We start from the raw sequence: 55,452 nt of genomic DNA on the forward strand, positions 1-55,452 counted from the left end.
CGGCAAAGCGCACGACATCCGTGGCGCCCGGGAAAGAAATGCGGCGCAACACCATCTTGCCCACCTCCACCTCCGGCGAGATGGTGACGTCGATCGGCATGTTTTCGCGCGAAAACAGGTCGGAATATTCCGGTGCCAGATAGCTCTGCGCACGGATGCGGGCGATCTTGGTCGGCACGTTGAACAGCGAATGGGCCACCTGGCAGGCGACCATGTTGATCTCGTCGAACAGCGTCACGGCGATCAGCATATCCGCCTGGTCCGCGCCGGCCTTCGCCAGCACCTCCGGATGCGCGCCATGGCCGACGATGCCGCTGACGTCGAGCGTCTCGGTGATGGCCGATATCAGCGACGGCTGCGTGTCGATGACGGAAACGTCGTTACCCTCTTCCGACAACCGCTCCGCAATACCGTAGCCGACGCGTCCCGCGCCGCAGATGATGACCTTCATGCCGCAGAATCCCTCAGTCCCCTGGCGCCTTATACGCCAAGCGACTTCAGTTTGCGATGGAGCGCGGAGCGCTCCATGCCGACAAATTCGGCCGTGCGGGAAATGTTGCCGCCGAAGCGGTTGATCTGGGCGATGAGATAATCGCGCTCGAACATTTCGCGCGCCTCGCGCAGCGGCAGCGTCATGATGTGCTGGTCGCCCTGCGTCGAGATCTTCGGCAGCATGTCGCCCACTTCCGTCGGCAGCATGTCGGCGGTGATCGCCGTATCCGGACCGTCGCTGCGAGCGAGAATCATCAGGCGCTCGATATTGTTGCGCAGCTGGCGGATGTTGCCCGGCCAGTCATGCGCCTGCAGCACGGCCAACGCGTCATCGCCGATTTTTCGCGCGCGAATACCCGCCTGTTCGCTGACCTGGCGCATGAACATGTCGACGAGGAACGGAATGTCCTCACGCCGTTCGGCAAGCGGCGGCACGCGAACCGGCACCACGGCGAGACGATGGTAGAGGTCTTCCCTGAACCCGCCCTCGGCGATCAGGCTTTCGAGATTGTAGGCAGTCGAGGAAATGATGCGCACATCCACCTTCACCCGCTTGGAGCCGCCAACCCGCTCGAACTGTTGATCCACGAGCACGCGGAGAATCTTGTTCTGTGTCTCGCGCGGCATTTCGCCGATCTCGTCGAGATAGAGGATACCGCCATGGGCCTCCTCCAGCGCGCCTGTGCGGCGGGGCTGGCCGGGCGTGCCCTCCGTGCCGAACAGCGCGACTTCCATGCGCTCGGGTGTGATCGCCGCCGCGTTCAGCACCACGAACGGGCCGCCCGATCGCGTCGACTTGCGATGGATCATACGCGCCACCAGCTCCTTGCCGGAACCGGAGGGGCCGAGGATCATGATGCGGCTGTTGGTCGGCGAGACCTTGTCGATGTTCTGGCGCAGCTGCGAAACGGCGACCGACGTGCCGATCAGCTCCGCCGGATCGCCCGACCGCTTCTTCAGCTCCGTCACTTCGCGGCGCAGCTTGGAGTTTTCCAGCGCCCGCTCGGCGATGAGAATCAGCCGGTCCGCCTTGAACGGCTTCTCGATGAAATCATAGGCGCCGCGACGGATCGCCGAAACGGCCGTCTCGATATTACCGTGGCCGGAAATCATCACGACCGGCAGATCGGGGTAGCGGCTCTTGATCTCGTCGAGCAGCGCAAGCCCGTCGAGCTTGCTGCCCTGCATCCAGATATCGAGGAAGACGAGGCGCGGTACACGGTCGCTGATCGCCGCAAGCGCGCTGTCGCTGTCATAGGCGGTGCGCGTCTCGTGCCCTTCGTCAGACAGGATGCCGGAGACGATTTCGCGGATGTCCTCTTCGTCGTCCACTACGAGAATATCAGACGCCATGGCTCATTTCCTTGCTCTTATTCTTGTCCGCATCGACGGCCGCGGTTTCCTCATAGGGCAGGATCACGCGGATCATTGCCCCCTGGCCGTTGTCGAAGTCCTGGGGTGCATCATGCAGTTCCAGCTGCCCGCCATGGTCTTCGATGATCTTCTTCACGATGGCGAGGCCAAGGCCCGTGCCCTTCTCGCGCATCGTCATGTAGGGTTCGAGAATGCGATGTCGATTTTCCGTCGGCAGGCCCTTGCCGTTATCGACGATATCGACGACGAAACGCCGGCCAACATCGTCCGCTTCGGCGCGCACGAGGATCTTTCGCTCGGTGCGCTCGGCATCCGGCGGCAGCGCTTCGATCGCCTCCACTGCGTTCTTGATGAGATTGCCGAAGGCCTGACCGAGCATACGCGCATCGAACAGCCCCGTCAGCGACACATCGCCAAGTTCCTTCAGGAAGGCGACGTGGTTGTTGCCCATCTCGCGTAGGAAAACGGCATCCTTGAGGATGTTGCGCAGGTCGGAACGCTCTTTCGTCGGCTTCGGCATGCGCGCGAAGGAGGAGAACTCGTCCACCATGCGGCCGATATCCTCGACCTGACGCACGATCGTATCCGTGCACTGATCGAAGACGGCGCGGTCTTCCTGATCGATCTGCTTGCCATAGCGACGGCGGATGCGCTCGGCGGAAAGCTGGATCGGCGTCAGCGGGTTCTTGATTTCATGGGCGATGCGGCGGGCCACATCCGCCCAGGCCGTCGAGCGTTGCGCTATGACGAGATCGGTGATGTCGTCGACGCTGACGACGAAGGATTCCTGGGCGTCCTTCTGTTCCTCGCGGATGACCTGAACATTCAGCGTCCGCTCCTTGCCGCCATGCATGATATTGATCTGCTTGCGGAATTCATTGCGATGGCGCGCGGATCCCTCGGCAAGCACGGCGGCGATTTCCGGGGCGACGCCAACGAGCGGCTCGCCGACGAGGTCGGCGGCATTGCGCCCCAGCAGGATTTCCGCCGAGAGGTTGACGATCGTGATACGCCCGTCGCCCTCGACGCCAATAACGGCCGCCGTCACGCCCGACAGCACGGCCTCGATGAAACGGCGGCGATGATCCATCTCGTCTTTCGCGTCGAGGATTTCGCCCTGCTGGGTACGAATTTCAGCGATCATCTTGTTGAAGGTGCGCGAAAGGTTACCCACGTCGCCATCCACCGCGCGCACCGGCACGGTCACGTCGAGATTGCCGGAGGCTACACTGTCGGCTGCGCCGATGAGCTGGCGGATCGGCCGCACGATGCGGTCGGCGACGGCGATGGCAGTCCAGATCGCGGCGAGCAGCACGATGAGCGCAAAGCCGAGATAGAGTACGCCGAAGGCGATCTGCAGCGATGTCCGCCCGGCTTCGAGCGCGCGGTACTCGGCCGTATTCTCTTCCATCAGCCGCATGGAGCGCATGACTTCCGGGTCCACGGTGCGGATCGTATAGAGGAAGGCGTCCGGTATGTTGTCGAGCTTGATGATAGCGCCAACGAGATTGGTCTGGCCCGGCGGGATGAGTGTCGGCTGGCCGGCGGCAGAGGCGCGCAAAGCATCTTCCGGTGCGGCCGGCAGCCGGTTTTCGGTCGGGATATTGGCCTGAAGGATCGTGGAACCGTCGGCGCGCAGCAGGAACGCGCCGAGCATGCCGCGCCCCCGTGCCTGCCGCGTCATCAGGTCCGTAAAACCGGTGCGGTCGAGACTGTAGAGCTGGCGGTTGCGGTCGAGATCGTTTGCCATCGAGGCCGTCTGGCCCTGCAGGTAGCTGGCATTCTCCAGCATATAGGCCTGCGCCACGTTCAGCGAGGAACTGACGATCGACTGCGTGCGGATGGAGAACCAGCGGTCGAGGCCGACGTCCAGTGTGATGGAGGCGAAAATGGCGACGAGCACGGCCGGCGTGATCGCGACGATCGAGAACAAGGCGACGATGCGCACATGCAGGCGCGCGGCGGCGCGGCCGCGGCTGCGGGCGCGCAGCAGCCGCAGGATTTCCCGACCGATCAGGAACATCAGGCCGACGATGAAGATGGCATTGATCGCCGCCGAGGCGATGACGACATTGGCGACCGGCTTGATCGGTGTCAGGCCGAGCAGGATGAACAGCGACAGCGTGGCGGCAACGAGGGCACCGCCAGCCAGCACCAGACCCGGCAGGGCGAAGGAAGCGCGACGGTCGGCCGACACCTTTCCCTCATTCTCGCCTGCAAGCAGGTCTATGCCCTGGTCCATCTGCCGCATCGCTTCCCCGGCCGTACGCCTCGAAAGGCGGCGGCGTTCTTCTCGTGTTTTCGGGATGGCGCCAACCGTATGGAGGACCGGTCGCGTTCGCACCCGGATCCTTGACGATCAGGCACGCGGACCTATTCGGCCGCAACCCCCTCTGTTACCCTCAAGCAACAGAATGTGGCCAAAATGCAACGCCCCCTGCCGTGAAGTCAAGCAGAGCGCGAACTTCTGTACACAGACACGCCCAGTTCGCGAATTTTCTTGCGTAGCGTGTTGCGGTTCAGGCCAAGCAGGTCGGCGGCCTTGATCTGGTTGCCGCGCGTTGCGGTCAAGGCAGCGAGAATCAGTGGATATTCCATCTCGGCCAACACCCGGTCGTAGAGCCCGGCGGGCGGCAACCCATCACCGAAGCTTGCGAAATACTGCCGCATATTCTCTTCCACCGCCTGGGAAATGGAGAGCGAGCCGCTACGCGTCACGGTCTTTTCGATCGGGCTGTCGGGAATATCCGCGCGCAATTCCGTCTCGATGATTTCGCGGGAGATCACATCCTGCGGGTAGAGCGCGGTCAGCCGCCGCACGACGTTTTCCAGTTCGCGCACATTGCCCGGCCAGGCATGCGCCTTCATCAGTTCCAGCGCCTCCTGGTCGAAGCGCTTGGCGTCGAGCCCCTCTTTTTCCGCCTGCTGCACGAAATGGCGCACGAGATCGGGAATATCCTCCGCGCGGTCGCGCAACGGCGGCAGCCGCAGCGGCACGACATTGAGTCGGTAGTAGAGGTCTTCCCGGAAAAGGCCCTGGTTGATCGACTGCTTGAGATCCTTGTTGGTCGCCGCCACGATGCGCACATCCGTGCGGATCGGCGTGCGACCGCCGACGGTGGTGTATTCGCCCTGCTGGAGAACGCGCAGAAGGCGCGTCTGCGCATCCATCGGCATGTCGCCGATTTCGTCGAGGAAGAGCGTGCCGCCCTCGGCCTGCTCGAAACGCCCGGTCGAGCGGTTCTGCGCGCCGGTAAAAGCCCCTTTCTCATGACCGAACAGTTCCGATTCGATGAGATCGCGGGGAATGGCGGCCATGTTGATGGCGACGAACGGGCCGTTGCGGCGCTTGCCGTAGTCATGCAGCGCGCGGGCGACAAGCTCCTTGCCGGTTCCCGATTCGCCGGTGATCATCAGCGTCAGGTCCGTCTGCATGAGGCGCGCCAGAACACGGTAGATTTCCTGCATGGCCGCAGAACGGCCGACGAGCGGCATTCCGTCCTGCGTATCGTCGTCGAGACGGGCGGGCTTGCGCTTCGGCTCGGACAGCGCCCGGCCGATGATGGCGATCAGTTCCGTCAGGTCGAAGGGTTTTGGAAGGTAATCGTAGGCGCCTTTTTCAGAGGCCTTGATCGCCGTCATGAAGGTGTTTTGCGCGCTCATCACGAGCACCGGCAGGTCCGGCCTGGCCTTCTTGATGCGCGGCAGCAGGTCGAAAGCGTTCTCGTCGGGCATCACGACATCGGTGACGACGATGTCGCCTTCACCGGCAGAAATCCAGCGCCACAGCGTCGCCGCATTGGAGGTGATGCGCACGTCGTAACCCGCGCGGCTCAGGGCCTGGTTGAGAACCGTGCGGATCGCGGCATCGTCATCGGCAACGAGGACTGTGGCGCCTGTCATCAGATATGTCCTTTGGTCTTGATAAAGTCGTCGTCTTCACTGACGCCGCGGGAGGCCGGCATCAGCACGCGGAAGGTGGTGCGGGAGCCCTGGCTGTCGCATTCGACAATGCCGCCGTGGCCGCCGATGATCTTCGCCACCAATGCAAGGCCGAGGCCGGAGCCATTGGTCTTCGTGGTGATGAAGGGATCGAAGAGATGCGGCAGCAGGTCGCCGGGCACGCCGGGACCATTGTCATGCACGCAGAATTCCAGCGGGAGCGAGATTTTTTCGCGCGTGCCGGCAACGGAAAGGCGAATGCCCGGCCGGTAGGCGGTCGTCAGCTGGATTTCGCCATCCGGCCGGTCGCCGATCGCCTCCGCGGCGTTCTTGATGAGGTTGAGGAAGACCTGCACAAGCTGGTCGCGGTTGGCAAAGACCGGCGGCAGCGACGGATCGTAGAGTTCCGTTATCTTGACGTTGCGGCCGAAGCCGGCTTTCGCCACCGCTTTCACATGGTCGAGCACGGCATGGATGTTCAACGGAACACGATCCACCGGGCGCTCGTCGGAAAACACCTCCATGCGATCGACCAGCGAGACGATGCGGTCAGTCTCGTCGCGGATCAGCCGCGTCAACGCGCGATCCTCGTCGAGAACGGACGTTTCCAGGAGCTGGGCCGCACCGCGAATGCCTGACAGAGGGTTCTTGATCTCATGCGCCAGCATGGAGGCCAGGCCCGTCACGGAACGGGCAGCGCCGCGATGCGTCAGTTGCCGGTCGATCTTGTCGGCCATCGACCGCTCCTGAATGACGACCACGACGGAGCCCGCCGGCTCGGTGGTCACAGGCGCCACGTAGATGTCGGCCAGCTTGTCCGCGCCGAGGCGCGGCGAGGACAGGTCCACCCGGTACTCGCTGACCGGCGCCCTTCGCTCGCGCACCTGCTCGATCAGTGTCAGAAGCGGACTGCCGAAGGGAATGAGCGTGGAGACCTTGTGCTTTGCCAGATGGTTGGCGCTTGCCCCGAAAAAGGATTCGGCCTCCCAGTTGGCAAAGACGACATGGCCGTCGACATCGACGAGGATGACCGGGTTCTGGATGGAGTTGAGCACGGCAAGCGCCAGGTCGGGCGCCTTCGCAGCGTTCTGATCTGCGGCCTTGTCCGTCATGCGGCCTCTCCTATCCTTGCCGCGCCTTCGCCCAAAATGGCGGACTGGAGGCGTTCAGCAACGAATGCGCTGTCGCGCGCAGTCATGATCTCCGCTTTCGCGGCGCCGGCCATACCGGCGGCGTAGCGTTCCAGATACCAGCCGACATGTTTGCGGGCGTGACGCAGGCCGCCCTCGACCCCGTAGAAATCCAGCATCATGCGGTAGTGCTCCACCGCCGTCGCCGCGACTTCCTCCGTGGAAGGGTGTGTGATCGCCCCGGCAAGAACCGCTGGATGCCACGGCCGGCCCTGCGCGGAGCGCCCGACCATCACGGCGTCGGCGCCCGAACGGCGCAGGATATCCACGGCGTCTTCGGCCGTATCGACATCGCCATTGGCGACAAGCGGGATCGACAACACATCGCGCACCGCGCGGATTGCGTCCCAATCCGCCTTGCCTTCATAAAACTGCATGCGGGTGCGCCCATGCACCGTAATCATCGCCGCACCCGCCGCCTCGGCGCGGGAGGCGATATGTGGCGCATTGAGCGAATCGTGATCCCACCCAAGCCGCATCTTCACCGTGACCGGCACCTTCACAGCCCTGACGGTCGCCTCTATGAGACCGAGCGCATGGTCGGGATCACGCATCAGCGCGGAGCCGGAATAGCCGCCGATCACCTTCTTGGCGGGGCAGCCCATATTGATGTCGATAATATCGGCGCCCTCGCCTTCGGCGATTTTTGCGGCTTCGGCCATCCAGTGCGCTTCGCGGCCTGCAAGCTGCACCATATGGGGCTCGATGCCGCAATTGCGGATGCGCGACCAGCTTTCCCGCGCATTCAACGCCAGTTCCCGGCTCGCCACCATCTCCGTCACGACGAGGCCCGCGCCAAAACGCCAGGCGAGATCGCGGAACGGCAGGTCCGTGACGCCGGACATCGGCGCGAGGACCACCCGGTTGCGTAGGGTCTGGTTGCGGATCGCCAGCGGCGCTGACAAAACGGGGATCGTCAAATGCTTATCTTTCAAGCAGGTCATATCTCTGCACTATTTTTAGCCATCATTGTCGTTCTTGCCAAGCCGCAATCACGCAGGCCTGCATTTTTCCTGACAACGCTGGAATTGCGGCATCCTTCCGGCTAAACCATCCCAAAACGCTTTGAAACGGGAGGTCGATGACCGAAATGCAGCCGGAAAACACGCTATCCTGCGGTGTGGTGATCGTTGCCGCCGGTCGTGGTGAACGGGCCGGCAGTCATGCCGAAGGCCCCAAGCAATATCGCCGCATCGGCGGAAGGCCGGTCATCTCCCATACGCTCGATCTCTTTGTCAATTGGCGGCCCGCTCGGCGTATCGTGGTCGTGATACATCCCGATGACGCCGCGCTGTTCGAGACCGCCCGCATCGCTTCCCTTCCTGCCGGCGACCGTCTGACCGTCGTACACGGCGGCGCGACACGCCAGCAATCCGTGCTCGCCGGCCTCGAAGTGCTGGCAAACGATGACATCAGCCACGTCCTCATCCAGGATGCAGTGCGCCCCTTCGTCGAACCCGCCATCCTGGAACGCATCCTCACCGCCTTCGGCCACGGTGCGCGCGCGGTCCTGCCCGCCGTCGCCGTCGCCGATACGCTCAAGCGCGCCGACGCCAATGGCAATGTCGCCGAAACCGTTTCGCGCTCTGGCCTCTTTGCCGCACAGACCCCGCAATCGTTCCACTTCGCCACCATTCTCGAAGCGCATCGTCGTGCAAGTGCCTCTGGCCGCACGGATTTTACCGACGACGCCTCGATCGCCGAATGGGCCGGCGTGCGCGTCCATCTCGTCGAGGGCAGTGCCGGTAACGTCAAGCTTACATTACAGAAGGATATCGCCATGGCCGATCAGCGCCTCTCCAACGCATTACCGGATGTGCGCACCGGCAACGGCTACGACGTGCATCAGCTCGTGGATGGCGACGGCGTCACGCTCTGTGGCCTCTTCATTCCGCATGACCAGAAACTGTCCGGCCATTCCGATGCCGACGTGGCGCTGCACGCACTCACCGACGCGCTGCTCGCCACCTGCGGCGCCGGTGATATCGGCGATCACTTCCCGCCGTCGGACATGCGGTGGAAGGGTGCCGCCTCGCGCATCTTCCTCGAACATGCAGCAAGCATCGTGCGCGCGAAGGGCGGCACGATCATGAATGCCGACGTTTCGCTGATTGCCGAGGCGCCGAAGGTCGGGCCGCACCGTGATGCGATGCGCCAGAACCTCTCGGATTTTCTCGGCATTTCCATTGACCGCTGCTCGGTCAAGGCGACGACCAACGAGAAGATCGGTTTCATCGGCCGGCGCGAGGGCATCGCCGCCATCGCTACCGCGACCGTCGTCTACAAGGGAACCGACGCATGAGTTTTTGGCCCCAGGACATCGAAGAAACCGCACGCAACCTCGTCGCCGACTTCACCGAGAAGAAACTGCTGATCGCTACCGCCGAATCCTGCACCGCAGGCCTGATTGCTGGCGTAATCACAGAAATTCCCGGCTCCTCGAATGTCTTCGACCGCGGTTTCGTCACCTATTCCAACGAGGCCAAGCGCGAAATGATCGGTGTCGCCAACGCGACGCTGAAGGCGCACGGCGCCGTCTCGCGCCCGACCGCACTGGAAATGGCGCAGGGCGCCATCGGCAATTCCGGCGCCACTATCGCGATTGCCGTGACCGGCATTGCCGGCCCGGGCGGCGGCACGGAGGAAAAACCCGTCGGCCTCGTCCACCTCGCCGCCGCGCGCACCGGTTACGAGACGCTGCATCGGGAAATGCGCTACGGCGATATCGGCCGCAGCGCCGTCAGGCTTGCGACGGTGCGCACCGCGCTGGAAATGTTGATCGAGATCGCGCGGGATTAGTTCGGGCAAAGCGAATAGATGTTCATCGCAAAATTCGCCTCGTAGAGCGCCGTATCTCCCCAGAAAGCCTGGCCTGCAGGAAAATTCTTCGCGAGGAAAGTATCGACGCTCGCCTTCTGCTTTTCGGCGAGCGCCTTGTAATCAGGTGTCTTGCGCTTTTCGCTTATACATTTCGTGAAATCCGGAATGGGGCTTGTCCGCTCCACGAAGAGCGCCTCGAAATCGCTGGAACTCAATGCCTTGCCGGTCTCGAGGGCGGCGATCTTGCGGGCCGCCGGTGCGGGCAGCACGATATCGAACGTCTCGACATGGAAAAAATCACCGAAGCGCCGGTCCTCGTCGCCAAGTTCAAACCCCTCGACCGTATAGGCCTTGCCGACGAGCTTGTAGCCACTCACCTCGAAGGCCAAACGCGCCGAGACCTTCACTTTCAGTGCCTTCTCGCGCTCCGGCTTCTGGTCCTTGAAGAGCGGCGGCTGCAGCGTCTCCGTGTCCACGATGCGCATCTCGCCGCCGACGTCGATCGCCGCCGGATCGGAGGAATAGGCATGGCGCGCGTTGTAGAAGGCCAGCATCTCCGCTTCGCGGGTGGGGAAGAAGGCGCGATCCAGATAAACAGGATTCCGTGGCAAGCCGCCATCGGTGCCCCGGATCGTCATCTTCACATCCGGCCCGATGCGATAACTTCCGGCGAGCGGCCGGTTTTGTTCATCAAAGAGAAGGATGTAGTCTCCCGGCGCCTCCTGCGCAGCCGCAGGCGTGCAGAGCAAGGCGATCAGGGCGAAGGGCGCGAACCGGGTGATCATGTCCCGGTAACGGGCTAGCCGGCGGAAAAATTCAGACGGCCGGATAGATCGCAGCGGCGCGCTTTTCGAAGGCCTCGGTGAACATGCGGAAGGCGCGGTCGAACATCGAACCCATCAGCGCACCGAGGATACGGCTTTTGAACTCGTAGTCGATGTAGAAATGCACCGAACATCCCCCGTCCGGCAGCGGCTCGAAGCGCCAGCGGTTGTCGAGATAGCGGAACGGCCCGTCGATATATTTGACGTCGATCGCGCGTTCGGCGCCGCTCAAAAGCACCTGGGTGGTAAAGGTCTCGCGGATCGCCTTGTAGCCGACCGTCATGTCCGCGACCAACAGCTCCTTGCCGTCCCGCTCCTTGCGCGAACGTACGCTCAGCCCTTCGCAGAGCGGAAGGAACTCCGGATAGCGCTCGACATCGGCAACGAGGTCGTACATCTGCTCGGGCGAGTGAGGAACCGGACGGCGGGTTTCGAACTGAGGCATGGCCGAGAGCTAATGAACCGCGGCCACTCTTGCAAGTAGGCGGTCATTGTCGTTCCGCGATTTCAACACGCAAACCGGCACGTCGCGGCCATAGGCCGCAAGATTTCGCCCGATCTGCGAGCTTGCCGTCTTCTCGAAATTCCAGACAGAAGTCAGGAACTCTCAGCTGATCCGCTCCGGCAGTTCTCCGCCATCTCCGGTCGCGTGCGGTCACGATAGCGCAATGCCCCCATCGACCGATATCCGCCGCCGGAGCAACCGTCATCGCCTTCTCCTGAAACAAAAAACCCGCCGTCGGGAGGACGGCGGGTTTAGAGGAGGTGTTTGAAAAATCTATTCCGCCGCAGCCAGAAGCTTGCGCTCGCGAGCGGCCCGGAGGCGGGCGAAGTCATCGCCGGCATGATGCGAGGAGCGCGTCAGCGGGCTCGACGAGACCATCAGGAAGCCCTTGGAATAGGCGACAGTCTCATAGGACTTGAACTCCTCCGGCGTCACGAAGCTCATGACGGCATGGTGCTTGCGCGTCGGCTGGAGGTACTGGCCGATGGTGAGGAAATCGACGTCGGCGGTGCGAAGGTCGTCCATCAGCTGGAGCACTTCGTTGCGCTCTTCACCCAGGCCCACCATGATGCCCGACTTGGTGAACATCGTCGGGTCGAGTTCCTTCACGCGCTGCAGGAGGCGCACGGAGTGGAAATAGCGCGCGCCCGGACGGACCGTCAGGTAGTTGCCCGGCACGGTTTCCATGTTGTGGTTGAAGACGTCGGGCTTGGCGGCAACGACGCGCTCCAGTGCGCCTGGCTTCTTCAGGAAGTCCGGCGTGAGGATTTCGATGGTCGTCAGCGGTGAGGCCGCGCGGATGGCCCAGATCACCTTTTCGAAATGTTCCGCGCCGCCGTCATCCAGATCGTCGCGATCCACCGAGGTGATGACGACATGGCTCAGGCCCATCTGCTTGACGGCCTTGGCGACGTTTTCGGGCTCCGCCATGTCGAGCGCATTCGGCTTGCCCGTCGCCACGTTGCAGAAGGCGCAGGCGCGGGTACAGATCTCGCCCATGATCATGAAGGTCGCGTGCTTCTTGTCCCAGCACTCGCCGATATTCGGGCAACCCGCCTCTTCGCACACCGTCACCAGCTTATGCGAGCGCACGAGATCGCGCGTCTCCTGGTAGCCCTTGGAGACCGGTGCGCGCACGCGAATCCATTCCGGCTTGCGCAGCACTTCCGTGTCCGGCCGCTTGGCCTTTTCCGGATGGCGCACCCGCTTGGCATCGGGCGAAGGATTGGTGCGGTCGAGAATGGTGACCATGTCGTTTCCACTTTCCTGGCAGGCTTTGCGCCTGTCCTGCGGACACTGAAAAGATGAGCCCGCCTCATGTGGAGGCGGGCTTTAGCACGTTCAAGCGTTCAACGCACGCCCATAGGCATCCAGCACGCTTTCCTTCAGCGTTTCGGAAATCGTCGGATGCGGGAAGATCGTGTGCATCAGCTCTTCCTCGGTCGTCTCGAGGTTCATGGCGATGACGAAACCCTGGATCAGTTCGGTCACTTCCGCACCCACGAGGTGGGCGCCGAGCAACTCGCCAGTCTTCTTGTCGAAGATCGTCTTGACGAGGCCTTGGTCTTCGCCGAGCGCGATGGCCTTGCCATTGGCGACGAAGGGAAAACGGCCGACACGGATGTCGCGGCCCTGCTCCTTGGCCTTGGCTTCCGTGAGGCCGACGGAGGCAACCTGCGGGTGGCAATAGGTGCAGCCCGGGATCTTGGACTTGTCCATCGGGTGGACGTTCGGAAGGCCGGCGATCTTCTCGATGCAGATGACGGCCTCGTGCTCGGCCTTGTGGGCGAGCATCGGGGGACCGGCGACATCGCCGATGGCGTAGATGCCCGGCACGTTGGTCTTGCCGTAGCCGTCGATGGCGATGAAGCCGCGGTCTGTCTTCACGCCGAGCGCCTCAAGGCCGATGTTTTCCACATTCGCCTGCACGCCGACGGCGGAGATCATGCGGTCGGCGGTGATCTTCTCGACCTTGCCGTCCTTCATTTCGACATGGGCCGTAATCGAGTTGGCACCCTTCTCCACCTTGGTGACCTTGGCCTCCAGATGGATCTTCATGCCCTGCTTCTCGAACTGCTTCTTGGCGAGCGCGGAGATTTCAACGTCCTCAACCGGCATCACCGTCTTCATGACTTCGACGACGGTCACGTCGACACCAAGCGTGCGGTAGAAGGACGCGAATTCGATGCCGATGGCGCCCGAGCCCATGACGAGCAGCGACTTCGGCATTTCTTCCGGCTTCATCGCCTCGAAATAGGTCCAGATCAGCTTGCCATCCGGTTCGATGCCCGGCAGTGCACGCGGACGCGCACCGGTCGCGATGACGATGTGCTTGGCCGTATAGGTGCCTTCCGGCAGAACGGTCTTCGGCAGCGGCGCCTGCGGCTGCTGGATGGCCTTCGCCGTCTTGGACACGACGATCTCACCCGGCTTGGTGATCTTCGCCTCACCCCAGATGATGTCGACCTTGTTCTTCTTCATCAGGAAGCCGACGCCGCCGTTCATGCGCTGCGCAATGCCACGCGAGCGGGCAACGATCGCCTTGAGGTCCGGCGTCACCGAGCCTTCGATCTTGATGCCGTAGTCACCCGGGTGCTGTGCGTAGTGGAAGATTTCCGCGGAGCGCAGCAGCGCCTTGGTCGGAATGCAACCCCAGTTGGAGCAGATGCCGGCGAGGTGCTCGCGCTCGACGATGGCCGTCTTCAGGCCCAACTGGGCGGCGCGGATCGCGGCAATGTAGCCGCCCGGACCCGAACCGATAACGATGACGTCGTAAGTCTGAGCCATGTCGTTTCCTGCCTTTTCTCTGGGCCGCGCGCGGATTGCTGCTGCCGCCTGTTGTCTTTTTACAATCCGAGCATCATGCGCACGACGGGCTCGAGCCCGCGGCCAATCGCCCGTGTGTTTTCAGCATCGAGGTGCACGCCATCGAGCGGCGTTGTCCTGGCGACCGACCCGGCATCGAAGAAGCCGCAACCGGTCTCATCCGCGAGGTCCGCGTAAAGTGTCGCCAGCATCGCCGACTGTTCGACGCCACCGGTATACATCGCCGAAAAGGCAACGTTCGCCGTCTCGCAGATCGGCGGCGGCGAAACGATGAGGATCTCCGGCCCGCCCTCGCCGCTGAACGACCAGGCGTGGTGACGCACCAGCTCCACCAGCCGTTCCACGCCGCGCACCGCGCCAAATGCCGTTCCGCAGATCGTCGGCTTCATGTCGTTGGCGCCGAGCAGAAGGATGACGAGGTCGATCGGATCGTGGCTGTGCAGGATCGTCGGCAGGATGCGCACGCCGTTGCGGTCGCAATCCGCCAGATGATCGTCATAGGCGGTGGTGCGGCCGTTCAGGCCCTCTGCGATGACGGTGACATCAGGTCCCAGAGCCTTTGCGAGCACGCTCGGCCAGCGATCCTCGAAGGCATGCCGGTCGAGCGTTTCCGCACTGTAACCCCAGGTCAGGCTGTCGCCGTAGCAGAGAACCGTCTTCATGGCCGCACCCCGCGTATCAGACGAGCATCCCCATCGGGCTTTCGATGTAGCGCTTAAAGGCACCGAGCAGTTCGGCACCGAGCGCTCCGTCGACGGCGCGGTGGTCGGTGGAGAGCGTGACCGTCATCGCGTTGACAATGACCATCTGGCCCTTCTTGACCACGACCCGCTCCGTGCCGGCACCAACCGCCAGGATCGTCGCGTGCGGCGGGTTGACGACGGCAGCGAAATTCGAGACGCCCATCATGCCCATGTTGGAGACCGCAGTCGTGCCGCCCTGGTATTCTTCCGGCTTCAGCTTGCGTTCCTTGGCGCGCTTGCCGAGGTCCTTCATCTCGTTGGAGATGGCAGACAGGCTCTTCAGCTCCGCCTTGCGGATGATCGGGGTGATCAGACCGCCCGGGATCGACACGGCAACACCGACATCGGCATGCTTGTGCTTCACCATATTGGTGTCGGTCCAGGAGACGTTGGCATCCGGCACATCGCGCAGGGCAAGTGCCATGGCCTTGATCACCATGTCGTTGACCGAGAGCTTGTAGGCCGGCTTGCCGTCCTTCTCCGGTGCGGAACTGTTGATCTGGGCACGCAGCGCCAGAAGCGCGTCGAGCTCGACATCGACCGAGACGTAGAAGTGCGGGATCGTCTGCTTGGATTCCTGCAGGCGCTTGGCAATGGTCTTGCGCATGCCGTCATGCGGCACGAGGTCGTAGGAACCCTGCTCGAACAGCTTGAGCACGGATTCTTCCGACATGCCCTTCGGGGCAGCGGCCGGAGCGGCCGAGGCGGCAGCAGCCGGGCCTGCGGCAGCGACGGGCTTGGCACCGCCAGAGGCGATGGCAGCCTCGACGTCCCGCTTGATCACGCGACCGTTCGGGCCGGAACCCTTGATCGACATAGCGTCGATACCGGCTTCCTTGGCGATACGACGGGCAAGTGGGGAGATACCATTGCCAACTCTATTGCCGTTGTCCAAAGTTTTCGTAGCAGCGGGAGCCGGAGCGGCAGCAGGCGGCTTTTCGGCTTCCTTCGGCACTTCCGCAGCCTTGGCTTCCGCCTTCGGCGCGGTCGAACCACCGCCACCAGCGGCGGCAGCGCCAACATCTTCGCCATCGGCGGCGAGGATGGCGATGAGGCTGTTGACCTTCACGCCTTCCGTACCGGCCGGCACGACGAGCTTGGCGACAACGCCCTCGTCGACGGCTTCGACTTCCATCGTCGCCTTGTCGGTCTCAATCTCGGCGATGACGTCACCGGATTTCACGGTGTCGCCTTCCTTGACGAGCCACTTGGCAAGATTGCCCTCTTCCATGGTGGGCGAAAGGGCCGGCATCGTGATGTTGATCGGCATACTCAACCCTCCCCTTATTTGTAGCAGACGGTTTTGACCGCCTGGACGACTTCACCGACATTCGGCAGCGCCAGCTTTTCGAGGTTCGCGGCGTAGGGCATCGGAACGTCCTTGCCCGCAATCGTCAGGATCGGCGCATCGAGATAATCGAAGGCCTGCTGCATGACGCGGGTCGCGATCTCGGTGCCGACGGAGGACTGCGGATAGCCTTCTTCCACGGTGACGAGGCGGCCGGTCTTCTTGACCGATTCGATGACGGTCGGCAGATCCATCGGGCGGATGGTGCGCAGGTCGATCAGTTCGACGTCGATGCCGTCCTTCTCGAGTTCCGCGATTGCCTTAAGGGCATAGGTCATACCGATACCGAAGGAGACGACGGTGACGTCATTGCCCTTCTTGTGGATACGCGCCTTGCCAATCGGCAGGACGAAGTCGTCCATCTTCGGCACTTCAAAACTCTGGCCGTAGAGGATTTCGTTTTCGAGGAAGATGACCGGGTTCGGATCGCGGATGGCGGCCTTCAGCAGGCCCTTCGCATCGGCGGCCGTATAGGGCATGACGACCTTGAGGCCCGGAATCTGGCTGTACCAGGCGGCATAGCACTGCGAGTGCTGGGCCGCGACGCGGGCAGCCGCGCCATTCGGGCCGCGGAAGACCATCGGCGCACCCATCTGGCCACCCGACATGTAGAGCGTCTTGGCGGCGGAGTTGATGATCTGGTCGATCGCCTGCATGGCGAAGTTGAAGGTCATGAACTCGACGATCGGCTTGAGGCCGGTCATGGCCGCACCGACACCGACGCCGGCAAAGCCGTGTTCGGTGATCGGCGTGTCGATGACGCGGCGGGCGCCGAATTCCTGGAGAAGACCCTGGGTGATCTTGTAGGCGCCCTGATATTCGGCGACCTCCTCACCCATGACGAAGACCTTGTCGTCAGCGCGCATTTCCTCGGCCATGGCGTCGCGCAGCGCTTCGCGCACCGTCGTCATCACCATTTCCGTGCCGGCCGGGATATCCGGATCGGCGGCGACTTCGCCCTTCGGCTGGGCGGGAACGGGTGCTGCGGCAGCGGCCGGAGCGGTAGCAGGCGCTTCCGCCGGCTTTTCAGCGGCGGCAGCCTTCGGCGCAGCAACGGCGTCGGCGCTTTCGCCATCCTGCAGCAGCACGGCAATCGCCGTGTTGACCTTGACGCCTTCGGTGCCGGCGGCGATCAGGATCTTGCCGATCACGCCTTCATCGACGGCTTCGACTTCCATCGTCGCCTTGTCGGTTTCGATTTCAGCGATCACGTCGCCGGACTTGACGGTGTCACCCTCGTTCTTGATCCACTTGGAGAGCGTGCCCTCTTCCATGGTCGGAGACAGGGCGGGCATGAGAATCTCGATTGGCATTGGTGTCCCTCCCCGGATTACAGCAGGATGTCGGTGTAGAGTTCGGATGCATCCGGCTCCGGATCGGCCTGCGCGAAATCGGCGCTGTCGGCGACGATGTCACGGACGTCCTTGTCGATCTGCTTGAGATCGTCTTCGGTGGCCCACTTGTTTTCCAGAAGGCGCGCGCGGACCTGCTCGATCGGGTCGTGCTCCGAGCGCATCTTCTGCACTTCATCCTTCGAGCGATACTTCGCCGGGTCGGACATGGAGTGGCCGCGATAGCGGTAGGTCTGCATTTCCAGGATGACCGGACCCTTGCCCGAGCGGCAATGTTCGACGGCCTCGTCGGCGGCGGCCTTTACCGCGCGCACATCCATGCCATCCACCTGGAAGCCGGGGATGTTGAAGGAAGCACCGCGATGGGAGAAGTCGGTCTGGGCGGAGGCTCGCGAAACGGCGGTGCCCATGGCGTAGCGGTTGTTCTCGATCACGTAGATCACCGGCAGCTTCCAGAGCGCTGCCATGTTGAAGCTTTCGTAGACCTGGCCCTGGTTGGCAGCGCCGTCGCCGAAATAGGCGAGCGAGACATTGTCGTTGCCGCGGTACTTGTTGGCGAAGGCGAGGCCCGTGCCGAGCGAGACCTGCGCGCCGACGATGCCGTGGCCGCCGTAGAAATGCTTCTCCTTGGAGAACATGTGCATGGAGCCGCCCTTGCCCTTGGAAAGGCCGCCCCGGCGTCCGGTCAGTTCCGCCATCACGCCGCGCGCATCCATACCGCAAGCGAGCATGTGGCCGTGGTCGCGATAACCGGTGATGACCTGATCGCCTTCCTTCAACGCCAGCTGCATGCCGACGACGACAGCTTCCTGACCGATGTAGAGGTGACAGAAGCCGCCGATGAAGCCCATGCCGTAGAGTTGGCCGGCCTTCTCCTCGAAACGCCGGATGAACAGCATCTCGCGATAGGCCTTGAGGTCATCTTCCCTGGAGAATTCGGCGATCGTACCGCCGGTGAAGTCTTTCTTCGCAGGCTTTGCCGCAGTCTTGCGGCTGGACGTGGACGCGGTTTTACGCGGAGCCATCGGTTCCTCCCTTGGTTGCCCTTTTGACGAAACCATAGGGAAGAATGCCCGGCGTAGCAATGCTATAAATGCATGGCTTATATTCCGCGCAAGCCGCTGATTAGTAAGGCATATTTACGATTAACAAGATTTCAGTTAATCGACTATATCAGTGGAAAATAACGATTTCGTCGGCTCTGGACATATTGAGATACGAGCGCGCCTTCTCGTCGAGCATGTCACGCTCGAGCGAACCATCACTCATCAGAGCCACTTCTTTTTCCAGGATCTGGCGCTGCCGCACGAGCACGTCCAGACGCGCCTGCCGTTCCACTCTCTGTCGCTCGAAATCCTCCATTCCGCGCAAACCGAAGTCGCCATGCACGGAATGATACCCGAAGTAGGAAAGGAATGCGACCGTAATTACCGGCAGCGTGAGCCGCCCGAATTTCCGCTTTTTATGATGTTTGGTCCACATGCACGTGCCCCGATACGCAATACGATTTCCACACTAGCGCCGAGCGGTTAACCGACCATTGACCATGATGGACCGGGCAAAGAAAAAACCCGCACCTTGCGATGCGGGTTTTGCCGTTTCGGAAAAACTGTTTTTCGATCAGCCGCGCAGGATGCCGCGGCCGGCATACTTCGCCTGCGGACCGAGCTGTTCCTCGATGCGGATCAGCTGGTTGTACTTGGCGGTACGGTCGGAGCGAGCGAGCGAGCCGGTCTTGATCTGACCGCAGTTGGTGGCGACGGCGAGGTCGGCGATCGTCGAATCCTCGGTTTCGCCGGAACGGTGCGACATGACGGCCGTATAGCTCGCCTTGTGCGCGGTCTCGACGGCGTCGAGCGTCTCGGAAAGCGAACCGATCTGGTTGACCTTGACGAGGATCGAGTTGGCGACGCCCATCTTGATGCCGTCGCGCAGGCGGGACGAGTTGGTGACGAACAGGTCGTCACCCACGAGCTGAACCTTCTTGCCGATCTTGTCGGTCAGCGACTTCCAGCCGTCCCAGTCGTCTTCCGCCATGCCGTCCTCGATCGAGAAGATCGGATACTTGCCGGCAAGCTCTGCCAGGTATTCAGCCATGGCTTCCGGTTCCAGCGTGCGGCCTTCGCCTTCAAGCACGTATTTGCCGTCCTTGAAGAATTCGGTCGAGGCGCAATCGAGCGCGATGTACATGTCCTCGCCCGGACGGTAGCCGGCCTTCTCGATCGACTTCATGATGAAGTCGAGGGCAGCCGGAGCCGAAGCGAGGCCCGGCGCGAAGCCGCCTTCGTCACCGACATTGGTGTTGTGGCCGTCGGCAGCAAGCTGCTTCTTCAGTGTATGGAAGACTTCCGAGCCCATGCGCACGGCGTCGCGGATGTTGTCGGCGCCAACAGGAACGATCATGAATTCTTGGAAGTCGATCGGATTGTCGGCATGCGCGCCGCCATTGATGATGTTCATCATCGGCACCGGCAGGATACGGGCGTTCGGGCCGCCGACATAGCGGTAGAGCGGCAGGTTGGCGGCCTCAGAGGCGGCCTTGGCGACGGCGAGCGAAACGCCGAGGATGGCGTTGGCGCCGAGGCGTGCCTTGTTCGGCGTACCGTCGAGTTCGATCATCGTCTGGTCGACGGCGATCTGGTCTTCGGCCTCGAGGCCGCCGATCGCTTCGAAGATTTCGCCGTTGACGGCGGCGACGGCATTTTCGACACCCTTGCCGAGGTAGCGCTTGCCACCGTCGCGAAGTTCGACGGCTTCGTGCGCGCCGGTCGATGCACCCGACGGAACGGCCGCGCGGCCGAAGCTGCCATCCTCGAGGTGCACGTCCACTTCAACGGTGGGGTTGCCGCGGCTGTCGAGAATCTCGCGGCCGATGATGTCGATGATAGCAGTCATGGATATCGTCCTGGTTCGGGGTTTATTAATCGATTAAAATCCACTTTTAATCGAGGATGCAGAAATTACAATGGCGTTTGCGCCCAAGAAAAAACGGATGACACGGGATCGTGTCATCCGTTTGAAGTGTCTCACGCCTTGGCGATGTCGTCGAAGGCCACCAGCTTTTCCAGAAGCCGCGGCATGTCTTTCAGATGCACCATGTTCGGGCCGTCAGAGGGCGCATTGTCGGGATCCTCATGCGTCTCGACGAAGAGGCCGGCGATACCGACCGCAATCGCGGCACGCGACAGCGTCTCGACGAATTTCCGGTCGCCACCCGACGAACCGCCCTGCCCGCCCGGCTGCTGCACGGAATGGGTCGCGTCGAACACGACGGGCGCGCCGAGCGAGGCCATGATCGGCAGCGAGCGCATGTCGGAGACGAGCGTGTTGTAGCCGAAGGAGGCGCCGCGCTCGCAGAGCATGACATTCGGGTTGCCGCTCTCGGTGAATTTCGCGAGCACGTTCTTCATGTCCCAGGGAGCGAGAAACTGGCCCTTCTTGACGTTGATGACGCGGCCGGTCTTGGCGGCGGCGACCAGCAGATCGGTCTGGCGCGACAGGAAGGCGGGGATCTGCAACATATCGACGGTCTTCGCGACGATCGCGCACTGCTCTTCCGTATGGATGTCCGTCACGACGGGAAAGCCGAAATCCTTCTTGAGGTCGGCGAAGATTTCCAGTGCCTTGTCGAGCCCGATGCCGCGCTTGCCGGAAAGCGAGGTGCGGTTCGCCTTGTCGAAGGAGGATTTGTAGACGAGGCCAATGCCGAGTTTGTCGGTCATTTCGACGAGCGCGCCGGCCATCATATAGGCATGGTCGCGGCTTTCCATCTGGCAGGGGCCGGCAATCAGCGAAAAGCGCGCGGCCTGCGAAAAGGTGACCTTCTTCGGCCCTTCGCCGACGATGACGGTCGAGTTTGTTTGCATTTTATTCTCCGAAGACAAAATGGACGCCCTGACCGGGCGCCGGCGGCACCACGATACGGTTGTCGCGTATCTGTAACATGACACCACGCTGCGTAAGTACGCGCTGACAGGCTTCGAGGCTGGCAACCTTGAAGACGACCGCCCGCCCCTTCAAGCCACGGTCCGCTCCGGATGTCGGCGCAATACCGTAGAAACCTTCAAGCCCGGCATCGTTCAGAACGGTGATGCGGCCACGCGGCGTATCCACGGACATGCCGAAGGACAATGCCTCGACCTCGCGCTCATCCGCCGCTTCCTGCACCAGATACTGAAAATCCGTAGGGTTTTGCTCGGACAAAACGACCTCGCCAAGAGCAACAACGCCGTTCTCGTGCTCTTCCAGCGCCTTGCGGTCGGAGGGCAGCGGCAGGACGCGTTGCGAGGCGAAGAAAAAGAAATCGGGGCTGCGCAGATCCGCGGCAAAGGCGAGCCGGAAGCTGCCGGTGGCCGACGTGCCGTCGGGCAGCAGCATGTCGCGGGAAAACTCAAGGACCGAGCCGCCGGAAAGCCCGGCCGCTCCATAGCGCCTGTCATCGTCCCGCGCGTCCGACGTTGCCATGGCGATGCCGGAAAAACCTTCGAGACCGCGACGAAAGCGGAAGGCCTGGTCCCTTGCGACGAAAGCATTGCCGTCGCGCGCCGCTTCCTCGCATTCCTCGCGGTTGGCAATGCCGAGTGGTTCCAGGTAGCTGCCATCGGAGAGGAAGACGCAACAGTTCTCCGTGCCGAAGGGATGGCGGGCGTCCTTGGCGACGGTAAACCCCAGCGCGGTCAGACGGTCGCGCGCGACACCGAGATCGGACACCGGCAGCACCAGATGGTCTATCGGGCGGGGCGTTCTCGAACTCACGGTCATGGCTAAAAATCCGCTCGTGTTTCAGGCGCCCCGTGCTTTGCATGCTTTGCGCCTGCAATGCAAGCGCGCAAGGCGCGCATCGGGAACGGAAGGAACTTTTCCGCTTGCCGGCCATTGCTGGGGATCATCTCACCCGGAGTTCTGCCATCGCTCAATCCCAGGACATCACCCGCCAGCGCCCCTTGCACGAATCCCGACCCCTTTGGGCAGACTCACCGCGCCTCTCCGTACGCCTGCATCCAAAACCCTCTCAGCGGGACTATGACGTCATCATCGTCGGCGCCGGCATTTCCGGCGCGCTGATGGCGCACGCTCTGGCAGATGGAAAGCGCCGCGTGCTCGTCATCGATCGTCGCAAGCCCGTTCATGGCAGCACGCTTGCCAGTACCGCCATGATCCAGCACGAAATCGATATCCCCCTGCACAAGCTCACCGAAATGATCGGCGAAGCTGACGCCCAGCGTGCCTGGCGTCGGTCCGCCCGTGCCGTCGAGCAGCTTACGCAGATCGTTGCCGATCTTGACCTGTCCTGCGGCTTCGAGCGCAAGAAGACCCTCTTCCTTGCAGGCGGCGCCTATGGACAGCGAGCGCTGCGCAAGGAGGTCGAAAACCGAAAAACTGCCGGCATAGAGGCTGATTTCCTGGACACGGCGACTCTCGCCGAGCGTTTCGCCATAGAACGTACCGGCGCCATCCTCAGCGACATCTCCGCATCCGCCAATCCCGCCCAGATGGCCGCGGGGATCCTGCGCGCGGCAATGGCGCGCGGCGTCGAAATGGTCAGCCCGCTCGAGATCACCGATGTGCGTGCGACAGCTGACGGTGTTTTCCTCGCGACATCGGAGGGTGAAATTCTCTCATCGGCGTATGCCGTTTTCTGCTCCGGCTATGAATTCCTGGAGGCCGTGGCGGACAGGAACCATGCCATCGTCTCCACATGGGCGCTCGCCACGCCGCCGGGCACCAGACTGCCGGGCTGGCTGAAAGACTGCATCGTCTGGGAGGGTGCCGATCCCTATCTCTACCTGCGCCGCTCTCGGGACGGTCGATTGATCGTCGGCGGCGAAGACGAGGACAGCGAAGACGCCTATGGCTCACGGACAAAGCTGAAGCGAAAGGCAAAGATCATCCGCCGCAAGGCCGAAGCGCTGCTCGGCATCACGCTGCCGGAGCCGGATCACGTCTGGGCAGCGCCCTTTGGCGTCACCCGTACCGGTCTGCCGCTGATCGGCCGTGTTCCAAGCCTTCCGAATGTCTTTGCCGTCATGGGCTTCGGCGGCAACGGCATCACCTTCAGCCAGATCGCCGCCGAAATCGTCTCCTCTGATATTGCCGGCCACGGCGATGGCGATGCGGAGCTTTTCGCCTTCGAAAAACCGTGACGAAACGCCATCCGGCGGCGGCGATATTCCCCTTCCGTTGAATGGCAGCACAGGACAAGGCGCGCTATGCTCGGGCACCTGCAATCCTCAGGAAAACCATGCTGCTCGCCATCCTCTCCGATATTCACGGCAACCGCGAAGCCTTCGAAGCCGTGCTGGCGGCGGCACGGGCGGCAGGTGCGGCGCGTTTCGTCGTGCTCGGCGATATCGTCGGCTACGGCGCCGACCCGGAATGGTGTGCGGAAAGAACGAGAGCACTTGCGCAGGACGGTGCCATCGTATTGCGCGGCAACCATGATGACGCCGTCGGCAACCCTAACGTAACGATGAACTCTACGGCGACGATGGCGCTGGAATGGACCCGCCGGCAGCTCGGCAGCGACACGCGTGCCTTTCTCGCTGCCCTGCCCTTGAAGGCGCGCGAGGGCGATTGCTTCTTCGTGCATGCCGATGCCAGCGTGCCGTCCGACTGGAACTACGTGCTGGACGCCAGCGATGCCGGCCAGCACTTGGACGCCTGCGAGGCGCGCATCAGCTTCTGCGGCCATGTTCACAAGCCTGCGCTCTACTGCGCCGCCCCCGGCGGCAAGGTCACGCATTTCTGCCCCGTCGCCGCAACGCCCGTGCCGCTTCTGCCGCAGCGCCGCTGGCTGGCCGTCATGGGCGCCGTCGGCCAGCCGCGCGACGGCAATCCCTGCGCCGCCTTCGCGCTCTACGACACGGATAGTGCGGAACTGCGCTTCCTGCGCACCGCCTATGATGTAGAGACCGCAGCCGGAAAGATTCGCACAGCCGGTCTGCCGCTCTCGCTCGCCGACCGACTTTTCGAGGGACGCTGATGGTAAGGGCGCGGTTGAAACCCGGCGACGAGATCGACGGTTTTGTTGTCGAGGCTCTTGCGCACAATGGCGGCATGGCGCGAATCTGGAAGGTCTCGCGGCCGGATATCGCCTACCCCATCCTCATGAAGGTACCGGTCCTCGGCGAAGGCGACGATCCCGCCGCTATTGTCGGTTTCGAGATGGAACAGATGATCCTGCCGCGCCTTTCCGGCCCGCATGTGCCGCGTTTCGTCGCCAACGGCGATTTCGCGACACTTCCCTATATCGTCATGGAACGCCTGCCCGGCACCTCGCTCTATCCGCTGCTGGAACGCCTGCCGCTGCCGCCGGAAGAGGTCGCCGCCATCGGCGCGCAGGTCGCGGCCGCACTCGATTCGCTGCATAGGCAGAACGTCGTGCATCTCGACCTCAAACCTTCCAATGTCATGTTCCGCGAAAGCGGCGAGGCGGTCCTCATCGACTATGGGCTCGCCCGCCATATCCATCTGCCCGACCTGATGGACGAGCAGTTTCGCCTGCCCTATGGCACCGCGCCCTACATGGCGCCCGAGCAGGTGCTCGGCACGCGCAGCGATTTCCGAAGTGACCTTTTCGCGCTCGGCGTCATGCTGTATTTCTTTGCGACCGGCGAGCGCCCCTTTGGCGATCCGCAGCGACTGAAGGGCCTGAAACGCCGGCTCTGGCGCGACCCGTTGCCGCCACGCGCCCGCAACACGTCAATCCCCCCGGCCCTGCAGGAAATCATCCTGCGCTGCCTTGAAGTGAACCCCGCCTGGCGCTATCCGAGTGCCGCCCAGCTCGCTCTCGACCTGCAGGATCTTTCATCCGTCAAGCTCACCGCGCGGGCGGAGAAGATCAAGCGTGATCCGCTCGGCACGGTGCTGCGTCGCCGCTTCAATCCCGTACCGATCGAGACCGTGAAGCCGCAGACAGCGGAGACACAGCTCTCCAATGCCCCGATCGTCGCGGTCGCGATCGACCTTGCAGGCGGCACGCCCGAGCTTGCCGAGGCGAAGCGTCGAACGGTCGCGCGCATCATCGAAAACACGCCGGATGCCCGCATCGCCTGCCTCAACGTCCTGAAGATCAACCGCATCGCCATCGATACCTCGCTCGATGAGGAAGGTCGCAACAAGCATGTGATGCGGCTGGTCGAACTGCGCACCTGGTCCACAGGCCTGCCGACACCCGGCGGCGGCATCACCTTCCACGTGCTGGAGGCCGTCTCGCCGGCCGATGCGATCCTTGCCTATGCCCGCGAGAACCATGTCGACCATATCGTGATGGGCGCGCGGGCCGAATCGGCCATGCGCTCGATGCTCGGCAGCGTGTCCGGCGAGGTGGCCGCGCACGCGCCCTGCACCGTCACCGTCGTGCGCAACCGCCAGCGCCCCGGATGATCAGGAGCGGAAACGCTTGCGGTACTCCCCCGGGGTCAGCCCGACAATGCGCGCGAAAACTTTGCGGAAGGCACCGGGATCGTTGTAACCCACATCCAGGGCGACGATATCGACGGAGCGCGCCGTGAACTGCAACAGTTCCTGTGCCTTGGCGACGCGGAGGCGCTGATAGTAATCCGACGTCGTCAGCCCCGTCGCCTTGCGGAAGCGTCTGAGGAAGGTGCGCTCTTCCAGCCCCGCCTGTGCGGCCAGCACATCCACCGCCGTCTCCTTCGCCTCGTTGGCCTGGAGGAAATGCTGCACCTTGAGAATGGCCGCATCGCCATGCAGCAGGCGCGGCGAAAAGGTGCTGTAGTAGCGTTGTTCGCGACCGGGCGGGTCGACGACGAACTGCCGCGCGACTTCCAGCATGATCGTCGGCCCCAGGAAACGGTCGATCAGCTTCAGGCCGAGATCGACCCAGGCCATCACGCCCCCCGCCGTCACGATATCACCGTCATCGCTGAGCAGCCGATCGGTGTCGACGATCACATCCGGAAAACGCACTTCGAATGTTTCCGCAATCACCCAGTTGGTGGTGATCGTGCGACCTGAGAGCAGGCCCGTTTCGCCGAGCAGGAAGGCACCGGCGCAGATCGAGGCAAGCTGAATGCCCGAGGCGTGGCATTCGCGCAACCAGGCGGCAAAGGGTGCCGCCGCCTCGCGGAGGATAGGATCCCCCAGTGCCGGCGGCAGCACGAGCACGGCCGGCCGCATCGCCATATCCGGCGCGTCGCTTGCAGCCGTGCGCACCGGCTTGCCGTCCTCCAGCCGCCAATGGCTCACCCGGATCGCCGCCCCCGCCCCGCACTTCGCCTGCGCCATATGCGTTGCCGAATTGAAAAGGTCCGTCATGCCCAGCACGGCCGCCATCTGCGCGCCGGGATAGAGCACCAGTCCGATTTCGGCCGAGGACGCCATGTCACTTTCACCCTTGATTATGTCGGTATCGCCAATGGCGAGAGAGGATAGGATAGAGGCAGAATGTCCACGACATCAACTCAGGACAAGGATTTCCCATGAGCAAGCGAGCCATCATCATCGTCGACCTCCAGAAAGACTATCTCGCCTCGGGCAGCTTCGCGCTTGATGGCATCGACGCCGCCGCGGAAAATGCTGCCCGCGTCGTCGCAGCCGCCCGCAGCCGGGGCGACAAGATCGTCCATGTCCACCACGTCGCGAAGGAAGCCGATTCGCCGCTCTTCGCGCCCGACACGGATGGCATCACCCCGATCGCAGCGGTGACGCCCGAAGCCGGCGACACCGTCGTCATCAAGAACTACCCGAACTCCTTCCGCGACACGGTGCTGCAGGAAACGCTGAAAGCCGGTGGTATCGAGGAGGTCGTTGTCGTCGGCGCCATGAGCGACGTCTGCATCGATGCCACCGCCCGCGCCGCCGCCGATCTCGGTTATGATCTGACCGTGGTGCACGACGCCTGCGCGACGCGCGACAAGGCTTTCGGCGATTCGGTCGTGCCGGCAGCCCAGGTGCATGCCACCATCATGTCGGCTCTCGAATTCGGCTACGGCAAGGTCACGACCACCGCTGCTTACCTTTACTGAGAAGCGGACATAGAAAATCGCAATGTTTTCCTCCCCTTCGCCTCCGGCCGGAGGGGAGATGCCCGCATTTCACGCCTCGCCGCTCCTCCCGTCATTCCCTTGTCATGTGACAATGGTGTTCCTTCGCGCATGAATGCACCTCGGCAGACGCGCCTCGAGCGCAGCGCCTTTCGGAGACTGCGTGAATGGACATGGCTCAGGCCTTCGCCCTTGCCTCGGGCGCTCTCGTCGCGACCAATCTCGCGAGCATCCTCATAGCCGGCAAGCGGCTGGATGCTGCCGGTGCGCTGCCGCCGGACCTGCGCAAGAAGCCTCCGGTCTCCGTCGTCATTCCCGTCCGCGGCATCGAGAATTTTACAGCCGAGACGCTGGAACGCGCTTTCCGCCTCACCTGGCCACGCTACGAGCTGCTGTTCTGCGTTGCCCAGGGCAACGACCCGATCATCCCGGAAATCGAGAAGACGGCGGCGGCCTATCCGCATGTCGAGACACGCGTCCTCGTCGGAGACGACCGCATCAGCGCCAATCCGAAACTCAACAACTGCGTAAAAGGCTGGCAGGCGGCCCGGCATGACTGGGTCGTCCTCGCCGATTCCAACGTGCTGATGCCGCCGGAATACATCCAGCACCTGATGGGCAGCTGGCGGAGCGATTCCGGCCTCGTCTGCTCCACGCCGCTCGGCTCGCGCCCGGAGGGGTTCTGGGCGGAAGTCGAGTGCATGTTCCTCAACACGCAGCAGGCGCGCTGGCAATATGCCGGCGAAGCCATCGGCCTCGGCTTTGCACAAGGCAAGAGCATGCTCTGGTACAAGCCTATGCTCGATGCCAATGGCGGCATCCATGCCCTGAATGCGGAAATCGCCGAAGACGCCGCTTCCACCAAACTGGTGAACCGTCTCGGCCTGAAGGTACACCTCGTCTCCGCACCCTTCGAGCAGCCGCTCGGCCGACGCACGGAGCAGGAGATATGGTCGCGCCAGGCTCGCTGGTCGCGCCTGCGCCGCGTTACCTTCCCGAGTTTCTTTGCGCCGGAAATCCTCCTCGGCGTCCTGCCACCGCTCCTGCTTGCACTTGCCGCCGTCGCCCTCGGCGACCTGACGCTTCTTCCGACGGTCCTGGCGGTGCTCGTTGCCATCTATCTGCCGGAAGCCGCCCTTGCGCGCTCCAAGGGCTGGCGTCTTTCACGCTGGTCCGTGCCGGCCATGATGGTGCGCGATGTCTTGATGCCGGCCATCTGGCTGCGTGCCTGGATCGGCGGCACCATCGACTGGCGCGGCAACACGATGACGATCGGCACCCATGCCTGCGAACTCGAGGAAGCCCCGGTGGGCTCGTGACGGCCGTCAGGCCTTCGCGCGCAAACCTTCCAGCAAGGTGCGAAATCCCCGCACCGCGCGTTTCGACGTTTCGCTCGGATCCTCGGAATTGGCGATCCACAGCGCCGCATGGCTGCTCGCCCCGTTGATCAGACGAGCCGCCGATTCCGTGTCGATATCGGCCATCGCGCCTTCCGATTTCAACTGATCGATGCTGTCGCTGAGCGCGGCGATACAGCCATTGCTCGTCGGCCACTGCGAGACGTCTCCGAGCACCGCCGGCCCGTCGCGAAACATGATGCGCTGGATTTCCGGCTCCAGCGCCATCTCGATATAGGCGACGCACTCCTCGACGAAACCTTGCCAGCGATTCGGCGCGGCGGACGAAATACGATGAAGCCGGTCCGTCATTTCCGCGTCGATTTCCCGGATGACCGCCTGCAGCAGCCCCTTCTTGTCGCCGAAATGGTGGTAGAGCGCGCCGCGCGTCAGCCCGGCGTCGCCCGTGAAATCGTCCATCGACGCCGCCGCATAGCCGACCGTGCCGAAGGCATGGCGCCCGGCCGCGATCAGCTTTGCCCTCGTTTCAGCGATCATTTCCTCGCGCGGTTTGCGCATGGCGTCTCCTATTGACATACGCCGCGTATTTTAATTGACATACGCATCGTACGCAACTACTTCTTGGACATACGCTACGTATGTAAGTGGCGAAATTGCCCGTTTACAGGAGCAGACCATGTCCAATCCGTACAAGAAAATCTTCAGTGAGCCGGGAACCAAGGGATTTTCCGCCGCCGGCTTCCTCGCCCGCCTTCCCATCGCCATGGCGCCGATCGGCATCGTCGCCATGCTGTCGCAGACCCACGGGGAATATTGGCTCGCCGGCGCGGTTTCAGCGACCTATGCGCTGACCAATGCCCTCATCGCTCCCCAGATATCCCGCGCGGTCGACCGCTTCGGCCAGTCGGCCGTGCTGGCACCGACGACAACGGTCTCCGTGCTCGCGTTCCTGGCGCTGATCGCCGCCGCCAATCAGGGATGGTCGGCCTGGACGCTTTTCGCCTCTGCCTTCCTGGCCGCGGCCATGCCCAGCATGCCTGCCATGCTGCGAGCCCGCTGGACGGAGATTTTCCGCGACAGGCCAGAACTCAACACCGCCTTCGCCTTCGAGTCGGCGGCCGATGAACTGGTCTACATCGCCGGTGCCTCGCTGTCGGTCGGCCTTGCCGTGGCGCTTTTCCCCGAGGCCGGCATGCTGATCAGCACAGCCTTCCTGGCGCTTGGCACCCTCGCCTTCGTGCTCCAGCGAGCGACGGAACCGGCCGTGCGCCATGTCGCCGGCAGCCCACCGCAGAAATCGGCGATCCGCCTGCGTCCGGTCCAGATCATCACGCTCGCCCTCATCTTCGTCGGCGCCACCTTCGCCACGGCCGAAGTCAGCGCGGTCGCAATCACCAAGGACCTTGGCCAGCCGAACACCGCCAGCTTCGTCATCGGCGTCTACGCCATCGGCTCCTTCGTCGTCGGCCTCGTGCTCGGCGCCCTGAACCCGAAGCTGGCGCTCGAAAAGCAGTTGATGATCGCCGTCACCGTACTGGCGCTCACCGCCCTGCCGCTGCCCTTCGCCGGCACGGTGCCGTTGCTTGCCATCGCCGTCTTCGTCAGCGGCATCGCTATCTCGCCGACCTTCATCACCGCCTTCGGCCTCGTCGAGCGCCGTGTTCCCGAAACCATGCTGACGGAAGGCATCACCTGGGTCACCACCGGCATCGGAATCGGCATGGCGCTCGGTGCCTTCCTCGCCGGCTGGGCCGTCGATACGTTCGGCTCACAGAGTGGTTTCTGGGTCTCCGTCGCTGCAGGCCTCGGCGCGGCGTTCACCATAGCCCTCGGCCAGCGTACACTCGCCGGCGAGAATTGCGGCGGCGGTGTCTGCCCGGTGCCGCAGGCGGCAGAATAACAAAAGCCTGTCTCAGCAAGACCCGTATACACTCAAGGCAGGAGCATCGGTTACGATGCTCCGGCCTCGTTTGTCACTGATGCCAGAATGCGAAATCATGGAGCGATCGCGCTTGACGCCCGGCGCCGTTACTTTTTTGTTGCGAGAAGATCGATGATCACCGCCGCGCCGGTCTCGCCGGGCGGCCGTTCCGTCTGCATGCGCGCATAGACGAGGTCATAGCCCTCAAGCACGGCGCGGCGTTCTGGCGTATCGAACGACAGGCGCTCGAACCAGCGCGCGAGGCTGCCGGGACGGACCTGCTCGTTCAGATATTCCGGCACCACGGTGTAGTCCGCGATGATGTTGGGAATGGCGGCCGTCCAGACCTTTATCTTGCGAAGGAAGAGATTGGCCAGCCAGTCGAATTTGTAGGTGGAGACCACGGGTACGCGGGCCAGCGCAAGCTCCAGGATGACCGTACCGGAGGCCGCGATCGCCGCATCGGCTTCGGCGAAAGCCTGCCACTTTTCTTCGGAAGACACGGTGATGGTCGGCTTCACCGGCCAATCTGCGGTCAGCCGGCGCGCGAGCGCCTCCTGGCGCGGTACGGTGGGCAGGAGGAAGCGGATGCCGGGGTTGCGAAGGGCAAGTTCTCTTGCCGTGTCACCGAAGACCGGAAGCAACCGGGTAATCTCCGTGGAGCGCGAGCCCGGCAGCAGCAGGCACACCCTTTCGCCGGGATCGCGATCCGCCCGGGCAAGCCGCGCGTCCCTGACCTGCCGGATCTGCGCGTCGCCGATCAGACGATGGCCGACATAGATGGTCTCGGGACCGCCAAGGCGCTCCATGGCGGCAGGCTCGAAGGGAAGCAAAGCGAGCACGCGATCGACATAGGCACGCATGCGCGGCGCGCGCTCTTCTTTCCACGCCCAGACGCTCGGGCAGACATAGTTGACGACCGGGAGGTCCGGCAGGGCTTTGCGGATGCGCCGCGCGACACGGTGGGTAAAATCCGGGCTATCGATGATGACAAGCACGTCCGGTCGCGCCGCGATCAGGGCGTCCGCGGCCTGCCGGATGCGGCGCAGCAGCAACGGCAGGCGCTTCAGCACCTGCGAAATGCCCATGATCGACAGCTCGGAGAAGTCGAACAGGGATTTCAGGCCCTGGCGTTCCAGCGCCTCGCCGCCGACACCCACGAGTTCGATCGGGCCGGGATAGGCTTCGCGCAACGCCGCGACGAGATCGCCGCCCAGAAGGTCGCCCGAGACTTCGCCCGCGATGACGCCGATCCTGAGTGCTTTATCGGTCATGACGCGCCCTCCGTTCGCGATGGCACGATGCCGGTGACGAAAAGGCCGCACGCATTCGCCTCGGCCATCAGTGCTTCACGCTCCAGAACCAGGGATCGTCCCGCTTCCACGGCAAGGCCGGCAAGACCGGCAGCCTGCGCCCGCCGCAGCGTCTCGACGCCGATCGACGGCAAATCCGCCCGAAGATCCTGTTCCGGCTTGCAGAGCTTTACGAGCACGCCCTTGCGCCGTTGGGAAATGCGTCCCGCGACGCGCAGCTGTGCCACGCGTTCCAGCATGGCATCCGTGCCTTCGGCACCTTCCAGCGCCACCACGCGCCCTCCGACGGCCACCGCGCCCTGCCCCACATCCAGCCGGCCAAGAGCCAGTGCGGCGGCGGCGGCGGCGGCGATATCGGCCTCAGCGGCGGTGTCCGGCACGACCGTGCCGAGCGGTCCTTCGGTGCCGAGAAGATCCGGCACGATTTCATGCGCACCGACCACCCGAACGCCCTCACTCTCGATCAGGCGGATGACCATCTTCAAAACGGTATCGTCGCCACCTTTCATGAGCGTGCGTACGATGGAGGGAACGGCAAGCAGCGCCTTCCAGGGCGCATGGATATCACGCCACTCCGGCCGGCGGCGCACGAAACCCGACAGCACGGCGCGACCGATACCGTTCGCCCGAAAGGCGGCGCCGATGCCGGCATAGTTACCGATGGAAATCACCTGGTGGTCAAAACCGGACCAGTTCTCGCTGGATTCGTTGCTGAGGGCGAGGATATACGGGTTCTCACCGCGGGCGCGGGCAGCATCCGCTACGTAGCGTGGCAACAGGCCGCCGCCGGCGATGATGGCCAGCCGGTCGCGCGTCTCGGCCCGGCCGTCCGCCATGGGGCTCAGCCCTTGCCCCGGTTCGGCGAGGAAAGCGCGCGGTCGCTGTCGGCCGCGATGAAGTCGAGAATGTGCATGACCGGCGCACTGCCGAGATATTGTTCGCGGATCGCGGCGGCATTGGTGCGGATCGAACCTTCGCCCTCGAAAATCTGTTTGAAAGCGCGACGCACTTCGTGGATCGTCGCCTTCTCGATGCCCGATCGGCTCATGCCCACGACATTCAGGCCGCCGAGAATGCCCGGATTACCGTTCAGCATGCCATAGGGAATGACGTCGTAGGACACGGCCGAAAGGCCGCCGATGAAGGCATGGCGGCCGATACGGGTGAACTGGTGCACGGCCGAACCGCCACCAAGGATCACGCGGTCTTCGACAGTCACATGGCCGGCGAGCATCACATTGTTCGACATGATGATGTGATCGCCGAGCTGGCAATCGTGCGCAACGTGGGAATTGGCGAGGAACAGGTTGTTGTTGCCGACGACGGTCTTGCCGCCACCTTCAGTCGTGCCGGTGTTCATCGTCACGCCTTCGCGGATCACGCACATCGAGCCCACGCTCAGCGTCGTCTCGGCGCCATCGTGGTGCACGCTCTGCGGATCCCCGCCGATCACGGCATTGGCGAAAATGCGCGTTCCACGGCCAACGACCGTGCGGCCTGTGACGACCACATGCGTCAGAAGCTCCACATCATCCTCGAGAACGACCTTGGCCCCGACATGGCAGAAGGGGCCGACGACGACGTTCTCGCCGATGACCGCTCCGTCTTCCACGACGGAGAGCGGATGGATCTTCGCGCTTGCGGCAATCATTTCAGGCGTCTTCCTTTTTCACGATCATCGCGCCGATATCAGCTTCCGCGACAAGTTGCCCATCAACTTTTGCGTCGCAATGAAACTTCCAGATATTGCCGCGCTGCTTCTGCTTTACGACATGGAACTCGACGCGGTCGCCGGGAACGACGGGCTTGCGGAAACGGGCATTATCGATCGTCATGAAATAAACGAGGTTCGAACCCGAACGCGATTTGCGCGCGCAGATCGCGCCGGCGGTCTGCGCCATGCCTTCGATGAGAAGGACGCCCGGCATGATCGGGTGATCGGGGAAATGGCCCATGAACTGGGGTTCGTTCACCGTGACGTTCTTGATGCCGATCGCCGAGTTGTCGTCATCGATCTCGATGATCTTGTCGACGAGCAGGAACGGATAGCGGTGGGGAAGCAGCGTGAGGATCTCACGCAAATCAGCCACGCCGAGCGTCGCCTTGGTTTCTTCACTCATCGTTGCCCCCCTTTTTCTGAACTCGAGTGCTGGAACGCATGGCGATTTCCGCCATGTCGCGCAGGAAATCGCGCATCGGGCGGGCCGGAACGCCGCCGTATTTCTCGCCCGCCGGAATATCGGCGACGACACCGCTCATGGCGGCGATCTGCACGCCATCCCCGATGGTGATGTGTCCGTTGATACCAGATGCGCCGCCGATCATTACGCCGTCGCCGATACGGGTGCTACCGGCGATGCCGACCTTGCTGACGATGCCGCAATGGCGGCCGATGCGCACGTTGTGGCCGACCTGGACCTGGTTGTCGATCTTGGTCCCCTCGCCGATCACGGTATCGTCCATCGTGCCACGGTCGATCGTCGTATTGGCGCCGATCTCGACATGATCCTGGATGATGACGCGGCCGATCTGCACGATCTTGATCATGCCCGGCTTGAGGCCTGGTGCATAACCAAAACCGTCCTGGCCGATGCGGGCGCCGGGATGAACAATGACATTGTTGCCGATGAGTGCGTATTGCACGGTCGCGCCCGCTGCAATCGTGCAGTCACGCCCGATCTTCACATCCGGTCCGATGACCGCACCAGCACCGATATGGCTGCCCTCGCCGATCTCCGCCCCCTTGCCGATGACGGCCATCGGCTCGACGCAAACGCCCGGTTCGAGACGTGCCGCGGGATCGACATAGGCTGCCGGTGAGATCGAGGCCGTGGCGGACGTCATCGCTTCCGGGCGCATCGCGGACGGATACAACAATTCGCCTGCGCGCGCGAAATCGGTGTGCGGACGCTTCGAGACAAGAACGGCAATATGATCAGGGATCAAGGCCGCAAGCGCGCGATCGCAGAGGATCGCGGACGCCTCGCTCGTCTCAAGCTCGGCGCGAAATTTGCGGGAGAGAATGTAGCAAAGATCGCCGTCTTTCGCCCGATTGACAGGCGAAACACTGCGCACGACGCGGTCGGCATGCGCAGCATCGGCAAGTTCCGCCCCAAGCGCGTCGGCCAGGTCACCCAGACGAATACCGTCGTGGGGCGGAAAAAACCGGGTATGTTCCATCGGCAAGACTCCAGAACGTCTGTGTTCTCTGAGGTTCTGGACGGCCGTCGTCAGAACTGCGTCGCGATGCCGAACTTGAAGCGCTGAACTTCGTCAAACTCTTCCTTCTTGATCGGAATAGCATAGTCGAAGCGCAGCGGGCCGAACGGCGAAGCCCAGATCACGCTGGCGCCGACAGAGGCGCGCAGGCTCATGTCAGTACCCTTGAGCTTGTCCGCCGCCACAGTCTTGACGTCGTTTCCGTACAGCGTACCGGCATCGACGAAGACTGCACCACGGAAACCGGAGTCGCGCGGAATGCCGGGGATCGGGAACGATGCTTCGGCCGAGGCAGTAAAGTAGGTCGTACCGCCGATCGTGTCGCCCGTCGAGGTCGCGCGCGGACCGATGCCGCCCGACTCGAAGCCGCGCAAGTCGTTGGCCGAGAGCGTGAACTGGTCATAGACCCGCGTCGTGCCGAAGCCCCACATGTGGCCGCCGCTCACCGCGACGGAGCCGATGACGTCGGCCTCTTCCATCAACGTATGGAAATAACGCGCCTTACCGTAGATCTTGTAGTATTCGGAGTCGCCACCGAGACCAGCCACTTCCTGTGTGATCTGGGCATAGATACCCTCACGCGGCAGTGTGCGATCGTCGACCGTATCGTAGGTCAGGCTATGGGCGACGGCAGAACGCACCCATGGGCCATTGTTCACAACATCCTGATACGGCGTGGACAGCTCGTCGAGATCGCTGGAATTGTAGTCCAGGCGCGCATAGCTGTAGCGCAGCGTCGTCGAGAGGTCTTCGGTGATCGGCGCCGTTACGCGCAGATTGAAGCCCTTCGTGTTGAGCGTGTAGTAATCTTCGCTCTCGTCCTTATTGCTGAAGATGTCGAAACCTGCAGCAAGGCGATAGCCGAGGAAATACGGCTCGGTGAACGACAGGGAGTAGTCGCGTGTATTCCGACCCGTACCTGCGGACACGCGAATATACTGGCCGCGACCGAGGAAGTTTTTCTCTTCGATGGACGCTTCGATCTTGAAGCCACCGTTGTTACCCGTTTCGTAACCGGCGCCGATACCGAATGAACCGGTCGACTGGTCCTGAACGTCGACAACGAGCACGACGCGGTCGGACTGGCTGCCCGGAGCGGTCGTGACATTGACGGCCGAGAAGTAGCCGAGCGCTTCCAGGCGACGCTTGGCGCGCGTCACGACTTCCTGGTTGAAGGCATCGCCTTCACCGATGTCGAATTCGCGGCGGATGACGTAGTCACGCGTGCGGGTGTTGCCGCGGATTTCGATGCGCTCGACATAGGCGCGCTCGCCCTGGTCGACGAGGTAGTCGACGGCGATCGTGCCGTTGCCGAGGTCACGGTTGCCGCGCGGCGTCACGCGGGCGAACGGGTAGCCGCTGGCAGCGACGCGCTGGGAAATAGCGGACATCGTGTCCTGCACGTCCTTGGCGCGATAGGTCTTGCCTTCGCGGGTCTCGACGAGACCCTTCAGCTCTTCCGGATCGATGCCTTCGACGGTCGATTCGACATTCACGCCACCGAAATTGTAACGCTGGCCTTCGTCCACAGTGAAGGTGACGACATATTCGTTGGACGCTTCGTCAAGCACCGCTTCCGACGAGACGACCTGGAAGTCGGCATAGCCGTTGTTGAAGTAGAACTGGCGCAGCGCCTCTTCGTCGGCGCGCAGCTTCTCTTCGCTGTAGACGTCCTTACGGGTCAGGAACGACAGGAAGTTCGACTTCTTGGTGACGATGACCGCCTTCAGACGGCCATTGCTGTAGGCCTGGTTACCCACGAAATTGATCTGAGAAATCTTCGTGCGATCACCCTCATCGACGACGAAGGCGAGGTTCACGCGACCATTGCCGAGCGGATGGGTCTGTGTGGTGACCGTCGCGTCGCTGCGGCCGATCGAGGCATAGGCGTCGCGAATCGTCTGCTTGTCGGCCTCGATAGCGGTTTCGCTGTACGGGCCAAGCGACTGCGAGCGCAGAAGACCGACCAGCTTCTCATCCTTGATCTTGCGGTTGCCGTTGATGACGACCTGATTGATCAGCTGGTTTTCATTGACGGTGACGAGGAGCGTGCTGCCGGAAACCGAAATCTTCACATCCGAGAAATAACCGGTCGCGAAGAGACGGCGCACGGAGGCGTCGATATCGGCGTTCGAGAAGGCCTTGCCCGGCACGATGGTGACGTTGGCCTTGACCGTTTCGGCACTCACACGGTCCGCACCGCGAACCTGGATGCTGCGGATCGTGGCCGCTTCCGCGACGGATGCGGAGACAAGCGTGGCAAAAGAGCCGCCCGTGACAACCATACTAGCCGACAATGCAACGGCCGACACGGCGTTCAAAAAGTTTGAACCAGCTTTCATCTTCACTACTTACCTTCGTTTCAACGTCCCGGCGGGCGTGCACCCGAGTCCGGTCACGTTTGCCGTTTTAACCGCTTTTGCCATACAAGCAAGGTCACGCGTTAATTTCTGTTTACTTCAATTCAAACCGTGGCCCTAAGGCCACTACCTGAGTTTCATTACGGTAAACAGACCCTTAGCATTCACACTTGCGGCAAGCGGCTCCCCTTATATTCCTCACCCGGCTCAGCCGGCACTCTCAGCCCAGAAGCATCGAAATATCGTTCCAGGTCGCAAAGACCATCAGCATGAGCACCAGCGCCATGCCGATGCGAAATGCGATCTCTTGCGCCCCGGGCCCGACAGGTCTGCCCCGGATAGCTTCCACCGCATAGAACATCAGATGGCCGCCATCAAGTACCGGAACCGGCATCAGGTTCAAAAGTCCAATGGAAACAGAGAGAACGGCAGCCAGCTGCAGCACAGCGGCAACACCGAGCGTCGCCATCTGGCCGGAAGCCTGCGCCACACGGATGGGACCACCGAGTTGATCGGCCTTCATGCGGCCCATCACGAGGTTCGACAGATAGTCGAACGTGCCCGTCACGATATGCCAGCTCTGGATGACGCCTTGCCCTATCGATTCGAGCGGACCGTATTCCACGACCCGGAAATTGCCGGTTTCCTGGTTGGTGACGATGCCGATCAGGCCGAGCTCGATCTTGTTGCCGAACTGGTCGGTGATCTCGCTGCGCTGCGGCGTCATCGGCAGGTCGAGATCCGCACCGTCGCGGCGCACCGTCACGGTGATCTTCAGTTCCGGCCTTACGCTGACATAGCGGCGCACATCGTCGAAGGTCACCACCGGATTGCCGTCGAGAGCGACGAGCAGGTCGCCGGGGCGGACACCTGCGGCCTCCGCAGCGCTGCCGGGGCGCACTTCTGCGACGATCGGGTCGGCGACCTGCCGGCCATAGATGGAAAACATCACTGCGAAGATAGCGATGGCCAGGATGAAATTGGCGATGGGGCCGGCTGCAACCGTGATGGCGCGTTTCCACAAGGCCGCACCAAGGAACGTGCGCTTGCGCTCGGCCTCTGGCAGCGCGGCCAGCGCGTCATAGTCCGGAATGGAGGCCGCATCTTCGTCCCCGAGAAACTTCACATAGCCACCGAGGGGAATCGCCGAAAGCTTCCAGCGCGTGCCATGCCTGTCGTTGAAGCCGATGATTTCAGGACCGAAGCCGATGGAAAAAGCGGTGATACCGATTCCCGACCAGCGGCCGGCCAGATAATGCCCCAGCTCGTGGATGAAGACGATCAGCGTCAGCACGATCAGGAAGGGAACGATATAGCCCGTCAAGAAACCGACGGAGCTAGCCAGCATGTCCATGATTCAGTCCCCAGTCATTCGTGAGTACGTGCGGCTCACGGGCCAAAGAGAAACACGCCGGCTGGCGCGTTTGCGGCCCCCGACACGATCGTATTGCCAATTGCAATGAGGAACGCGGCGAAGCAGGCGAAAACAAGGCCATCGACGCGATCCATGACGCCGCCGTGGCCCGGAATGAGACGGCTGGAATCCTTCACGCCGAACCGGCGCTTGATGAAGGATTCGAAGAGGTCGCCGATCTGGCTGCAAACGGACAGGATGAGCGCGATGACCGGGATCCACACCCCGTTCAGCGGGAAGAAGGCGGCATAGACCAGCGTGCCGGCAATGACGGCCGAAACCGCGCCGCCGATGGCGCCTGACCAGGTCTTGCCCGGCGAGATCGGCGGCGCCAGCTTTGGGCCACCGATGGCGCGTCCCACAAAATAGGCCAGGATATCCGTCGCCCAGACGACGGCGAAGATGAAGATCATCGCTGCGAAGCCTTCGCCGCCGTCGCCACGGATGAAGGCGAGCGAGATCGCCGTCAGACCCGAATAGACGATGCCACCCGGCAGCCAGCCGCTCTTCGTGAAGGCGAAGGCATAGAGAATGCTGATGACGGTCGCGCCGATAAGCACCGGCAGCGCCAGTTCATCGAAACCGAAAATGACGAGGCCGGCAATGCCGGCGACGGTTGCCCATCCGAAGGCGTTGCCGCGGAAATCCGAATCGGGAAGCCGCGTGATCGTCGACCACTCGTAATAGACGAGGACGGAGATCGCGGCGGCGAGCAGGCGGAAGGCAAAGCCCCCGTACCAGGTGGCGGCGAGAACGGCGGCGGCAAGCACGATGCCGGAGATGACGCGCAGACGGAGTTCACTCTGCATCACGAACCAACCGCAAGCGTGGGCGCAGGCTGCAGGCCGCCGAAACGGCGTTCGCGCGCGGCGTAACGCGCCAGCGCCGCGCGAAACGTATCGCGCGAAAAATCAGGCCAGAATTCGGGAACGAACATCAGTTCGGAATAGGCCGCCTGCCAGAGCAGGAAGTTCGACAGACGCTCCTCGCCGCTGGTGCGGATGATGAGGTCGGGATCGGGAATGCCGGCCGTGTCGAGTGAGGCGCCGATCCGTTCGGATGTCAGCTGCGACGGATCGAGACGTCCGGCCGCAACCTCTTCGGCAAGCTTGCGCATCGTGCGGGCGATCTCGTCTCGAGCGCCGTAATTGAAGGCGATGACCAGCGTGATACCGGAATTGCCGCGCGTCGTCTCTTCGGCTTCCAGAAGCAGCGGCAGGATGTCGCTCGAGAGATTGGCCCGATCGCCGATGACGCGGATGCGGACATCCTGCTTGTGCAAGATGGCGAGGTCACGCCGGATGAAGGTCTTCAAAAGCCCCATGAGGTCCGAAACCTCGCTTTCCGGCCGGTTCCAGTTCTCCGAGGAGAAAGCGAACAGCGTAAGATAGGAGACGCCGCATTCGGCAGCCGTCTTAACCGCCTCGCGCACGGCCTCGACGCCTTTGCGGTGCCCCATGGCACGCGGTAGGCCGCGTGCATTCGCCCAGCGTCCGTTGCCATCCATGATGATGGCGACGTGTGCCGGTACGGTGCTGGGCGAAAGCTGATTCATGGGCAATCCGGAAAAGAGAAAAAATGCAGGTGGCAGAAGCCTTAAACCTGCATGATTTCTCTTTCCTTCTCGGCAAGCAAGCGATCGACGTCCAAAATCGTGTCGTCCGTCATCTTCTGCACCTTTTCGGATTGGGCACGGCTCAGGTCCTGACCAATACTGCCATCCTTTTCGGCTTTCTTAAGGTCATCCATACCGTCGCGGCGCACGTGACGGATCGCCACCTTGGCCTTTTCGGCATAGTCGTGCGCGACCTTCACAAGCGACTTGCGGCGCTCTTCGTTGAGTTCCGGCAGCGGGATGCGCAGGTTCTGGCCGTCGATGATCGGGTTGAGGCCGAGATTCGATTCGCGGATGCCGCGCTCGACGGCGCCGACCATGCCCTTGTCCCAGACGGAGACCGACAACATGCGCGGCTCGGGAACCGAGATGTTGGCGACCTGGTTCAGCGGCACGCGCGAACCATAGGCTTCGACCTGTACCGGGTCGAGCACGTTGGCCGAGGCGCGACCGGTGCGCAGCGACGCAATGTCGTTCTTGTAGGCTGTGATCGCGCCATCCATACGACGCTTCAGTTCCTTCAGGTCAATACCTTCACTCATCGGAATACTCCCATTGTCATTCAGCGGCTGCACGCGTCCAGCGTGCGCCGACGTGAGAATCAGTTGTCGGTTACGATGGTCCCGCGTCCGCCACCGGTCAATATTTCTGCAAAACCACCCTTTTCATGAATGGAGAAGACGATGATCGGGATATGGTTTTCACGCGCCAGCGCGACGGCCGCGACGTCCATGACGGCGAGGCCCTTTTCCAGCACTTCGCTGTGCGTCAGGCGGTCGAAACGGGTGGCATCGGGGTCCTTCTTCGGGTCGGCGGAATAGATGCCGTCGACCTGGGTGCCCTTGAAGATCGCCTCCGCGCCCATTTCGGCAGCGCGAAGGGCCGCGGCGGAATCCGTCGTGAAGAACGGGTTGCCCGTGCCGCCGGCAAAGATCACCACGCGGCCGAGCGACAGATGGTAGAGCGTCGCGCGTTGCGAAAAGCTTTCGCAGATTTCCGGCATGGCGATGGCCGAGAGGACGACCGTGTCGATGTCGAGTTTGCGCAGCGACGTTGCGAGCGCAAGCGCGTTGATGATGGTCGCCAGCATGCCCATGTGGTCGCCCGTGACGCGATCGCCGCCCTTGGAGGCAACGGCCACGCCGCGGAAAATGTTGCCGCCGCCGACGACGACGCCGACTTCGACGCCGAGCGCTCGGGCATCGGCGATATCGGAGGCGATGCGGTCTGCCACGGCGACGTCGATGCCGAAGCCCTGCGAGCCCATCAGCGCCTCGCCGGAGGCTTTCAGCAGAACACGTTTATAGATTGGCTTGGCCGTCATTGTCGCTCCTGAACTCGTGCACCTGCTCACCCGAACCGACTGCCGGGCGGCAACCGGGGCGGTTGCGCAGGAGGCAGCCATGGCCGCAGAGAAATTTCGGGGCAGGCATATCGGCAAGCCGGATACACGAAGGGCGCCGCGTTGTCACGCGGCGCCCAATTGTTTTCCCAAATGGACCGTCTATTTCCCAAGAAGAATGGGAAATCAGCCCTTGGCGACGGCTGCGACTTCGGCTGCGAAGTCCGACTCTTCCTTTTCGACGCCTTCGCCGAGAAGGAGGCGGGCCATGCCGACGACTTCGATCGGCGCGCCGACGGTCTTTTCAGCTTCCTTGACGGCAGCGCCGACGGTCAGGTCGGGGTTCATGACGAAGGCCTGCGACAGCAGGGCGACTTCTTCGAAGAACTTGCGCATGCGGCCTTCGACCATCTTCTCGATGATGGCGTCCGGCTTGCCGGAGGCGCGCGACTGCTCGATGAAGACGTTGCGTTCGCGCTCGGCGACGGCAGCGTCGACTTCTTCGGCGCGGATGGCGAGCGGAGCCGTTGCAGCGATGTGCATGGCAACCTGGCGGCCGATGGCGGTCAGGGCTTCCTTGTCGCCGGTCGACTTCAGCGCGACGAGAACGCCGAGCTTGCCGAGGCGGTCAGCGGCAGCGTTGTGGATATAGGTCGCAACAACGCCGTCTTCGACCGACAGCAGGACCGAGCGGCGCAGGTTCATGTTTTCGCCGATGGTGGCGACAGCGTCCTTGATCGTATCGGAAACCGACTTGCCGGTCGCCGGATAGGTGGCAGCAGCAACGGCTTCAACGGTGCCATCGGTGGTCAGCGCGACGTCGGCAATGCCGCGGACGATCGTCTGGAAGGCGTCGTTACGGGCAACGAAGTCGGTTTCGGAGTTGACTTCGACGACGACGGCCTTGGTGCCGGCGCTGGCGATGCCGATGAGACCTTCGGCAGCCGTGCGGCCCGACTTCTTGTCGGCCTTGGCGATGCCCTTGGCGCGCAGCCAGTCGATTGCCGCTTCGATGTCGCCGTTGTTTTCAGCCAGCGCCCTCTTGCAGTCCATCATGCCTGCGCCGGACTTTTCGCGCAGTTCCTTCACCAGTGCAGCGGTGATTTCAGCCATTGTGAGCCTCTTGTCGGTTGTTGCGTGCCGCCGGAAAACCTCGGCGAACTCAAGGTTTTGGGAACGAATGTACCCGGAAATATGACAGGGTGATGAAGATCACCGCTGGCCTGCCGCCTCAACCGCCATCGGAAAGAGAGCGGGCATGCAGGACCTTTAAACAAGCCGAGGCCAGGGATCGTCTCTCTGGCCTCGGTTGGATAGGAAAGCAGGAGCGACGGCGTCGCTCCGACCTTTGCCTTACGCTTCGGCTTCGAGAGCCGGCTCGACCGGTACTTCAGCCGAGGCGCCGAGGTCACGGCCCGATGCGCCCTGCTGGCGCGCGATGCCGTCGATGGCAGCGCGGGCGATCAGGTCGCAGTAGAGGGCGATGGCGCGCGAGGCGTCGTCGTTGCCGGGGATCGGGAAGTCGATCGGGTCCGGATCGCAGTTCGAGTCGATCACGGCGACGACCGGAATGCCAAGCCGCTTGGCTTCTTCGATCGCGATCGATTCCTTGTTGGTGTCGATGATGAACATCAGGTCCGGCGTGCCGCCCATGTCGCGGATACCGCCGAGAGCCTTTTCAAGCTTTTCGCGTTCGCGCTCGAGGGTCAGGCGTTCCTTCTTCGAATAGCCGGAGCCTTCCGAAGCGAGGATTTCGTCGAGCTTGCGCAGGCGCTGGATCGAGTTGGAGATCGTCTTCCAGTTCGTCAGCATGCCGCCGAGCCAGCGGGCGTTGACGTAATACTGGGCCGAACGCTTGGCAGCGTCGGCGATGATGTCGGACGCCTGGCGCTTCGTGCCAACGAACAGAACGCGGCCGCCGCCGGCAACCGTGTCGGACACGACCTGAAGGGCGCGCGACAGCATCGGAACGGTCTGCGCAAGGTCGATGATGTGAACGTTGTTACGATCGCCGAAGATGTACGGCTTCATCTTCGGATTCCAGCGGTGGGTCTGGTGGCCGAAGTGAATGCCGGCTTCGAGAAGCTGGCGCATAGAGAAATCGGGCAATGCCATGCCTAGTTATCCTTTTCCGGTTGAACCTCCGCAAGGCGAACAGCACTTCCTGGGAAATGCCACCGGGCGGAACGGTCCGGATTTCTCCCGGACAATCCCAAGCCTCACGTGTGGAATGAGCGGCCCTTTACCCCCAGTTTCCCGGTAAATCAAGGGCCGCGGGTTAAAAAACGCTCAAAGGGCCGCGCTTACTTGCATTCCTGCTGCTTGAACATCTCGAGCTTGGCAAGTTTTCCGGTCAGCACGAACTCACCATAGTCCATGGTCAGGTCCCGCGTGACACCGTTCTCGTACAGCTTGAAAGCCATGCGGTAGACCGGTAGCGCGTCACCATCGCTGGTGTCGTTGTAGTAGGCGATAGACACCGGCCAGAACGCCTGCTTTGCGAATTTTCCGGCCTTGTCGGCATCCGGGTCGCCAGCTTTCGGCATTTCCTTCTTGCCGACCACGGAGGTCGTCATCAGCGTCTTGTCGCCGGCGTCCGAGCCGTCATAGAGGCGTGATTCGAAGAAGCGGTCGCCCTTCTTGGCGTGTTCGATGACATCGAGCATATGTTCCGTCGGGAAACGGCTCTCCGCCAGTTCCAGCTTGCGCGCGTCGGGCGATGTCAGGTCGACGCTGACGCCCGCCTTTTCCTCGCGTGCCGTGCCGCGCACTTCCTTGTCCAGCTTCTCGTCGGTGAAGGAACGGGTGAGGAAGCGGAAGCTGCCGCCCTTCAGGTCCTCGTAGGTCGTCGTCTGCTGGTCGGTGAGGCGTGTCTCCTCGCCCGTATTGACCTGCGTGACGAAGCGGAAGCTTACCGTGTAGCCGTCGCACGGGCTGCCATTGAACTCATAGACCATGCGGCCATACATGCCGGCGATGCCGGAGCGTTCGGTGGCATCCTTGAGCTGGAGGTCATAGACGGCGCGGTGCGGCGCAAGCCCGCTCGCCGGTGAGGCAAAGGCGCTGGTCACGCCGCTGCCGGCGAGGCATGTCCCGGCCGTGACGGCCGCGACAAAGGCTGAACGAAACATCCGTTTCCTCCTGTTGAAGTCGAGCGCGATGTTATATGAACTCTTTCGGCAAAAGCGAGGCAATATCCACGCGACGTCATATTCATTTCCAACATTGCAGCAGCGCCTGCCGCAATGCCCTTCACAGCCGCACCGCGCCGTCCCTGTCTTGGAAGTCGGCGATCAAGAATGGAGACCAGAATGTCCGCTGAAATCGAAAAACGCGTCAAGGAACTGGGCTACGACATTCCCGTGGCGGCAGCGCCCGCAGCCAACTACGTGCCCTTCGTCATCAGCGGCAACGTGCTCCACATTTCCGGCCAGCTTCCCATGCTCGACGGCAAGCTCGCGGTAACCGGCCATGTCGGCAAGGATGTCGATGTCGCCGGAGCCCAGAAGGCGGCCGAACTCTGCGCGCTCGGCCTTCTCGCCCAGGCAAAGGTTGCGCTTGGCGACCTCTCGCGCATCAAGCGCATCATCAAGATCAATGGCTTCGTCGCCTCGACGCCCGATTTCGTCGAACAGCACCTCGTGCTGAACGGCGCCTCGAACTTTCTCGTCGGCGCACTCGGCGAAGCCGGCAAACATGCCCGCGCCGCCGTCGGCATGGCATCCCTGCCCCTGAATGCGGCCGTCGAGATCGACGCCATCATGGAAATCGCCTGATGCACAAATTCAACTGGCTGACCGAGCGCCCGATCGCGCATCGCGGCTATCATGATCTCAACCGGGCGGTCTGGGAAAACACCCTTTCCGCCTTCGCCCGCGCCGTCGAGGCTGGTTTTGCCATCGAATGTGACCTGCAATATGCCGCCGACGCCATTCCCGTCGTCTTCCATGACGACGACCTGAAGCGTCTCTGCGGCATCGACGGCGACGTGCGCCAACGCACAGCGGCCGAACTCGGCCTCCTGAAAATTGGCGGCACGGCCGACAAGGTGCCGACGCTGCGCCAGCTTCTCGACCTCGTGAAGGGCCGCGTCCCGCTCGTTCTGGAGCTGAAAGGCCGCAAGGGCGACGACGACGGCTTTGCGATGGCCGTGCTCGATGCCATCGAAAGCTATGACGGCCCGATCGCCCTGATGAGCTTCGACCAGTGGCTTCTGAAAGACCTCAAGGAGATCGGCACGACCCGCCCGGTCGGCCTGACGGCGGATGGCGCGCGGCCGGAGGAATTTGCCGTGCACGAGGAGGCGATGCAAGTCGGCCTCGACTTCATCTCCTACTATTACGGCCACCTGCCGAACGCCTTCATCAGCCGGCAGCGCGATCTCGGCAGGCAGATCATCACCTGGACGGTGCGCGACGACGAGGCGCGCACGATCACGGCGCTCAACGCGGACCAGATGACCTTCGAAGGTTTCGATCCGCGCGAAGCCCTTACGGCCTGAGGTGACGGTGCGCATCCGCGTCGAAACGAGCTTTGCCGATATTTCGGCTGAAGACTGGGGGCGTCTTTCCGGCGCCTCCAGAGCGGATACGCAAACACCATACAATCCCTTTGTCAGCCACGCCTTCCTCTCCTCGCTCGAGGAATCGGGATGCGCAACAGCCGATACCGGCTGGCTCGGCCAGCACCTTCTTCTGGAAGACGACGACGAGGCCCTTATCGGCGCCCTGCCCGTCTATCTGAAAAATCACAGCCAGGGCGAATATGTCTTCGACCACGGCTGGGCCGATGCTTTCGAGCGCGCCGGCGGCAGCTATTATCCAAAGCTGCAGGCCTCCATCCCCTTCACGCCCGCCACCGGCCCGCGCCTGCTGCACCGGGCCGACCAGCCCGTCATCGAAGCGCAGGCAGCCCTTGCCGGCGGCCTGAAGGAACTCGCCAAGCGCCACGGCGTCTCCTCCGCCCATGTCACCTTCGTGCCGGACGCGGAAATCCCGGTCTTCGAGGCGGCAGGCTATCTGCACCGCACCGACCAGCAGTTCCATTTCGTCAATGACGGTTACGGCTCATACGACGCCTTTCTCGATACGCTGGCTTCCCGCAAGCGCAAGGCGCTGAAGAAGGAGCGCCGGGCGGCGCTGAAACATGGCATTACGATCGACTGGCTGACCGGCAAGGATCTGACCGAAGCGATCTGGGATCAGTTCTTCACCTTCTACATGGACACCGGCAGCCGAAAATGGGGCTGCCCCTATCTCAACCGGGATTTCTACAGCCTGATCGGCGAACGCATGGCCGACGACATCCTGCTCGTCATGGCGAAACGCGACGGCCGCTATATCGCCGGCGCGATCAATTTCATCGGTGGCGACACGCTCTACGGCCGGCACTGGGGCTGCATCGAGGACCATCCGTTCCTGCATTTCGAGGTCTGCTACCATCAGGCCATCGATTTTGCGATCGCCAGGGGCCTGAAGCGCGTCGAGGCCGGCGCACAGGGTGAGCACAAGTTGGCGCGCGGCTACCTGCCGACCATTACCCATTCCGCCCACTACATCACCCATGCCGGCCTGCGCCGCGCCGTCGCCGACTACCTCGAACGCGAACGCCGAGATGTGGAGATGATGGGCGACTATCTGGCCGAACACGGCCCATTCCGCCGCACAGAGCACAACGAGACAGACTGAGACCGGGAGACGAGCATGAGCTACGACACCAACAATATTTTCGCAAGAATCCTGCGCGGCGAAATCCCCTCGCACCGCGTCTATGAGGATGAGCACACATTCGCCTTCATGGATGTGATGCCGCAGGCGAACGGCCACACGCTGGTCATCCCGAAGGCGCCCTCGCGCAACATCCTCGATGCCGATCCGGAAACGCTGGCGCGGCTCATGCCCGTCGTACAGAAGGTTGCGGTCGCGGTGAAGGAAGCCTTCGAGGCTGATGGCGTGACGGTCATCCAGTTCAACGAGCCGGCCGCCGGCCAGACCGTGTACCATCTGCATTTCCACGTCATCCCGCGCGTCGAAGGCCTACCGCTGAAGCCGCATTCCGGCACGATGGAAGACCAGGGCGTGCTTTCGGCCAATGCCGAAAAGCTCAGAAAGGCGCTGGCATGACGACCGTCCTCACCCGCCGCACCGTCCTGCTCGGCCTCGCCAGCGCCGCACTTGCCGCAGCGCTGCCGGCCTTTCCTGTTTTCGCAGCCGAGCGCCCGGAAGAGATCGTCGAAAAGATCTACGCTGCCTACGCCAATGACGGCAACGGGCCGCAGGACGTGCCTTATGTACGCGATGTCGCGGAGCAACTCTCGGGCGAAAACCATCCGGGTTTCGATTTCTTCATCGACGCGCAGGATTTCGACAAGGTCTCCGCCGTCGTCGCGCTCGTTTCGGAGAGCGCGAAGGACGCAGTCGTGCGCGCGGAGATGACGAATTTCGGCGCAACGAAAACCGTCGAGATCGACTTCGTGAAGAATGGCCCGAACTGGAAGATCGGCAATGTCCGCTATCCCGTCGCAGGTGGCTTCGACCTGCGCCAGAGCCTCGGCCTGAGCGCGCTTTAAGCGCCCGTTAGCGCAAGCCCCGCGGCCAGGAAGGCGATGGCCGCGGCGATGCCCAGAATCTGTCGGAAGCGGCCTCCGAAGAAGAAAAAGAGTGCGCCAGCCAGCACCGCCCCGAGCCGCAGCCAGAGCGGCGAGCTTTCCAGCGCTCCCGTCGGGAAGAAGATCAGCTTGGCGATGACGGCGGCCACCAGCGCCGTCGCGACCGCCCGCACCCAGTTCAGCAACTCTGATTTTTCATCGATGCGATTGCCCGCGATGACGCCGGACCAGCGCCAGAAATCCGTGGCGAGCCAGCCGGCGATGGCGATGTAGATATAGGGCCAGGGGCCTTCGAAACTCATCGCGCGGCCTCCTTCCGCCGCAACATCCGTTCTCCCCACCAGGCGAGCGTGCCGCCGATGATACCGGTCAGCAGGATGTCATATTCGGGCGCGATCACCGCGAAGAGATAGCCGAGCGCGAGGCCGATGCCGAGGGCCCAGTAGATCACCCGATGGCGCGCGGAAATCCAGATCGAGGTGAGGAAATAGACGGGCGTCAGGAAGAACAGGCAGCCCGACACGATGGGCGGAAACTCCGAGACGGCGCCATAGACGATGCCGACCAGCAGAATATTGGTGATCGTCAGCGTGATTCCGAAACCAGCAAAAAAAGCGACTCGGCCATAACGCGGCACATCGCGCACATTCTCCATGGCGAAGACCCAGGCGGTGATGGCGACGAAATGCGAGACGATGAGCAGCAGCCAGGTCGGCGTGCGGCTGGTGCGGATTTCCGGTATCAGCGCGGCCACCATCGGCATCATGCGCACGGAAGACAGCGTCACGGCGATGAACGCCGTCGCGATATGCGCGCCCGACAGCATGGAGCCGACGAGGATCACCTTGGCGGGCAGCGCCCAGACCATGCCGGTCATGAACATCACCTGTCCGACCGGGATCTTCGCCTCGGCGGTGAAGGCTGCAAAGCCGACGAAGGACAGCATGAGGATGATGGCCGGCAGGCTGAAAAGCCCGCGCGCGCCGATCAGGAACCAGTGCATCTGGGATTGGGGTTCTGGCGCGGTCTCGGCAGTCATGGATATCCCGGATCATCGGCAAAAAGAAAGCCGGGCAGTTTCCTGCCCGGCTGGTATCATTTGTAAAGCCGTTATTTTTTGCGCGGCACTTTCGGAACGGCGCTGGAGGACTTGCGCGGCGGCTCGTCCTTCGGCTCCGGGGCCTTGGCTTCCGTCGCCTTCTTCGACGACTTGGTCTTGGCCGGCGCTGCCTCGGCGGCGACGGTTTCCTTGGTCTTGCGCGGCTTTGCCTTCTTGGCGGCAGCCTCTTCCACTTCGGCCTTCGGCTTGATCGGTGCGGTTTCCGGCACGGCGTCGAGGATCAGGCCCTTCGAGCCGTCTTCCTTCGGACCGACGGAAACGCGCACGACGCCGCCCTTCTTGAGCTTGCCGAAGAGGATTTCGTCGGCGAGCTTCTTCTTGATATTTTCCTGGATGACGCGCGCCAGCGGACGGGCGCCCATCTTCTCATCGTAGCCCTTCTCGGCCAGCCAGGCGATTGCTTCCTGCTGGAGATCGAAAGTGACGTTGCGTTCGGCCAGCTGGGTTTCCAGCTGCATGACGAATTTCTGCACGACCTGATGGATGACCGGCGTCGGCAGCGAGCCGAACGGGATGATCGCATCGAGACGGTTGCGGAATTCCGGCGTGAACAGGCGGTTGATCGCCTCCAGGTCCTCACCTTCGCGCTTCGACGAGCCGAAGCCGATGGCGGCCTTGGCCATGTCGGATGCGCCCGCATTGGTCGTCATGATCAGGATGACGTTGCGGAAATCGATCTTCTTGCCGTTATGGTCGGTCAGCGAGCCGTGATCCATGACCTGCAACAGGATGTTGTAGAGGTCCGGATGCGCCTTTTCGATTTCGTCGAGCAGCAGCACGCAATGCGGATGCTGATCCACGCCATCGGTCAGGAGGCCGCCCTGGTCGAAGCCGACATAGCCGGGAGGTGCGCCGAGCAGACGCGAGACCGTATGCCGCTCCATGTATTCGGACATGTCGAAGCGCAGCAGTTCCACGCCGAGCGAGGCGGCAAGCTGCTTGGCGACTTCCGTCTTGCCGACGCCCGTGGGGCCGGAGAACAGGTAGCTGCCGATCGGCTTGTTCGGTTCGCGCAGGCCCGCACGGGCAAGCTTGATGGCCGACGCCAGAGCCTCGATTGCCAGATCCTGGCCGTAGACGACCGAGCGCAGTTCCTTTTCAAGCCCAGCGAGCACCTGCTCGTCGTCCTTGGAAACGGTCTTCGCCGGAATGCGGGCCATGGTGGCGATCGTCGCCTCGATCTCCTTTTCGGTGATCAGCTTGCGACGCTTGCCGGCGGGCAGCAGCATCTGGGCCGCACCGGTCTCGTCGATCACGTCGATCGCCTTGTCCGGCAGCTTGCGGTCGTTGATGTAGCGCGCCGAAAGCTCGACGGCGGTCTTGATCGCTTCGTTGGAGTATTTCAGCTTGTGATACTCTTCGAAGTAGGGCTTGAGGCCCTTCATGATCTCGATCGTGTCGTCGATGGTCGGCTCGTTGACGTCGATCTTCTGGAAGCGGCGGACGAGCGCCCGGTCCTTCTCGAAGAACTGGCGGTATTCCTTGTAGGTCGTCGAGCCGATGCAACGGATCGCGCCGGAGGACAGCGCCGGTTTCAGGAGGTTGGAGGCATCCATCGCACCGCCGGAGGTCGCACCCGCGCCGATGACCGTGTGGATCTCGTCGATGAAGAGAACCGCACCCGGATAATCCTCGAGTTCCTTGACGACCTGCTTCAGGCGCTCTTCGAAATCGCCGCGATAGCGCGTGCCGGCAAGCAGCGTACCCATGTCGAGCGAAAAGATCGTGGCATCGGCCAGCGCTTCCGGCACTTTGCCCTCGATGATGCGCTTGGCGAGGCCTTCGGCAATCGCGGTCTTGCCCACGCCCGGATCGCCCACGTAAAGCGGGTTGTTCTTGGAGCGGCGGCACAGAACCTGGATCGTGCGGTTCACCTCGGCATGGCGGCCGATCAGCGGATCGATCTTGCCGTTCCTGGCCTTCTCGTTGAGGTTGACGCAGTAGGCGGTCAGGGCGTCCTGCTTCTTGGCGGGCTCTTCCTGCTCGTTGCTGCTGCCGCGCGTCTGCTTCTGCTCGTTCTCGGTCTCATCCGCGCCACGCACCTTGCGCTCCTCGGATGCGCCCGGCCGCTTGCCGATGCCGTGCGAGATGAAATTGACGGCGTCGTAACGCGTCATTTCCTGCTCCTGCAGGAAATAGGCGGCATGGCTCTCGCGCTCGGCGAAGATCGCGACGAGCACATTGGCACCGGTCACTTCCTCGCGGCCGGAAGACTGGACATGGATCACCGCGCGCTGGATGACGCGCTGGAAGCCGGAGGTCGGCTTGGAATCCTCTTCGTAGCCCGTCACCAGGTTGGCGAGGTCATTGTCGACATAGTCGGTGACGGTCTTGCGCAGCACATCGAGATTGACGTTGCAGGCGCCCATTACGGCGGCCGCATCCGCGTCGTCGATCAGCGCGAGAAGGAGGTGTTCCAGCGTTGCATATTCGTGGTGGCGCTCGTTCGCATAGGTCAGTGCCTGGTGGAGCGCCTTTTCAAGGCTTGCAGAAAATGTTGGCACGGTCGTTCCTCATTTCTTTTCCATGACACATTGCAGCGGGTGCTGGTGCTGGCGGGAGAAATCCATCACCTGTGTCACTTTGGTTTCGGCAACCTCGTAGGTGAACACGCCACACTCGCCTACGCCATGATTGTGCACATGCAGCATGACCCGTGTGGCCGCTTCGCGGTCCTTCTGGAAGAAACGTTCCAGAATGTGGATCACGAACTCCATGGGCGTATAATCGTCATTGAGAAGCAGCACGCGATACAGGCTCGGCTTCTTCGTCTTAGGCTTTGTGCGGGTAATGACGGAGGTGCTGCGACCGGGAGTGCCGCCGCTCTCGTCACCGTCCTGCATTCTGACCCGTCTCACAGTCATTTTCGTGGTCATTCCTTGATTACGAGCCCTGATTACGGCCGCTTCCTTTATGGCGCGTCGTTCGGCTGAGGTAGCCTTTGGACCTGTTATCTAATGTTTCGTCACACGATTGTAAGACCCTTGCTTCGCACTGCAATCATAATCGCGGACTGTCCGAAGGAAATAGCGAAATTTGCGGCCGACGCGTCAGCCCCGCGCAATCCCCGAAACGCGAAAAGGCCGGCCGCGGTTGCCCACGGCCGGCCGATAAACGCTATACGCGTACGCTCTACTGAAAAACCTTAAGCGGCAACGGCCGACTTGGCGGCAGCGGTTGCCTTGGCGACCGGTGCTTCGTAGGGCTTGTAAGCGCCCTTGGCGATCTCCGCATAGAGTTCGCTGAGCTTGGTGGCTTCGGCAACAAAGCCTTCATAGGAGGACTTCACGAAAGCGGTCTGCAGCTCGACGGCAGCTTCGACGCTCTTGACGCCAGAGAGCTTTTCGAAATGGGCGAGACCGTTTTCGAACGACTTCTTGGAGTAATCGGCGGTTTCGGTGGCAATGGCCTGCCAGCCCTGAGCAGCCGTCGTGTAGCTCTTCAAGAGCGTGTCCACGGCTTCCTTGCTCTTCTTGTTTGCATCGTCGAAATTGAACATCGAAGTCTCCTTTGGATCCCGGTGGTATGGTCCAAAATCTATATGCGACGCACAAAAAAGTCAATGAAATGGTGCGGCGCAATATTTTTCAAGCAAAGCAACGCCTTGCGCGATAGGTATGATTATTGGCGCCGTCAAAATGCAACGTGTCGCAAAACAATAACAATACAGCCAGCGGCAACATCTGGCGCACAATGAAAAAGCCCGGCGCCAAAGGCAGCCGGGCTTCCAGTCCTGCGGTTTTCGACAGATCAGAGATCGATGTCGAGGATCGCCATGGAAAAGTTGTAGGAGAGTTCGCCATCCTCGTCGTCGCGGAACACGACGCCCAGGAACTCGTCAGCAAGGTAGACCTCGGCCGACTCATCCTTGCGCGGACGGGCCTTGATGACGATCTCCTTGTTGATATTGCGCTTGAAGTAGGCCTCGAGCTTCCTGATTTCTTCCGGCGTCACGACATGTCTCCGTCAACGTTTGATTTGCCGCGCTTCTCGCACCTGCTCCAGAGCGTGTAAACCCTCGAACGCCGATGCAAGGCGACTTTTCCCTCTCAGAGATCGTAGTCGAAGGCTGCCAGCAACTGATCCATCGCACGCGAAGGCTCGTTGCAGCCCGCCTCGCCAACGACGCGGGCCGGCACGCCGGCGACCGTCGATTTCGGCGGCACGGGCTTCAGCACGACGGAGCCTGCGGCGATGCGCGAGCAATGGCCGATATGGATGTTGCCGAGGATTTTCGCGCCCGCACCGATCAGCACACCGTCGCCGATCTTCGGGTGGCGGTCGCCGCCTTCCTTGCCGGTGCCGCCGAGCGTCACGTTGTGCAGGATAGAGACATTGTCGCCGATGGACGCGGTCTCGCCGACGACGAGGCCCGTCGCGTGGTCGAGGAAGATGCCCTTGCCGATATGCGCCGCCGGATTGATATCCGTCTGGAAGACGCTGGAGGACCGGCTTTGCAGGTAGAGCGCGAGGTCACGCCGGCCGTTGTTGTAGAGCCAGTGCGCGACGCGGTGCGTCTGGATGGCGTGGAACCCCTTGAAATAGAGCACGGCATCCAGGAACCGCAGGCATGCCGGGTCGCGATCATAGACAGCCTGGATATCGACACGCAGGATGCTGCCCCATTCCGGCCAGTCTTCCAGCATTTCGTCGAAAATCTGATGCAGAAGATTCGCCTGCAGGTCCGGATGATCGAGGCGTTCACAGACGCGATGGATCACGCTTTCTTCCAGCGAGCGGTGGTTCAGCACCGTCGAATAGAGAAAGGCCGCCAGCAGCGGCTCGGCCTGGGCGGCAACGCGGGCTTCCTCGCGCAGGCTATCCCAGATCGGGTCCATGGCCTTCAGCTTGTCGCCGGCCCTGAGTTCATTCGTCGCGACCATCGCCGCACTCCTTCATCACCATACCGGATCATATATAAAGCAAAGCGCGTTCGAGCGGAATGGCCGGACGCGCTTTGTCGCAAACGGCGCGTCAGCGACCGTCGATCTGCGCGTAGAATTCCAGAACGGCGCGCTTGAACACCCTGTCGCCGACGGCCAGCATGTGGTCGCGGCCGGGAATGTCGAGCGCGCGGGCATCCGGCATCAGGGCCGCCAGCGCCTGCGGGCTTCCCGCTATGTCGTCCTTCGTGCCGACCCCGATCAGCGCGGGCACGTCGATGCGCGCCATATCCGCTTCGGTCAGCAGGTCGCGCGAGGTCATGATACAGGCGGCAAGCGCCTGGCGATCGGATTTCGTCTGATCGGCAAAAGCGCGGAACATGCGGCCGCGCTCGTGGGTCACGACGTCGAGGGACGGCGCCAGCAACGCGTCGGCAATCGGATCCCAATCGCCCACGCCTTCCACCATTCCAATGCCGAGGCCACCGAAAACGACCGAGCGCACGCGGTGGGGATGGGCCAGCGCCATGAAGGCGGTGATGCGCGCGCCCATGGAATAGCCGAAGACATGCGCTTCCGGGATCGCGAGGTGATCGAGCAGCGCCGCCGCATCACCTGCCATCAGCGGCGGCGTATACAGTGCCGGATCATGCGGCTTGGCGCTGGCGCCGTGGCCGCGATTGTCGATGGCGATGACGCGGTAGCCGGCATCGCCCAGCGTCTTCAGCCAGCCGGGAAACACCCAGTTGACGCTGGCGCTGGAGGCAAAGCCGTGGATGAGCAGCACCGGCTCGCCCGAGGGGTCGCCTTCGTCAAAGTAGGCGAGTTCCAGGCCTTCGTGGGTGAAACGGGAAAAGGGCGGGTTGTCGAGGTTCAT

General features: G+C 62.6%; 54 protein-coding genes and 1 pseudogene (1 of these 55 cut by a window edge). 13 read left to right on the top strand and 42 right to left on the bottom strand.

Annotated elements, in window-relative coordinates; all coding sequences use genetic code 11:
* The 6 genes from trkA to dusB all read right to left on the bottom strand — a co-directional run.
* Positions 1-451: the start of a Trk system potassium transporter TrkA gene (gene trkA / locus MUO32_RS23175; RefSeq protein ID WP_257950739.1), read on the bottom strand. It extends 926 nt beyond the left edge of the window; only the first 451 of its 1,377 coding nucleotides appear in the window; its start codon is at positions 449-451; the stop codon falls past the left edge of the window.
* A 29-nt stretch (positions 452-480) separates the two neighbouring features.
* Entirely contained in the window at positions 481-1,845 is a 1,365-nt protein-coding gene (locus MUO32_RS23180) for a sigma-54 dependent transcriptional regulator (RefSeq protein ID WP_257950740.1), read from the bottom strand.
* Positions 1,835-4,108 carry a PAS domain-containing sensor histidine kinase gene (locus MUO32_RS23185; RefSeq protein ID WP_257950810.1) on the bottom strand — a complete coding sequence of 758 codons (2,274 nt, stop codon included), beginning with the start codon at positions 4,106-4,108 and terminating at the stop codon, positions 1,835-1,837. The genes MUO32_RS23180 and MUO32_RS23185 overlap by 11 nt, the downstream gene beginning before the upstream one ends.
* Before the next feature lie 206 nt (positions 4,109-4,314).
* The gene (ntrC, locus tag MUO32_RS23190; protein ID WP_257950741.1) at positions 4,315-5,769 is read right to left on the bottom strand and encodes a nitrogen regulation protein NR(I); all 1,455 of its coding nucleotides are present in this window, start codon (positions 5,767-5,769) and stop codon (positions 4,315-4,317) included.
* A complete protein-coding gene (locus MUO32_RS23195) occupies positions 5,769-6,920 on the bottom strand; it encodes a nitrogen regulation protein NR(II) (protein ID WP_257950742.1) in 1,152 nt (383 codons plus the stop codon). Before MUO32_RS23195 ends, ntrC begins: the two co-directional genes overlap by 1 nt.
* Positions 6,917-7,942, bottom strand: a complete 1,026-nt coding sequence (gene dusB / locus MUO32_RS23200; RefSeq protein WP_257950743.1) for a tRNA dihydrouridine synthase DusB — start codon at positions 7,940-7,942, stop codon at positions 6,917-6,919. Before dusB ends, MUO32_RS23195 begins: the two co-directional genes overlap by 4 nt.
* Positions 7,943-8,079: 137 nt before the next feature.
* Here dusB and MUO32_RS23205 point away from each other — a divergent pair, with 137 nt between their 5' ends.
* Positions 8,080-9,300: a bifunctional 2-C-methyl-D-erythritol 4-phosphate cytidylyltransferase/2-C-methyl-D-erythritol 2,4-cyclodiphosphate synthase gene (locus MUO32_RS23205; RefSeq protein ID WP_257950744.1), complete on the top strand. Its 1,221-nt coding sequence runs from the start codon at positions 8,080-8,082 to the stop codon at positions 9,298-9,300.
* Complete coding sequence (locus MUO32_RS23210; RefSeq protein ID WP_257950745.1) at positions 9,297-9,797, top strand: CinA family protein; 501 nt, start codon at positions 9,297-9,299, stop codon at positions 9,795-9,797. The genes MUO32_RS23205 and MUO32_RS23210 overlap by 4 nt, the downstream gene beginning before the upstream one ends.
* Here the strand turns inward: MUO32_RS23210 and MUO32_RS23215 are convergent.
* The 12 genes and pseudogenes from MUO32_RS23215 to MUO32_RS23270 all read right to left on the bottom strand — a co-directional run bounded on the left by MUO32_RS23215 (position 9,794) and on the right by MUO32_RS23270 (position 22,177).
* Entirely contained in the window at positions 9,794-10,603 is an 810-nt protein-coding gene (locus tag MUO32_RS23215; RefSeq protein ID WP_257950746.1) for a hypothetical protein, read from the bottom strand. The genes MUO32_RS23210 and MUO32_RS23215 overlap by 4 nt on opposite strands.
* A gap of 31 nt (positions 10,604-10,634) precedes the next feature.
* Positions 10,635-11,087, bottom strand: a complete 453-nt coding sequence (locus MUO32_RS23220) for a type II toxin-antitoxin system RatA family toxin (RefSeq protein ID WP_257950747.1) — start codon at positions 11,085-11,087, stop codon at positions 10,635-10,637.
* A 333-nt stretch (positions 11,088-11,420) separates the two neighbouring features.
* Positions 11,421-12,434: pseudogene (gene lipA, locus MUO32_RS23225) on the bottom strand (lipoyl synthase); the annotation flags it as partial.
* Between the two features lie 54 nt (positions 12,435-12,488).
* Positions 12,489-13,934 carry a dihydrolipoyl dehydrogenase gene (lpdA, locus tag MUO32_RS23230; protein WP_257950748.1) on the bottom strand — a complete coding sequence of 482 codons (1,446 nt, stop codon included), beginning with the start codon at positions 13,932-13,934 and terminating at the stop codon, positions 12,489-12,491.
* Positions 13,935-13,993: 59 nt separating this feature from the next.
* Entirely contained in the window at positions 13,994-14,635 is a 642-nt protein-coding gene (locus tag MUO32_RS23235; protein ID WP_069058694.1) for an SGNH/GDSL hydrolase family protein, read from the bottom strand.
* A gap of 16 nt (positions 14,636-14,651) precedes the next feature.
* Positions 14,652-15,986 (bottom strand): pyruvate dehydrogenase complex dihydrolipoamide acetyltransferase, encoded by a 1,335-nt coding sequence (locus MUO32_RS23240; RefSeq protein WP_257950749.1) that lies wholly within the window; start codon positions 15,984-15,986, stop codon positions 14,652-14,654.
* A 14-nt stretch (positions 15,987-16,000) separates the two neighbouring features.
* Positions 16,001-17,377, bottom strand: a complete 1,377-nt coding sequence (locus MUO32_RS23245; protein WP_257950750.1) for a pyruvate dehydrogenase complex E1 component subunit beta — start codon at positions 17,375-17,377, stop codon at positions 16,001-16,003.
* A 17-nt stretch (positions 17,378-17,394) separates the two neighbouring features.
* On the bottom strand, positions 17,395-18,441 hold the full coding sequence (gene pdhA, locus MUO32_RS23250) for a pyruvate dehydrogenase (acetyl-transferring) E1 component subunit alpha (RefSeq protein WP_257950751.1): 1,047 nt from the start codon (positions 18,439-18,441) through the stop codon (positions 17,395-17,397).
* A 148-nt stretch (positions 18,442-18,589) separates the two neighbouring features.
* On the bottom strand, positions 18,590-18,898 hold the full coding sequence (locus tag MUO32_RS23255; protein ID WP_257950752.1) for a septum formation initiator family protein: 309 nt from the start codon (positions 18,896-18,898) through the stop codon (positions 18,590-18,592).
* Between the two features lie 138 nt (positions 18,899-19,036).
* A complete protein-coding gene (eno, locus tag MUO32_RS23260) occupies positions 19,037-20,311 on the bottom strand; it encodes a phosphopyruvate hydratase (protein ID WP_257950753.1) in 1,275 nt (424 codons plus the stop codon).
* Between the two features lie 131 nt (positions 20,312-20,442).
* On the bottom strand, positions 20,443-21,282 hold the full coding sequence (kdsA, locus tag MUO32_RS23265; protein ID WP_257950754.1) for a 3-deoxy-8-phosphooctulonate synthase: 840 nt from the start codon (positions 21,280-21,282) through the stop codon (positions 20,443-20,445).
* A 1-nt stretch (position 21,283) separates the two neighbouring features.
* Entirely contained in the window at positions 21,284-22,177 is an 894-nt protein-coding gene (locus MUO32_RS23270) for a VOC family protein (protein ID WP_257950755.1), read from the bottom strand.
* A 104-nt stretch (positions 22,178-22,281) separates the two neighbouring features.
* Here MUO32_RS23270 and MUO32_RS23275 point away from each other — a divergent pair, with 104 nt between their 5' ends.
* The 3 genes from MUO32_RS23275 (at position 22,282) to MUO32_RS23285 (ending at position 25,801) form a co-directional block, all read left to right on the top strand.
* Positions 22,282-23,559 carry an FAD-binding oxidoreductase gene (locus MUO32_RS23275; RefSeq protein WP_257950756.1) on the top strand — a complete coding sequence of 426 codons (1,278 nt, stop codon included), beginning with the start codon at positions 22,282-22,284 and terminating at the stop codon, positions 23,557-23,559.
* Positions 23,560-23,657: 98 nt separating this feature from the next.
* Positions 23,658-24,398 (top strand): metallophosphoesterase, encoded by a 741-nt coding sequence (locus tag MUO32_RS23280; RefSeq protein ID WP_257950757.1) that lies wholly within the window; start codon positions 23,658-23,660, stop codon positions 24,396-24,398.
* Entirely contained in the window at positions 24,398-25,801 is a 1,404-nt protein-coding gene (locus MUO32_RS23285) for a bifunctional serine/threonine-protein kinase/universal stress protein (protein ID WP_257950758.1), read from the top strand. Before MUO32_RS23280 ends, MUO32_RS23285 begins: the two co-directional genes overlap by 1 nt.
* Here MUO32_RS23285 and MUO32_RS23290 read toward each other — a convergent pair whose 3' ends face one another.
* Positions 25,802-26,761, bottom strand: a complete 960-nt coding sequence (locus tag MUO32_RS23290; protein WP_257950759.1) for a GlxA family transcriptional regulator — start codon at positions 26,759-26,761, stop codon at positions 25,802-25,804. It lies immediately after the preceding gene.
* A 98-nt stretch (positions 26,762-26,859) separates the two neighbouring features.
* On the opposite strand from MUO32_RS23290, the gene MUO32_RS23295 reads away from it, so the two are divergent.
* Positions 26,860-27,405, top strand: a complete 546-nt coding sequence (locus tag MUO32_RS23295) for an isochorismatase family protein (protein ID WP_257950760.1) — start codon at positions 26,860-26,862, stop codon at positions 27,403-27,405.
* 191 nt (positions 27,406-27,596) lie between these two features.
* Positions 27,597-28,742 carry a ceramide glucosyltransferase gene (locus MUO32_RS23300; protein ID WP_257950811.1) on the top strand — a complete coding sequence of 382 codons (1,146 nt, stop codon included), beginning with the start codon at positions 27,597-27,599 and terminating at the stop codon, positions 28,740-28,742.
* 6 nt (positions 28,743-28,748) lie between these two features.
* Here the strand turns inward: MUO32_RS23300 and MUO32_RS23305 are convergent, their stop codons facing one another.
* Positions 28,749-29,339 (bottom strand): TetR/AcrR family transcriptional regulator, encoded by a 591-nt coding sequence (locus tag MUO32_RS23305; protein ID WP_257950761.1) that lies wholly within the window; start codon positions 29,337-29,339, stop codon positions 28,749-28,751.
* A 118-nt stretch (positions 29,340-29,457) separates the two neighbouring features.
* On the opposite strand from MUO32_RS23305, the gene MUO32_RS23310 reads away from it, so the two are divergent.
* Positions 29,458-30,681 carry an MFS transporter gene (locus MUO32_RS23310; RefSeq protein ID WP_257950762.1) on the top strand — a complete coding sequence of 408 codons (1,224 nt, stop codon included), beginning with the start codon at positions 29,458-29,460 and terminating at the stop codon, positions 30,679-30,681.
* A 128-nt stretch (positions 30,682-30,809) separates the two neighbouring features.
* Here MUO32_RS23310 and lpxB read toward each other — a convergent pair whose 3' ends face one another.
* The 14 genes from lpxB to MUO32_RS23380 form a co-directional block, all read right to left on the bottom strand.
* Entirely contained in the window at positions 30,810-31,976 is a 1,167-nt protein-coding gene (lpxB, locus tag MUO32_RS23315; protein WP_257950763.1) for a lipid-A-disaccharide synthase, read from the bottom strand.
* Positions 31,973-32,851 carry an LpxI family protein gene (locus tag MUO32_RS23320; RefSeq protein ID WP_257950764.1) on the bottom strand — a complete coding sequence of 293 codons (879 nt, stop codon included), beginning with the start codon at positions 32,849-32,851 and terminating at the stop codon, positions 31,973-31,975. The genes lpxB and MUO32_RS23320 overlap by 4 nt, the downstream gene beginning before the upstream one ends.
* A 5-nt stretch (positions 32,852-32,856) precedes the next feature.
* Positions 32,857-33,666, bottom strand: coding sequence for an acyl-ACP--UDP-N-acetylglucosamine O-acyltransferase (gene lpxA, locus MUO32_RS23325; protein WP_257950765.1), 810 nt, complete (start codon positions 33,664-33,666; stop codon positions 32,857-32,859).
* A gap of 1 nt (position 33,667) precedes the next feature.
* Positions 33,668-34,135 carry a 3-hydroxyacyl-ACP dehydratase FabZ gene (gene fabZ / locus MUO32_RS23330; RefSeq protein WP_257950766.1) on the bottom strand — a complete coding sequence of 156 codons (468 nt, stop codon included), beginning with the start codon at positions 34,133-34,135 and terminating at the stop codon, positions 33,668-33,670.
* On the bottom strand, positions 34,128-35,195 hold the full coding sequence (lpxD, locus tag MUO32_RS23335) for a UDP-3-O-(3-hydroxymyristoyl)glucosamine N-acyltransferase (protein ID WP_257950767.1): 1,068 nt from the start codon (positions 35,193-35,195) through the stop codon (positions 34,128-34,130). The genes fabZ and lpxD overlap by 8 nt, the downstream gene beginning before the upstream one ends.
* Positions 35,196-35,245: 50 nt before the next feature.
* Positions 35,246-37,576: an outer membrane protein assembly factor BamA gene (bamA, locus tag MUO32_RS23340; RefSeq protein WP_257950768.1), complete on the bottom strand. Its 2,331-nt coding sequence runs from the start codon at positions 37,574-37,576 to the stop codon at positions 35,246-35,248.
* Positions 37,577-37,814: 238 nt separating this feature from the next.
* On the bottom strand, positions 37,815-38,942 hold the full coding sequence (rseP, locus tag MUO32_RS23345; RefSeq protein WP_374708712.1) for an RIP metalloprotease RseP: 1,128 nt from the start codon (positions 38,940-38,942) through the stop codon (positions 37,815-37,817).
* A gap of 41 nt (positions 38,943-38,983) precedes the next feature.
* Positions 38,984-39,817, bottom strand: a complete 834-nt coding sequence (locus tag MUO32_RS23350) for a phosphatidate cytidylyltransferase (RefSeq protein ID WP_257950770.1) — start codon at positions 39,815-39,817, stop codon at positions 38,984-38,986.
* Positions 39,817-40,563, bottom strand: a complete 747-nt coding sequence (locus MUO32_RS23355) for an isoprenyl transferase (RefSeq protein WP_257950771.1) — start codon at positions 40,561-40,563, stop codon at positions 39,817-39,819. The genes MUO32_RS23350 and MUO32_RS23355 overlap by 1 nt, the downstream gene beginning before the upstream one ends.
* A gap of 41 nt (positions 40,564-40,604) precedes the next feature.
* Positions 40,605-41,165, bottom strand: a complete 561-nt coding sequence (gene frr, locus MUO32_RS23360) for a ribosome recycling factor (RefSeq protein ID WP_257950772.1) — start codon at positions 41,163-41,165, stop codon at positions 40,605-40,607.
* 59 nt (positions 41,166-41,224) lie between these two features.
* Positions 41,225-41,947: a UMP kinase gene (gene pyrH, locus MUO32_RS23365; protein WP_257950773.1), complete on the bottom strand. Its 723-nt coding sequence runs from the start codon at positions 41,945-41,947 to the stop codon at positions 41,225-41,227.
* Positions 41,948-42,151: 204 nt separating this feature from the next.
* Positions 42,152-43,078 carry a translation elongation factor Ts gene (tsf, locus tag MUO32_RS23370; protein WP_257950774.1) on the bottom strand — a complete coding sequence of 309 codons (927 nt, stop codon included), beginning with the start codon at positions 43,076-43,078 and terminating at the stop codon, positions 42,152-42,154.
* A gap of 240 nt (positions 43,079-43,318) precedes the next feature.
* The gene (rpsB, locus tag MUO32_RS23375; RefSeq protein WP_257950775.1) at positions 43,319-44,080 is read right to left on the bottom strand and encodes a 30S ribosomal protein S2; all 762 of its coding nucleotides are present in this window, start codon (positions 44,078-44,080) and stop codon (positions 43,319-43,321) included.
* A 188-nt stretch (positions 44,081-44,268) separates the two neighbouring features.
* Positions 44,269-45,096, bottom strand: a complete 828-nt coding sequence (locus MUO32_RS23380; protein ID WP_257950776.1) for a cell envelope integrity EipB family protein — start codon at positions 45,094-45,096, stop codon at positions 44,269-44,271.
* A 180-nt stretch (positions 45,097-45,276) separates the two neighbouring features.
* On the opposite strand from MUO32_RS23380, the gene MUO32_RS23385 reads away from it, so the two are divergent.
* From MUO32_RS23385 to MUO32_RS23405, 5 genes are read left to right on the top strand one after another with little or no spacing between them, the layout of a single operon-like run.
* Entirely contained in the window at positions 45,277-45,741 is a 465-nt protein-coding gene (locus MUO32_RS23385; RefSeq protein ID WP_257950777.1) for a RidA family protein, read from the top strand.
* Positions 45,741-46,466 (top strand): glycerophosphodiester phosphodiesterase, encoded by a 726-nt coding sequence (locus MUO32_RS23390; protein WP_257950778.1) that lies wholly within the window; start codon positions 45,741-45,743, stop codon positions 46,464-46,466. Before MUO32_RS23385 ends, MUO32_RS23390 begins: the two co-directional genes overlap by 1 nt.
* 7 nt (positions 46,467-46,473) lie before the next feature.
* Complete coding sequence (locus MUO32_RS23395; protein ID WP_257950779.1) at positions 46,474-47,652, top strand: GNAT family N-acetyltransferase; 1,179 nt, start codon at positions 46,474-46,476, stop codon at positions 47,650-47,652.
* Positions 47,653-47,667: 15 nt separating this feature from the next.
* Positions 47,668-48,087 (top strand): HIT family protein, encoded by a 420-nt coding sequence (locus MUO32_RS23400; RefSeq protein ID WP_257950780.1) that lies wholly within the window; start codon positions 47,668-47,670, stop codon positions 48,085-48,087.
* Entirely contained in the window at positions 48,084-48,533 is a 450-nt protein-coding gene (locus MUO32_RS23405; RefSeq protein WP_257950781.1) for a YbjP/YqhG family protein, read from the top strand. The genes MUO32_RS23400 and MUO32_RS23405 overlap by 4 nt, the downstream gene beginning before the upstream one ends.
* Here MUO32_RS23405 and MUO32_RS23410 read toward each other — a convergent pair.
* From MUO32_RS23410 to MUO32_RS23445, 8 genes are all read right to left on the bottom strand, one after another.
* The gene (locus MUO32_RS23410) at positions 48,530-48,874 is read right to left on the bottom strand and encodes an AzlD domain-containing protein (protein WP_257950782.1); all 345 of its coding nucleotides are present in this window, start codon (positions 48,872-48,874) and stop codon (positions 48,530-48,532) included. The genes MUO32_RS23405 and MUO32_RS23410 overlap by 4 nt on opposite strands.
* Positions 48,871-49,611 carry an AzlC family ABC transporter permease gene (locus MUO32_RS23415; protein ID WP_257950783.1) on the bottom strand — a complete coding sequence of 247 codons (741 nt, stop codon included), beginning with the start codon at positions 49,609-49,611 and terminating at the stop codon, positions 48,871-48,873. Before MUO32_RS23415 ends, MUO32_RS23410 begins: the two co-directional genes overlap by 4 nt.
* Positions 49,612-49,682: 71 nt before the next feature.
* Positions 49,683-52,196, bottom strand: a complete 2,514-nt coding sequence (clpA, locus tag MUO32_RS23420) for an ATP-dependent Clp protease ATP-binding subunit ClpA (RefSeq protein WP_257950784.1) — start codon at positions 52,194-52,196, stop codon at positions 49,683-49,685.
* A 9-nt stretch (positions 52,197-52,205) separates the two neighbouring features.
* Positions 52,206-52,556 (bottom strand): ATP-dependent Clp protease adapter ClpS, encoded by a 351-nt coding sequence (clpS, locus tag MUO32_RS23425; protein WP_257950785.1) that lies wholly within the window; start codon positions 52,554-52,556, stop codon positions 52,206-52,208.
* A gap of 281 nt (positions 52,557-52,837) precedes the next feature.
* Positions 52,838-53,191 carry a phasin family protein gene (locus MUO32_RS23430; RefSeq protein ID WP_257950786.1) on the bottom strand — a complete coding sequence of 118 codons (354 nt, stop codon included), beginning with the start codon at positions 53,189-53,191 and terminating at the stop codon, positions 52,838-52,840.
* Between the two features lie 251 nt (positions 53,192-53,442).
* Positions 53,443-53,646, bottom strand: a complete 204-nt coding sequence (locus tag MUO32_RS23435; protein WP_069058801.1) for a DUF3126 family protein — start codon at positions 53,644-53,646, stop codon at positions 53,443-53,445.
* Between the two features lie 95 nt (positions 53,647-53,741).
* Positions 53,742-54,575 (bottom strand): serine O-acetyltransferase, encoded by an 834-nt coding sequence (gene cysE / locus MUO32_RS23440; RefSeq protein ID WP_257950787.1) that lies wholly within the window; start codon positions 54,573-54,575, stop codon positions 53,742-53,744.
* 91 nt (positions 54,576-54,666) lie between these two features.
* Entirely contained in the window at positions 54,667-55,452 is a 786-nt protein-coding gene (locus tag MUO32_RS23445) for an alpha/beta fold hydrolase (RefSeq protein WP_257950788.1), read from the bottom strand.

This window comes from Shinella sp. CPCC 101442 (assembly GCF_024704725.1).
GTDB lineage: Bacteria > Pseudomonadota > Alphaproteobacteria > Rhizobiales > Rhizobiaceae > Shinella.

What these genes read in the sequence shown, in the direction of transcription:
- MUO32_RS23255 (WP_257950752.1), bottom strand. Translation starts at nt 18,898, where the DNA reads ATGTGGACCAAACATCATAAAAAGCGGAAATTCGGGCGGCTCACGCTG.
- lpdA (WP_257950748.1), bottom strand. Translation starts at nt 13,934, where the DNA reads ATGGCTCAGACTTACGACGTCATCGTTATCGGTTCGGGTCCGGGCGGC.
- MUO32_RS23415 (WP_257950783.1), bottom strand. Translation starts at nt 49,611, where the DNA reads ATGACTGCCGAGACCGCGCCAGAACCCCAATCCCAGATGCACTGGTTC.
- lpxA (WP_257950765.1), bottom strand. Translation starts at nt 33,666, where the DNA reads ATGATTGCCGCAAGCGCGAAGATCCATCCGCTCTCCGTCGTGGAAGAC.
- MUO32_RS23235 (WP_069058694.1), bottom strand. Translation starts at nt 14,635, where the DNA reads ATGAAGACGGTTCTCTGCTACGGCGACAGCCTGACCTGGGGTTACAGT.
- MUO32_RS23245 (WP_257950750.1), bottom strand. Translation starts at nt 17,377, where the DNA reads ATGCCAATCGAGATTCTCATGCCCGCCCTGTCTCCGACCATGGAAGAG.
- kdsA (WP_257950754.1), bottom strand. Translation starts at nt 21,282, where the DNA reads ATGCAAACAAACTCGACCGTCATCGTCGGCGAAGGGCCGAAGAAGGTC.
- MUO32_RS23305 (WP_257950761.1), bottom strand. Translation starts at nt 29,339, where the DNA reads ATGCGCAAACCGCGCGAGGAAATGATCGCTGAAACGAGGGCAAAGCTG.
- MUO32_RS23215 (WP_257950746.1), bottom strand. Translation starts at nt 10,603, where the DNA reads ATGATCACCCGGTTCGCGCCCTTCGCCCTGATCGCCTTGCTCTGCACG.
- lpxB (WP_257950763.1), bottom strand. Translation starts at nt 31,976, where the DNA reads ATGACCGATAAAGCACTCAGGATCGGCGTCATCGCGGGCGAAGTCTCG.
- MUO32_RS23390 (WP_257950778.1), top strand. Translation starts at nt 45,741, where the DNA reads ATGCACAAATTCAACTGGCTGACCGAGCGCCCGATCGCGCATCGCGGC.
- MUO32_RS23430 (WP_257950786.1), bottom strand. Translation starts at nt 53,191, where the DNA reads ATGTTCAATTTCGACGATGCAAACAAGAAGAGCAAGGAAGCCGTGGAC.
- rpsB (WP_257950775.1), bottom strand. Translation starts at nt 44,080, where the DNA reads ATGGCATTGCCCGATTTCTCTATGCGCCAGCTTCTCGAAGCCGGCATT.
- MUO32_RS23400 (WP_257950780.1), top strand. Translation starts at nt 47,668, where the DNA reads ATGAGCTACGACACCAACAATATTTTCGCAAGAATCCTGCGCGGCGAA.
- MUO32_RS23205 (WP_257950744.1), top strand. Translation starts at nt 8,080, where the DNA reads ATGACCGAAATGCAGCCGGAAAACACGCTATCCTGCGGTGTGGTGATC.
- MUO32_RS23385 (WP_257950777.1), top strand. Translation starts at nt 45,277, where the DNA reads ATGTCCGCTGAAATCGAAAAACGCGTCAAGGAACTGGGCTACGACATT.
- MUO32_RS23210 (WP_257950745.1), top strand. Translation starts at nt 9,297, where the DNA reads ATGAGTTTTTGGCCCCAGGACATCGAAGAAACCGCACGCAACCTCGTC.
- tsf (WP_257950774.1), bottom strand. Translation starts at nt 43,078, where the DNA reads ATGGCTGAAATCACCGCTGCACTGGTGAAGGAACTGCGCGAAAAGTCC.
- MUO32_RS23410 (WP_257950782.1), bottom strand. Translation starts at nt 48,874, where the DNA reads ATGAGTTTCGAAGGCCCCTGGCCCTATATCTACATCGCCATCGCCGGC.
- pdhA (WP_257950751.1), bottom strand. Translation starts at nt 18,441, where the DNA reads ATGGCTCCGCGTAAAACCGCGTCCACGTCCAGCCGCAAGACTGCGGCA.
- MUO32_RS23285 (WP_257950758.1), top strand. Translation starts at nt 24,398, where the DNA reads ATGGTAAGGGCGCGGTTGAAACCCGGCGACGAGATCGACGGTTTTGTT.
- MUO32_RS23445 (WP_257950788.1), bottom strand. Translation starts at nt 55,452, where the DNA reads ATGAACCTCGACAACCCGCCCTTTTCCCGTTTCACCCACGAAGGCCTG.
- clpS (WP_257950785.1), bottom strand. Translation starts at nt 52,556, where the DNA reads ATGACTGTGAGACGGGTCAGAATGCAGGACGGTGACGAGAGCGGCGGC.
- rseP (WP_374708712.1), bottom strand. Translation starts at nt 38,942, where the DNA reads ATGCTGGCTAGCTCCGTCGGTTTCTTGACGGGCTATATCGTTCCCTTC.
- MUO32_RS23180 (WP_257950740.1), bottom strand. Translation starts at nt 1,845, where the DNA reads ATGGCGTCTGATATTCTCGTAGTGGACGACGAAGAGGACATCCGCGAA.
- MUO32_RS23220 (WP_257950747.1), bottom strand. Translation starts at nt 11,087, where the DNA reads ATGCCTCAGTTCGAAACCCGCCGTCCGGTTCCTCACTCGCCCGAGCAG.
- eno (WP_257950753.1), bottom strand. Translation starts at nt 20,311, where the DNA reads ATGACTGCTATCATCGACATCATCGGCCGCGAGATTCTCGACAGCCGC.
- MUO32_RS23300 (WP_257950811.1), top strand. Translation starts at nt 27,597, where the DNA reads ATGGCTCAGGCCTTCGCCCTTGCCTCGGGCGCTCTCGTCGCGACCAAT.
- MUO32_RS23310 (WP_257950762.1), top strand. Translation starts at nt 29,458, where the DNA reads ATGTCCAATCCGTACAAGAAAATCTTCAGTGAGCCGGGAACCAAGGGA.
- MUO32_RS23320 (WP_257950764.1), bottom strand. Translation starts at nt 32,851, where the DNA reads ATGGCGGACGGCCGGGCCGAGACGCGCGACCGGCTGGCCATCATCGCC.
- lpxD (WP_257950767.1), bottom strand. Translation starts at nt 35,195, where the DNA reads ATGGAACATACCCGGTTTTTTCCGCCCCACGACGGTATTCGTCTGGGT.
- MUO32_RS23380 (WP_257950776.1), bottom strand. Translation starts at nt 45,096, where the DNA reads ATGTTTCGTTCAGCCTTTGTCGCGGCCGTCACGGCCGGGACATGCCTC.
- MUO32_RS23295 (WP_257950760.1), top strand. Translation starts at nt 26,860, where the DNA reads ATGAGCAAGCGAGCCATCATCATCGTCGACCTCCAGAAAGACTATCTC.
- bamA (WP_257950768.1), bottom strand. Translation starts at nt 37,576, where the DNA reads ATGAAAGCTGGTTCAAACTTTTTGAACGCCGTGTCGGCCGTTGCATTG.
- MUO32_RS23270 (WP_257950755.1), bottom strand. Translation starts at nt 22,177, where the DNA reads ATGACCGTGAGTTCGAGAACGCCCCGCCCGATAGACCATCTGGTGCTG.
- MUO32_RS23405 (WP_257950781.1), top strand. Translation starts at nt 48,084, where the DNA reads ATGACGACCGTCCTCACCCGCCGCACCGTCCTGCTCGGCCTCGCCAGC.
- MUO32_RS23350 (WP_257950770.1), bottom strand. Translation starts at nt 39,817, where the DNA reads ATGCAGAGTGAACTCCGTCTGCGCGTCATCTCCGGCATCGTGCTTGCC.
- frr (WP_257950772.1), bottom strand. Translation starts at nt 41,165, where the DNA reads ATGAGTGAAGGTATTGACCTGAAGGAACTGAAGCGTCGTATGGATGGC.
- pyrH (WP_257950773.1), bottom strand. Translation starts at nt 41,947, where the DNA reads ATGACGGCCAAGCCAATCTATAAACGTGTTCTGCTGAAAGCCTCCGGC.
- cysE (WP_257950787.1), bottom strand. Translation starts at nt 54,575, where the DNA reads ATGGTCGCGACGAATGAACTCAGGGCCGGCGACAAGCTGAAGGCCATG.
- MUO32_RS23185 (WP_257950810.1), bottom strand. Translation starts at nt 4,108, where the DNA reads ATGGACCAGGGCATAGACCTGCTTGCAGGCGAGAATGAGGGAAAGGTG.
- dusB (WP_257950743.1), bottom strand. Translation starts at nt 7,942, where the DNA reads ATGACCTGCTTGAAAGATAAGCATTTGACGATCCCCGTTTTGTCAGCG.
- MUO32_RS23355 (WP_257950771.1), bottom strand. Translation starts at nt 40,563, where the DNA reads ATGAATCAGCTTTCGCCCAGCACCGTACCGGCACACGTCGCCATCATC.
- fabZ (WP_257950766.1), bottom strand. Translation starts at nt 34,135, where the DNA reads ATGAGTGAAGAAACCAAGGCGACGCTCGGCGTGGCTGATTTGCGTGAG.
- MUO32_RS23290 (WP_257950759.1), bottom strand. Translation starts at nt 26,761, where the DNA reads ATGGCGTCCTCGGCCGAAATCGGACTGGTGCTCTATCCCGGCGCGCAG.
- ntrC (WP_257950741.1), bottom strand. Translation starts at nt 5,769, where the DNA reads ATGACAGGCGCCACAGTCCTCGTTGCCGATGACGATGCCGCGATCCGC.
- MUO32_RS23240 (WP_257950749.1), bottom strand. Translation starts at nt 15,986, where the DNA reads ATGCCGATCAACATCACGATGCCGGCCCTTTCGCCCACCATGGAAGAG.
- MUO32_RS23280 (WP_257950757.1), top strand. Translation starts at nt 23,658, where the DNA reads ATGCTGCTCGCCATCCTCTCCGATATTCACGGCAACCGCGAAGCCTTC.
- MUO32_RS23195 (WP_257950742.1), bottom strand. Translation starts at nt 6,920, where the DNA reads ATGACGGACAAGGCCGCAGATCAGAACGCTGCGAAGGCGCCCGACCTG.